A 57,671-nucleotide genomic window follows, 5' to 3' on the forward strand; every position below is an offset into this window, starting at 1 on the left:
TTTGGACAAGATGAAAATATAGCGGGGGGAATCGGTTCATATAAGGACTTTGCGAAAGCTTACGCTGAAGTTTCCGATATTTATATCCCTGAATTTGAAATGAAGTTTTGGCATGTACTGTCGCATGTTCGATGGGCAATCATTGCGATGCAGCAGTCTGACCGAAACAACGAAATGGATACTCCATCACTCGAATTAGCCCTAACTGAATTTTTAGTTCCCCGCCTTGAGAAAAATATTCTGGAAATATTGAGAGAAAAAGAATGAGCGAGCAAAAAATAATTGACCTGATCAAAGCCAGCCAAGCCGTCATTAAAAATGAGCTTTTACCGCAATCGGGCAGTCAGAAATATAACTTGTTAATGCTCATGAGAAGCTTGGAAATTTTGCAGGCTTATATTTTGCAAAAGGATATTTCTACATTGCATCGTTCAGGCATTGTGCAAGATTATTTTTCTTTTCCAATCAAAGATGTTGATGAGGCAATTCAATTGTTTATTAGCAATATCCGTGAAGGTAAACAATCGGATCAAACATTTGAGATATTAAAAGCTCTTAATTCGGAAGACTTAAAAATTACTGAACCAAAGGCAGCTCAACATGGATAAATATCGGCTACGAATTTATTTAGTTCGGCATGGGCACGTTTCATATTTTGATGCAGATAAGAACCCAATTAATCCTAAGTTTGCACAGTTATCCGAACGAGGAATAGAGCAAATACAACAACTGGCTCATCAATTACAAAATGTTAGTTTTGAAAAAATTTACTCATCTACCATGCCTCGTTCGATTCAGACAGCCGAAATTTTGAAGCGCTATCAAAACGAGCATAAAGACATTCAGTCATTCGATGATATTCGGGAAATAAGAGCAGGACGTTTAAGAGAAATTTCGTTGGATCGTGCTGAACTGGAAATCAAAAAGGCCTATCAGTTCTATAAAAATAATCTTGAACTATTTGTACAAGGCGAAAGTTGGTCGCTCTTTATTACTCGTGTACTGACATGGTTTGAAAACATGATTTTAACAGCAGACAAAGACCAGAACATCCTGATTTCTTCACACGATATTGTAAATCGGATACTCATTAATTGGGTATATGGACATGACTTCAAAGATGTTTATTCGCAGGAACAAGATTATGGCTGCTTAAATATTCTTGATCTAAGGATTGAAAATCAAAAGGTAATAAGCAAACGAATCAAGCTTCAAAATTTCACGCCGTACAATCTGATTAAAAATGAGCTATTTAATAGCGCTATGGATGATGTGTATGAAACTTATATCGCGACTCAAGGCTTTAAATTAAAGGAACTCAGCTCATGATTACACTATCTAATGAATTATTAGAACTACAACAGAAAGTGAGAGAATTTATTCAACAAGAGGTGATTCCATTAGAAAATGATCCTCGTCAAGATAGCCACGGGCCTAGTGAGGCTTTACGCCAAGAGTTAGTGAGTCGCGCGCGTCGTTGGGGGTTGCTAACTCCCCATGCAAGTCAAGAAATGGGAGGGCTTGGATGGTCGCATCTGCAAAAGGCTGTAGCTTTCGAAGAAGCAGGATATTCTGCTTTAGGTCCAATCGCTTTAAATATTCATGCGCCAGATGAAGGAAATATTCATCTTTTAGATGCTGTCGCAAACAATGCACAAAAAGAAAGATGGCTAAGAAAATTGGTAGCTGGAGAAATTAGATCGTGCTTTGCCATGACGGAACCGGCACCCGGAGCTGGCTCGGATCCATCCATGCTTCAAACAACAGCCATTGAAGATGGCGATGACTATATTATTAATGGCCATAAATGGTTAATTACAGGAGCCGATGGAGCGAGTGTTGCGATTATTATGGCAAAAATGCAAGATGGCTCCGCTTCAATGTTTCTAACAGACACCAATGTTGAAGGCTTTATATTAGAAAAAAATATGAATGCTATGGACTCATGCTTTTCAGGTGGCCACGGCATTTTACGCTTTGAGAATTTACGTATACCTAAAGAAAATGTGTTGGGTGAAATTGGTAAAGGCTTTAAATATGCTCAAGTTCGCCTTGCACCAGCACGTTTAACACATTGTATGAGATGGTTGGGGCAAGCAAGGAGAGCACATGATATTGCTACTCAATATGCGCGAGAACGCCAATCTTTTGGTAAGAGATTAGGAGACCACCAAGGCGTTGGTTTTATGCTTGCCGACAATGAAATGGATATTTTAACGACTCGATTAGCCGTTCACTATTGTGCCCAGGTTTTAGACTTGGGTGAGAAAGGAAATTATGAGTCGAGTCTAGTCAAAGTGATCAGCTCTGAAGGTATCTGGCGTGTGGTGGACCGATCAGTTCAGATTTTAGGTGGACAGGCCATGACGGATGAATCAGTGGTTTGCAAGATTTTTAAAGATGCTCGTGGTTTTAGAATTTATGATGGCGCGAATGAAGTTCACCGCATGAGCATAGCCAAAAAACTATTAGGGAAGCAGTTGTAATAGTAGGGATAAGAGAATGAATATTTTTGATGTAAAAGATAAATATATTTTAATTACGGGTGCCTCAAGCGGTTTGGGTCATCATATAGCTGAATTATTTGCAAAAGAAGGCGCCAATATCGTTATTTGTGCCAGACGGTTAGAGCGATTGAAAGAATTAGAATCGTATATAAGCAATCAATTTGGTGTACAAGTTCATACCTTTGCATTAGATGTAAATGACCGTAACGCTGTAAAAGATATGCTTACCGTTCTAGAGGCTGAAGGAATTACAATAGATGTTCTAATCAATAATGCTGGGGTGAGTGATACCAAGCGTTTCTTAGACTATAACGATGAAGATTGGGATAAGATTGTAGATACTAACCTCAAAGCGCCTTGGCAATGTGCACAAGAAGTTGTGCAGCATATGATTAAGGCTGGTCGTAAAGGGTCTATTATCAATATCACATCAATTCTGTCTCAGTCTACCAACCTGGGTGTTAGCCCGTACTGTGCATCGAAGGCTGGCTTACGTCATTTAACAGAAGTTATGGCAGTAGAACTGGCTAGATTTGGTATAAATGTAAATGCCATCGCGCCAGGCTATATGATCACTGAAATTAATGAGGAATATTTAACTGGCGAATCTGGCCAACAGCTTTTAAAGAAAATTCCAACAAGGAAGTTTGTAGAATTTGATGACTTAAATGGACCTTTACTGTTACTTGCTTCGCAAGCAGGTCAAGGCATAACAGGTATCGAAATTAAAGTCGATGGCGGTCATAGCGCTGCGCCTATATAAAACGTTTTTTAATGGAGTAAAAAATGCTTAATCGAAAACCAATTAATATTTTGGTCACCTATATTAAAAAACCTAATATTAATGGTTTTCGATCTTTGGTTGAGCAGGCGATTAGTGAAGTAGAGTCGAATGAAATCGATTTGGTGGAATGCCATATTTCCGATGTGCAAGATGTTGCTCAAAGCTTGGTAGAAAATGGCTGTCAGATTCTTCTATGTACGGGAGCGACCGCGAGTTTTCTACAGAAGAAATTAAATATTGATATTCAGGTCATTCGAACTGGTACTTTTGATGTCATAAAAGCCATATCAAACTTAAAACAATATAAGCGAATTGCTTTGGTGGGTAATACGTCCACAGTCGATCTTGAGAACTACTCTGATATTTTTGCTTTAGATATACAACAGTTTAACTATGATTCATATTTAGATGCCAAGAAAACAATTCATTTAATTAAAAATCAAGGTTTTGATGCGATTATTGGTTCACCTGTTGCAGTAGAGTTAGCTCTGAATGAAAACCTAGTTGGACATTTGGCGATTAGTGTGCCGTCTTTAAAAGACCTACTGCAAAATGCCTTACGTACCCTTGAAAAGATTCGTAGAGAACAGTACTCAACCTTACGTTTAACCGAGATCTTTAATCACTTAAATGAAGGTATTTGTTTTATCACTAAGCAAAAAAAGATTTCTTTAATAAATAACTCAATGAGTTCGTTACTTGAAAAAGACTCTTCAGACGTTTTAAACAAATCAGCACTCGAAATTTTTGAAGGATTAAACTTTGATATCGACCAAGAAAATAGTCATCAACTCGTCCAATTTAAAAATTTAAAACTTGCTGTATATATTTCCAAACTAAAAAATGACTATATAGATGGCTATATCTTAAGAGTGCAGGAACTAAACGCATTAGAGCAGTCTAATAGTCAGTTTAGAAAGGTTTCATCAAAGAATTTTAATACACGGTATACCTTTGATCAGATCTTGACACAAAGCGCTAATTTTCAACAAATTATCAAGTTATCCAAAGCATATGCAAAAACCGATAGTACGATTCTCATTACTGGTGAAAGTGGTACAGGTAAAGAAGTTTTAGCACAAAGTATTCATAACCATAGCAGTCGTTATAAAGCACCATTTGTTGCAATCAACTGTGCATCTTTTCCAGAAAGCTTGTTAGAAAGCGAATTATTTGGTTATGAAGAAGGTGCCTTTACTGGAGCGAAGAAAAATGGGCGTATTGGTCTCATTGAAGCGGCACATACCGGTACGCTTTTTTTAGATGAAATTGGAGATATGCCATTACATCTACAAACTAGATTTTTACGAGTCTTACAAGAAAGACAAATTAACCGCTTAGGCTCAGTGGTAAGTCATCATTTAGATATACGTGTGATTGCTGCAACTCATGCGAACTTAGATGAGTTAGTGCGAAATGGGAGCTTTCGGGCAGATCTTTACTATCGTTTAAATATTTTACGAGTGTATACGCCGTCTTTAAAAGAGCGAAAAGAAGATATCTTGTATTTAGCAAATTCCTTTCTAGAGAAATATAGAAAAACACTGGATGATTTGCCGAATATTTTACAGAAGGCTTTTTTACACTATTCTTGGCCGGGCAATATCCGCGAACTTGAAAATATTGTTGAAAGAATCAATGTGCTGTTACAGCTTGATCATGAAATTTTAACTCCCGAATTTTTAAAGCAACAGTTACCTGAGCTATTTCAATCCCAAAATCAGCCCACGGCGCAACCTTTATTAAAAAAGGTAAAGGTTAATCAAGAGTTGAGTTTAATTGAGCAAACACTTGCAGAAGTAGATGGTGATTTAGACCTTGCTGCACAAAAACTCGGGATTAGCCGGACCACTTTGTGGCGTAGAATGAAACTCATAAATCACTAATTTCAAAAATGAAATTTTTTCAAAAAAGAAAAACAATAAAACTAATTAAGTTGTTGAAAATAACAATAAAATAATTTGGCATCATAGTTGCATTGACTCATATAAGCATCTGAATCAGTTGCTAAATTGTGTGAGGAAATAAGAATGACGAATGGATTAATGATGCATTGTAATTTAAACATTACTTCAATAATGCAGCATGCTTTGACAGTTTACGCAGATCAAGAAATTGTGACTTTGAAAGCAGATGGGATAACTAAACATCGATATACATATAAAGATGCTTTTGAACGTGTAGCTCAGTTTGCCAATGCGCTAGATCGATTAAATATAAGTTCTGATGCTAAAGTCGGGACGATGGCATGGAACTCATATCAGCATTTTGAATTGCACTATGCCATTCCATGTACGGGAAGAATTTACCATACAATTAACCCCAAATTGGCACCTGAACAGCTCATTCAAATTATCAATTCTGCTCAAGATGAAGTACTCATTATTGAACCAGATTGTTTGGCATTGGTTGATTCTATTTATGACAATATAAAGCCAGTCATAAAACATTTTATTGTGCTTGGTGATCCGAATAAAAAACTAAAAGCACAATTTGACTTTGTCTTTTATGAAGAACTCATTGCTCCAGAGCAGTCTCAATATGATTGGCCAGATATCCCTGAAGAACGTGCAAGTGGCCTTTGCTATACATCGGGGACAACAGGTGACCCTAAAGGTGTTCTTTACTCACATCGTAGTACCGTATTGCATGCATTAATACTCGCTATGCCAAATGCGATTGGCTTAACGCATGATAGCTGCATTATGCCTTTGGTTCCTCTTTATCATATTAGCGCTTGGGGAATGCCATTTAATGCGGTTTTATCGGGGGCAAAAATCGTTTGGCCTCACTCATTTGCTGGACAAACCGAGAAAATTTTTAATCTGATCCAATCAGAACACGTCGATATTTCTATGGCTGTTCCGACCATCTGGAATGCTTTTAAAAATTATCTTGAAGACCACCATATTTCATCAGTCAGTTTAAAACGGGCGATATCTGGTGGTTCAGCTGCGCCATATTCGCTGATTGAGTCTTTGAGCCACTATGGAATTTCAGTTGAAAATGCTTGGGGAATGACTGAAACCAGTTCAATGGCAGTCTGTAATCGATTAGACCAAATCAAAAATAATGTCGAAACCCAATCAATTAAATGCGGCAAACCTATCTTCGGCGTTCAAATGAGATTGCGCGATGAGAACCATCAATTGCTTCCTCACAATGGTGTGCATGAAGGCATTTTAGAAGTACGTGGCCATACAATTGCCAAGCAATATATCAATCAACCCAAAGCAGTAGAAGAAGAGGACAAATGGTTTGATACAGGAGATATCGCATGCATAGATGAATATGGATATATGCATATTACAGACCGTGCCAAAGATATGATCAAGTCAGGAGGAGAATGGGTCAGTAGTGTTGAAGTTGAAAATGTAGCGATGGGATATGAAAAAGTTGCAGAAGCCGCTGTTATTGCCGCCAATCATCCAAAATGGGGAGAACGCCCACTTTTAATTTTGGTGCCAAAGTCTCCACAAGAAAAAATTGAACATTCTGAAATTGTCGTTTTTCTATCATCCAAATTACATAAATGGGCCATTCCATCAGCAACCATATTGGTTGAAGAAATACCGCATACACCCACTGGAAAAATCAGTAAAAAAATATTGAGAGAACGTTATCACGACTATTTCACCAATAGTGCTTTTGCTGAATGTAAATAATGATCTACATAAAAAAGGACTTTTTATATGAACTATCCTCAGGAAGCAAATATCGTTTTAGATACGAAATTTAAAAAAATGGTAAAGCAGAGAAATCGATTCGCCGTTTTTCTAAGTTTAATTGTACTCAGCATTTACTTTATTTTTATAGGAACTGCCACCTTTCGCCCTGAATTGCTGGCAATGCCACTAGAGGCAAGCAAAATCACAATGGGTTTACCGATTGCTGCCATTGTCATTGTATTGAGCTGGGTCATAACGGGCTTATATATATTTATTACAAATCAATATTTTGATAAACAAAAAGAAAAATTAAGAAAGGAGTATCATTATGAATAAATATATTGTTTTTATTCTTCTGACTTTACTCAGTCCTGCTGTTTAGGCTGCCCAAACTGAGCCAAGAAATTGGACCGCAATTATCATGTTTGCGTGTGTAGTCGGCCTTTCATTATTTATTACTTTTAAAGCTGCAAAGAAAACAGTATCGAAAGAAGATTTCTATACGGCTGGCAACGCCATTTCAGCTAAGCAAAATGGCTTAGCAATTGCCGGAGACTATATGTCGGCTTCAACCTTACTTGGTATTTCCAGTATGGTTTTCTTCAAAGGCTATGATGGTTTTATCTATGTAACGGGCTTTTTTGTTTGCTGGCCGATTTTAACTTTTTTAATGGCCGAAAGACTAAGAAACCTTGGTAAATATACTTTTGCAGATATTGTTTCGTATCGATTAGATCCGCAGCGCACCCGTATTTTGGCAACGTGTGGTTCACTTATTGTTGTATGTTGCTATTTAATTTTGCAAATGGTGGGTGCTGGTCAGCTTATTAAATTACTGTTTGGTCTAGATTATAAAATTGCCGTCATGCTAGTCGGTTGTCTAATGCTGGTGTATGTCATTTTTGGAGGAATGCTTGCAACCACATGGATACAAATAGTTAAAGCTATTCTTTTGCTATTTGGTGGAACAGTTCTAGTCTTTCTGGCATTTAAAGCATTTGGTTTTAGTTTAAATAATATGGCTGAGGCCGCCGTAAATGCACATAAATTAGGACAAAAGGTCTTAGAACCGGGTCCAATGCTATCCAATCCGATTAATACACTCTCTATGTCTATTGGATTGATCTTTGGTTTAGCAGGTTTACCCCATATTCTGATGCGCTTTTTTACCGTTCCAAATGCTGCCGAAGCGCGCCGTTCAGTCTTTTATGCGTCTGGTTATATTGGTTACTTCTTTATTGTGGTTTGTATTTTAGGGTTGGCTTCCATCGCTATAGTAGGCACTAATCCTCAATATTTTGTAGATGGGCAATTAGGCGGAGATTTAATAGGTGGCAGTAACATGGTTGCGATGCACCTAGCAAAAGCCCTAGGTGGAAATCTATTACTCGGCTTTTTATCTGCTGTAGCATTTGCAACGATTTTAGCTGTGGTGGCTGGCTTGGCACTTGCTGGAGCTTCTGCGATTTCCCATGATTTATTTCAAAAAGTAATTAAAAAAGGTAAGGCAACTGAAAAACAGGAAATGGTTGTATCTCGACTTTCTGTGGTGGTTCTAGGTGTGATTGCCATAGCATGTGGAATCTTATTTGAAAAAATGAACATCGCTTTTTTAATGGGACTTACATTTGGTATTGCTGCTTCCGCCAACTTTCCTGTACTTATTCTTTCTATGTATTGGAAAGATTTAACTACCCGAGGCGCTATATTTGGTGGGTTTGTCGGAATCATTTCGGCAATTACTTTTGTGGTTTTATCACCGACAGTTTGGGTAGGTGTACTAGGTCATGAAAAAGCAATATTCCCATTTGATAATCCAGCTTTGTTTTCAATGCCACTCGCATTTTTGGTGAGTATCGTTGTTTCTTTGACTGATAAAAGTGCAAGAGCCGAGTTAGACAGACAGGGATTTGAATTACAGGTGGTACGTTCCGAGCTTGGTGCTCAACAAGGTTCGTTTGAAAAAATGCCTTTACATTAGAATAAAGAAGCCAGTTGCTCTTTGAATTGAGGTTGAACAACATGCTAAAAAGCATCTGGCTCAACCTCAATTAGAAAAGTTTATTTTAGGATAAAATTGACTACAGAATGTTCTTTAAAGATCATCACCACGACAACTGGGTCCGCAATGAATAACATTTCATACGTTATTGGTAGAGGAGTGTAGAGAGCATCTCGAGTATTCATTTAAACGAAGCTCTCTAGCCAGCGGAATTTTAGCTCCACCAATAGCGTAGAATATGGAAAAAGATCGGTGCAGAGAAACAAATTGAATCGATACGATCTAACATGCCGCCATGACCTTGAATCAATTGTCCCCAATCTTTTACACCCCGGTCACGTTTGATGGCTGACATTACCAGCCCTCCAAAGAATCCAAAAATACATATAATCAAGCCGATCAAAGCTGCTTGCCAGTAATTAAATGGGGTGAGTGATGACATCAATACACCTAGGGCCGTTGCCAGAATGATGCCGCCAATCAGGCCTTCTACGGTTTTTGATGGAGAAAGTGTCGGCGCTACTTTATGTTTTCCAAAAAGTTTGCCACAAACATATTGCAATACGTCAGAAGCTTGAACCACCATAATCAACCAAATCGCCAACCAAATTTTTTCACCTTTAAATTCGGGTAAATCGAGGTTTAACAGGGCAGGGACATGGGAAATACAGAATACGCTTACCATTAAACCCCACTGAATCTTGGCACTCCTTTCCAAAAAGTGTGTGGTATCTTCGAGCTTTAGACTGGCGATGGGAATAAGTAAAAAGACATAAAGCGGAATGAAAATCGAAAATAGTCCGTACCAGTTGGTATAGACCAGATAGTATTGATAAGGAATAACAAAGTAGAACGCGATCAGCAAAGGCAGATAGTCACCACGCCGTGTTGGTAATAAGCTAATAAATTCGCGTAGCGCAAAAAATGAAATGACACCAAACAAGATAATAAAAGCGGTTTTACCCAGTAGTATGGCTACGGCCAAGACAATCAGCATGCTCCACCAGGCATTGATACGGGCATTCAAGTTATCAATCACTGGGGATGGCTTTGTTCCAGCTTTTTGTTTGAGAATAAAGCCAATACTTGAGGCAACGATTAAAATCACGGCAAAGATTGCAAACAGTAGATAGGTTTGTTGTAGGTTGTCCAGACTCATTGATTCTCTGCCTCTTTTAATTTTAATAATTGCTGCTGAGCATGTTTTAAAAACTGCTCTTTATCTGAGAATTGATTGAGCACTAAAGGTTTGCCGAAGATAACCGTAGAAAGTAGGGGTAAAGGAATAAATGCACCTTTGGGCATCACCCGTTTTAGATTGGAAATCCAGACAGGTACGACTTCAATATCGGGGAACTGTTGGCTGAGATGATATAGACCACTTTTAAATTCAAGTAGTTCGATATCATCATTTAAGTTCCGAGTTCCTTCTGGAAAAAAAATAATGGAATAACCTTCTGCCAAGACATCTTTCACCGGCTGTAACGGATCTTGCTGATCACTACGATTACGTTGGATGGTCACACCGGAAAATGTATCTTGGATTAAAAAACGTCTAAATCCATCTTTTAGCCAATAATCAGACGCTGCAATTGGACGAGTTTGTCGACGAATGTGAATTGGCAAGGAAGACCATAATAAAATGAAGTCAATATGACTATTATGGTTAGCATAGTAGATACGTTGTTTAAGTTCAGGCTCACAACCTACCCACAAGCTGCGTGCGCCTGTCAGTAAGCGAGCACCGCGACGGGTAAGAAATGCGATAAAACGAGCAACGGTTTGCGTGATTATATTTTTTTTCATTCAAGCTTCATCTATGCGCTAATTTATAAAAAAGGATAATAAATAGAGAATATTGTATTAAGACAATAGCAACCTGTATTTTCAAGAGTCTTAAGCAACCTTTGAAGCGTTCAGGCCAATCACGTTCTGTTTTACTTGAGGGCACCAATTTCAAATTTAACAGCGATTGATCCAGTTGCTGAGTAAGACTTTCTATCTCCTCAGACCGCTCAATCATATGTTGTACCAGACCGCGATCAAACTCAATCCGAATAAATAGATAATGGTGAAGCGCCAATAAAGCACTAACAAGTAAAAGAGGAATTACGATCTGCATTTTCGAAAATAAAGATAATGCGATGATGGATAAAATAAAAGCTAAATATCCTGATTTTAAGAGACTCTGACTTTGCTTGAGCAATTGGTTAACTACGACAAAATTCATTTTCATTGCAGTCTCTCCTGAGCGAGCAGCTCTTGGAAACGTTTAATTTCAGTAATATGTGTCTCATTTAAAACAATCCAGGGACGCGTTCGTTGAATTAGAGTAATGGCTTCATCAACTCCAGAGACATAGTTTTGCTGTAATAACCATGCAATCAATACACTACAACTACGTGAATAGCCAAGCGCACAAAAGATCAGAACTTTATGTGTTCGATTGGTTTGTATCAAAGGTTGCACAAAACGGTCAAATGCTTCTGCGGCTAACAGCAATTGCGTGCTCTGCATAGGGATTAAATCTAAGCTATTCAATTTTTCATAGGGTTGTACATGCTGATTTACCGCCAATTCAGCACAGCAGTCAAATAAAGTATCGTATTGTCTTGTGTGTTTCGCAGATGGGATACGACCAAGATAAACCTCTACGCCGTTGAGTTGCAGAACCAGAGAGTCTTGTGGGTGACGACGAGTCCACAATCGACTATTCAACCATGCAAATAGAAAATAGGGTGCCAATAACAACCATGAGGCAACCGTCATTTGACCGTTTCGTTGTTTTTGAAAAATATGAGGCCGAACTGTGAAATAGGCCAGGGCTACCAAGAACAGGGAAATGGCTGGATATAACATCCATAACCAAATACCTTTAAATAAAAATGCAGGTATAATACACAGCAAGGCACCGATTAGATAAAAAGTACCTAATTTTAAGTGTTTCGGTGTAAATTGCTGTACAGGATCTTTCTGATAAGGTGCTTTCACTGAGAGTGGAAATAGCCATAAACATAGCGACCCAGCCAATAAACCCAAAGGTATATCAATAAAATGATGCTGCCATGTGGTTAAGACGGATAGTCCGATCAACAACGACCAAATATGAACTAACCAACGATATTTCGGATTGATATGACGACGATAAAAATCCCACAGAATAACCAGTAAGACGATATGCAATGATGGCGCTTGGTTAAAGGGTTTATCAAAACCCATCAGCACCTCGAACCACAATCCAAAAAAACCCTGTAACTCCGCACGATCAAAACTGAATCTTAAGGGGTAAATTAAAAAGCAGCTGATAGAAATAACCTGAGCTGTAAATAGCCTAAGCAGATGTTGTCTTAATTCAAATTTATTCCAGCACAATAGCAAAGATAAGCCATAAAAAAGGTCAATCGACCAATAAGGCACAATCGTCCAGGCCCAAAGAGGAATATGATGCTCCCATGAAAAAACAATACTTGGAACATCGTTTAGGCTGGATGCATATTGATTTGCAAAACCATAGGTTAAAAAGAAAAATGGGGCTAAAAAGACTAAGCAGAGTAGTCCCCATTTCCATGTACCTGATTGGCGGTCTAAAATATTATTTTGCATAAAAGTCTTTATTTAAATTTTTTGAGCAACCGAAACTGTAAAAATTCCAAATTCATCAATACATTGGTCTACTTTTTTAAAGCCCGCCTGTTCAACCAGTGCATCCATTTCAGCTTGTGAGCGTAAACGCATGACCCAGGCATCACCTTGACGATGCGAGGTGAGAGCACGTGCAATAAACTCTTGTTGTGGGTGCCAGATTTGCCCCGTGTAAATCAGGAAACCACCTTGTAACATGGCCTGATGAATACCTGAGAGTGATTGTCTTAATAAGTCATTATCACTAAACAGCTCATAAAGCCCAGATACAATGACTAAATTTGGCTTGGGCTTAACTTTGGCCAATGATGCAGTATCAAACGCATCGCCTAATTCAAATTGAGCAATATTGTCCAGTTTCCTTTCTTGAATCAATGCTGTGCCTGATTCGACATTTAACTCACTATAATCTCGCAATAATACCGATTTAGGTGGCGTTGCGAGTTCACTGACTGCATCTAAAATATATCGGCCATGACCGGCAGCAATATCCAGAATTCGCACATCCTTACGTTGTTTAGTCAAAATTTTTGCATATTTTGCCAATAACTGCTCAATATGCTGTTTACGCACGCGGATACCACGCCAACCAATAGCATTCAAATACTGCTGGTCAATGATATTGCCCAGAATATTCTTGCTTTCACCCTGATTTCGATAGACAAAGTCTAAAGTGCTGCCGGAGTCATAACCCGTATCTTCGCCAATCTTCAGTCCATGTGAGAATTTACTGCCGAGTTTTAAATTACGTTTGGTTAAGTTCCAGAACAAACTCTTGATTGAAGAAGCGGGCAGTGGACTACTGAGTTGCTCGGCAGTTGCACAGCTTGAACCGATTTTATCGGCATTGAGTACATCAGGAGCCTGATAATCTTCTGAAAAACTTTGCAAAATAAAACGGCGGATTTTTTCGATTGCAATATGACGATCTTTTTCACCTAAGGTATCGTGATAAAAACCTTCCAGAATATGAAACTCTTTACGAGGGTGAGGAAGTTTTTCATAAAATTGTTGTTGTGGCTTACGGAATACGACAAAGTCTGATCCGGAACATAAAACTTGAGTGGGAACAAAGATATTTTGTGCGTCATTTACGATACGTTGCGATGCTGCATATAAGCCTAAAAGCATTCGTACAGAAATGGCTTTGGCGATCTGCGGATCTGTATCGTAGGTTTTTGCACGCTCAATATCATGCGTTAACATGTTCGCTTTTACATAACTGGTAATAAAGAAATTACCTTTAAGTTTGCTTAAGACAGATAAACCTGTTTTTGCAAATGGTACATAGAGTTTAATGTCAAATGCAGGTGAAGCGAGACATAAAGCTCTGATTTTTGGCGCATAATCATGCACCCATGTTGCGGCCAAAACAGCCCCAACGCTTTGACCAATAACAGCAATATTGGTGGATTTAATTTTATAAGTAGCTTCAATGTGTTGTACAAAATATTGAATATCTTTCACACATGCAGAGAAACTCGGTGCATCACCACGTAAACCAGGTGAGTCTCCATGTCCGCGTGCATCCCATGCAAAGAAATCAAACTCTGGCAAATTAAGCTCTTTGACTAAATGTGCCATACGTCCCGAATGTTCATGGCCGCGATGGAATAAGATAATTGCTTTTTTAGTGTCATGTTTTATAGCAGCAGGCCAATATTGATAAGCTAATTGGTTATCATCATGAGTAGTAAATACATGTTTTTGTGAGACTTGCATCTGATTTTCCTTAGATTTTAATACTATTTTTAATCCGGTTATAAATTGTCAAAATCAACAGTACTGCAATAAAAAGAAGTATTCCATTGCAGAAATAAATTATTGAATTTAAATAGTTATTTTCTTTTAAATACGAACTGAAACTGACACATAGTGCAATTAAACTAAACCAAAATGCACGGTCACTTTTACCCATAGGGCCATCATAACGGCGTTCCTGACCAATTAAAGGTGCCATAACACCCGCATATTCACTCAGAATCGCCAGAAATACAACCAGTCCCAATAGGAAGGAATTAATAAAGGCTAAGCCCAAAAAACATAGGTAAAGTGCTGAATCTGAGATGACATCGCAGATTTCATTTAAATAAGCGCCAAGTTTTGTTTGTTGATTAAACTCACGTGCGAGCATGCCATCAATGGCATTAAATCCCATACGAAGGAGCATCCATACTGGAAATAACAAAAACAGGATTACAGGCTGGTGGTTGATAGACACATAGTATAAAGCGATTGCTAGCATTACAGAGATGAACATCGCTGAAAGGGTAATTTGATTGGCTGTAATTTTTTTTAAATAAAGCCATTTCACAAATGGACGAAGTAGGTTTTGAAATGCAGGTTTAAGTTGGTAAATTGAAGGCATTTTTATTAATTTAGACATATTTATATAATGAAAACATTGTGTTTAATATTTAAGATTATGTCAACAAACATTGTAATCTAAGACCAAAAGGTAATTATAAAAGTGTTTAGATATCAGTTTGTTGAATTAATTCTACTGCACTTATATCCACCTGAAATCTAGTTCAAAATTTAATTTATGTTTAATAAACAACAAATTTAATTACTTAGAGCATTAAAATTATAACTTATAAAATATTTGGTTCAGGAACCTAGCTATGAATACATATTTTCCTACTAAAAAGATCTTAAGAATAGACAAAATTTTTCTAGGAGAGTGGTGGCAGTCCACCACTCATTAAAATGCTAAAGTTAGGGTTTTGATAGCTACGATTTCTGCTTGGCTTTTTGGCGTAAGACATACAAATATAAGCTTTCTACTTTTTCACGCGCCCATGGTGTGGTACGCAAGAATCGTAATGATGACTTAACACTTGGATCTATACAAAAACATCTAATTTCAATTTTACGACTTAAGCCTTCAAAGCCACCGTAATAATCCAATAACTCATCCAAAATATCAGCAAGTTTTTTGCCGTGTAGAGGGTCATTGGAGGCATTCATAATAGATCAACTAAATTTGGGGAGATCATCATTATAACCTGAGCTAGTTGAAAAATGAGAGGGTTAGCATTTAAGCGTAATTAACATAGAAAATTACAGCTTATCTTCCTATTGATGTGTGCTGAAATAGCAGGAGACATTTATTTGGGCGATTCTAGACAGCCGACTTGTAAAAATCTTCTGCCATTTGATTTAGTGTCTTATCTAGACCTTTCTTTTTATGGAATGAGAACTCGAGCTCAGCAACGTGAATTATGATCGTAGAGATTCATGTTGCTGAGCTGTAGCTACGAACAGGTTGTGGTAGCTACAGTCTTAGATATTCTATTTAACATAATATACATTATGCGAAATAATATTGATTTATTAAGACCACGACTTGTTCCTCACCGAACACTAGTTTTGCAGCTTTTAATGTTCTTATACGAATCTAAATAAAACGGCGTAAACTCTAAATCATTTAAGTTTACACCGTGATGTATCTTTCTAGCTTTTCTATCTCAAGTTAAAAATTAATATTCCATGACAGCTGTGCTGTACGTGGCGCACCTAGGAATAAATAATCATCCCCAAGAAAATTGCCTACATCGCGCCAGTATTTTTTATTGAATATATTGTCTACATTCAATCTCAGTGTGTTGTCATAACCATAGGCATGAAAATTATACGCTGCACCGGCATCAAATACGCTATAACCTGACACCTTCACTGTACCGGTTTTATTGGCATACTTACTGCTGCTGTACTGCATACCTGCCAATAAACGTAATCCATCAATTTGCGACACTTGATACGATAAATGGCTGGCAAAACGTACATTTGGTACATTTTGAGTCTGATGTCCTTTATATTCAGCCACTTGAACATCTGTGAGTCGTGAACGTGTCAATGCCAGACTTGAGGTAATATCCAGATTATCACTTAAACGGCCTTGCAAGCCGAGTTCCAATCCCAGGTTGTGCTGTTCACCTTCAGCCACATAGTTATTGGCAGCATTGATATATTGATTGTCCTGTTTTAAATCAAATATTGCTGCGGTAAAAAGTAAATCCTGCCATTGTTGTTTAATACCCAGTTCATATTGAGCTGAATGGATTGGCGCTAGCGTTACAGATGTATTGGCGGCAGATGCTGGCGCTTGGCCGCCATCACTTAAACCTTTGGCATAAGACGCATAAACATGTGTATCTTCCCAAGGCTGATACATCACTGCAACTTGCGGCAAGAAACGGTTAAAATCGGTCTCCCGAATGCGCGAACCATCTGCTTTGTAGGCATTTTCATCTAAATGTAGCAGTTTTCCACCAGCTAAAACTGACCAGGCTGTATTAAAATCAATCTGATCGATCAGCGTTAATGCAGTTTGCTGGCTTTTTAATGACTTATAATGGTTGGCTAAAGTTTTTTCAGATGGAATATAGTCTTTAGTATCTTCATAAATATTTCCAGATGCTTCTGGGGCTTGGAAAATAGCATCATATTGCGAATGACGTTTAGCTGTGTGTGACAATTCTGCACTGAGGTTGTGTAGCCATGCACCGGTCTTAAATTTACCGTTTATGCCTGCCTTAAATTGATTAGTGAGATAGCTGTCATCCGGGTTGCGAAAGTCATAAATATCGTAATTACCATTCGGGTCAAAACTATTACCTTGCGTCTGACAAGTTTCACTATAACAACCCCAGGCAAAGGATGAATAATCATCGACCACCACACGGCTTTGTGAAGCACTTAAATACGATGTCCAGCTGTCATTGATTTGATAAGTATATTTTAATCCGGTATTTAAGCTGTCACTGCTTATAGGTTTACTCCAGCTTTGATAACCCAGTAAACGATCCCATTTCACACCATTGGGTACGGCGTTGCCACCCAATAATTGATAACCTGGTACAGAACGCTGACGCTGATGCTGTGATTCAAGATCAAATTCGAGCTTGGAACGATCAGAGATGTTCCAGTCTAAAGCGACGGAGCCCAATAAACGACGCCCATTGGCATGTTCAATATAAGGATGAATTTCTTCACTGGCCAGATTAATCCGGTAGCCCCATTGTTGCTGTTCACCCAACAGCCCACCCAGATCTGTTGCGATACGATAGCCCCCTTCACTATCTGCGCCCACGGTCACTGACTGTATATCTTTAGGGCGTTTAGTGACGTAATTGACCACACCACCGGGTGTTGACATGCCACTTTGAATCGCACTGATTCCTTTGAGGATTTCGACCTGTTGTTTATTTTCAAGCGCTACATTCTGCTCACCGCGAATCACATTGCCATTGAGCAAATAACTTGAACCCAGATTCAGGGCAAAACCACGCATCACAAAGTTTGGATAATAGCCAATCGGTGCATAGCCGTCCCCTACTGCTGCATCATTCTTTACCACATCGGTGAGTGTTTTTGCATGTTGATCTGCAATACGTTCAGCCGTAATGGTACTGATTGATGCAGGTATTTCAGCCAGATGATGTTGATTAAAACCGGTTAAGTTGACTTTTGGCTGATAATACGCATTTTCTACGGCCTGAGCATTGACTGTAATGGTGGCAAGCCGAGTGGCTTCACTTTCAGTTTCGGCCTGTGCCACTGTGGAAATCAGTCCTAGACACGAAAATGAGCCAACTGCCAGTAACGCTGTTTGTAAACGAGAAAATGGAAAGGTTTTCACAGTATTTGCCGAGTCCTAAAAATTAATTTTACAGTCCGAATTTGCGGCACGAGTATTCACAATTTCTTTCGATTGGACAAGCATATTTTCCATCTATCTACGACTTTTTCATATTTAGCCGACAAATTGAATTTAACTAGCGATCCAAAGGTCTTATTTATACAAAATCAGTTCTGCCGTTGAAAATTCATCTCCAAGTTTGTCCATGATTTGCTCAAGCAAAGTGTTGATTTCAGGATTACTGTAGGGATGCATATTTCCATTAATGGTTTCTCGCACATTACAATTGATTCTATGTTTAAGTAGCTTATAGATACTTTTATTGCGACCGAACAGGATTCGTTGAATCAGGTGATGCTTTTCCAGATCAGACAGGACTCTGTAAATGGTGCCTATTTTGAGACCACTCTGTTTATTGGCAATCATATAGATATCATCTGCGGTAAGACCGTTATGTTGCGCAAGGACTTCGAGTACAGAAACTCGGGCAACGGTTGGTGTTAAGCCTTTATTGATTAATAATTTTGCGTACATAAGAAACCTGTCAATTAAAATAATAACAACAATATTTTTTATAAAAATAAACAACTTGGGATTAAGTAAATGTTTAAAAATCGAAGTGAATAATGCCTTGAAAATGATTTCTCAAGGCATCTTGTAACGGTTAATATTCAAAATTAGAAGGTATAGGTCACACCAACATAATAGTTACGTCCCAGTTCTTTTTCATTGAATTTAATTCCCGCATCTTTACCCTTTTCTTCCAGATCGACATCGGTCAGGTTACGGATACCTGCTCGTACAGTCACTGCGGGATCTACTTTGGCTGAGAGACCAAGATTGACCAAGGTATAATCAGGTAATTTTTTCTGGTTAATGACCTGATCACCGATATAACTTGCACCCGCAGTTAGAGTTAACCATTCAAGCGGTTTTAAATTAAGATTGGTGTTGGCTTGCAGACGTGGACGTTCATCCAGGCGTTTATCTGTTTCACTGTTTTTAGCATCAAGATAAGTAGCATTGGCATCAACAGAAAGTATAGGCAATAAATCTGCTTGGGCTGCCAGCTCTATCCCTTTGATTTTGACCCGGCCTAAATTCACCCAGGCAGCGCCCGTGGGGCTGGATTCACCATTCGGATCAACGCTATAGCGAATATCCCGACTAATCATATCCTTAATTTTATTCTGGAATACAGTGACACTACCGTTCCAGCTTGCTTTACGGATGGATGCACTCATTTCATAGTTGTCGCTGGTTTCTGGCTCGAGGTTAGGATTGCCCCATAAGGTACACCCGCCGCCACAACTGACAATGCCATAATCTTTGGTCATTTGTGCCAGAGACGGCGCCTTAAAGGCTTGCCCATAGCCTCCCTTAAGCACAATATCATGTGATAATTGATAAACCAGATAGGCTTTTGGGCTGAAATGCTGACCAAACACCTCATGATCATCATAACGGCCAGACAAGGATAAGGTCAGCGGATCGGTGATATGAATGTCATCCTGTACAAACACCGAAGATGTGCCAACTGAAGCCTTACCCGAGTTTTGATAGCTTACGCCGTCTTTGACTTCCTGATGATTGTATTCAACACCCGCAACAATGCCGTGAAGACTGACATCAAAATTACTATAGGCACGCAAGTTGGTATTATTTTCTTTTAAAGTACGATGTTTGGGTTCATCAAAGTCTGAATCATAGTCTTTAATTTCACTATTTTCCTGTTGCGCTGAAACGGTGGTTTTCCCCCAGCTCCAGTCACCACGATGTGTTAGGCCAACGGAATGGCGTTCAATCTCCTGACTGGCAAAGCCCTCATTTAAATGACCAGTAGCGGGATAGTACTGATAATCCGTCTGACCATACGGACGTTTATCCTTGTTATATCCTAAGTCAAGATCAAGATCTTGCTGATCATTGAGCTCATAGCTCAGGGTTGAGCGTAAGTTCTGGGTTTTCTTGCCTTCAATATAATAGGCTGGCGTGACTTGTTTGCCTTGTGAGAACCAGGCATCACGGTCATATTGCTCTGCTGAAACCGATAAACCCAATTTGTCGGTCAATGCACCAGATGCAGAGGCGCCCAAGCGATATTGCTGCTTTCCTGTACCGCGATCGACCAGATGATATTCAGCATTGATTGCCCCTTGCCACTCATCCGTTGGTTTTTTGGTAATGATGTTAATTACACCGCCAATCGCATCCGAACCATAGAGCGCAGACATTGGACCTCGAATCACTTCTACCCGCTCAATACTGGACAATGGAATCGAGCTAATATCCAGATCGGCATCGCGCCATAAGGCACCTGTAGAAGAAATACGTTTGCCATTGACCAGAGTCAAGGTATATACCCCGTTTGATTCACGTACCCCACGGATGGTCAGTTTCTCGCGGCCCCCGCCATTATAATTTTGTACCCCGACGGTTTTACCCAAGACTTCCGCCAGACTATTTGCCGCGGATTGTTCGATCTGTTGTTTACTGACCACTGTGATTGAAGCGGGCGCCGTATCAGGGCTCTCCTCTGCCAGACTGGCAGTGACTACGATCGTGGGTAAGCTTGTGTCTGCTTGCTCGGTCTGATGCTGTTCTGCCCATACTGCAAACGGCGTCAAGGCTGCAATTGCAAGCACTAATTTGTTCTTTACCAAGACCATGTTGTCGCATTCTCCTTATTAATAACAATTTTCATTTGTTAGTTGTTATCATTTATAAAGTTTGCGCATCATAGCCATTTATTAATCATCATTCAATAGTTGAAATTAATAATCATTCTTATTTATAGCTTTGTTTATCATTGATCATTTAAATCGTGGAATCTTCCCTATCGTTTACCTTGTGTTTTAGTCGGCAAAAATAATGCTCTTGCGTTTTTTTATTTATCCGCTTGTTTTTTATGGGCATGGTGGTTTTTATACTGTGTTCTTAGCTTGGCTCCAGTGTATCGCACTGCTAAATATGCAGTTGAGTGATATGAATATCGCGTGCTAGAGGCAAACTAAACTACGATCATGATGATGATTTATAACTTTCATTATTTTTATCGCTTAAAGCTCTTTTTCTTGTTTTAATCTGAATTTGACTGAAATCATGAACCAAAAATAAAATTGCTTTAGCCAACGACTATGACCCATTATCCAAATTTTATGAGAAACTGAATGGATTCGAATCAAATTCAAGACCTTGTTACCCATTATCCGATTGTAAAAGACCTGATTGAACTGAAAGAAACAGTCTGGTTTAACCCATCATTTACTACGCTTGAGCAAGGCTTATCCTATGTCGGGTTAACGCAAGCGGATATTGATGATGCGCGTGACCGCTTACAACGTTTTGCACCCTACCTCATGGCCGTATTTCCAGAAACCCGTGTCAGCCATGGCATTATCGAATCGGAGCTAAGCGCCATTCCAGAGATGCAGCAATCGCTTGAAACGCACTTCGAGCAAAAAATTGCAGGCAAACTCTGGTTGAAAAAAGATAGCCATTTGCCTATTTCAGGATCAATTAAGGCGCGTGGAGGCATTTATGAAGTGCTTTTCCGCGCGGAGCAGCTCGCGTTACAAGCCAATCTACTTAGTCTTGACGATGATTATGCCAAACTGAACAGTGCAGAATTTAGAAATTTTTTTAGTCAATACAGCATCGCGGTAGGCTCAACAGGTAATCTTGGGCTCTCCATTGGCATCATCAGTGCAAAGCTCGGATTTGATGTGACGGTGCATATGTCAGCCGATGCACGACAATGGAAAAAAGACAAGTTACGCGCTCATGGCGTAACCGTGATTGAGTACGAACAAGACTACGGTATTGCGGTGCAAGAAGGCCGGAAAGCAGCGTTAAAAAATCCGAACTGTTTCTTTATTGATGACGAAAATTCTAAGACCCTGTTCCTGGGCTATGCTGTTGCGGGTGAACGCTTAAAGAAACAGCTGGATCAACAGCAGATTCGCGTGGATCAGCAACATCCCCTATTTGTTTATTTGCCTTGCGGTGTCGGTGGCGGGCCTGGTGGTGTAGCATTTGGCCTGAAAATGGCGTTTGGCGATCACGTCCATTGTATTTTTGCCGAACCTACCCATTCCCCATGTATGTTATTGGGCGTTGCCACCGGGTTACATGATGAAATTTCGGTACAGGATATTGGGATTGACAATATTACGGCGGCAGATGGTCTCGCCGTGGGCCGTGCGTCAGGCTTTGTCGGCCGTGCCATGCAACGATTGTTAGATGGTTTTTATACACTGGATGATCAAACCATGTATCGCTTGCTCGGCATGCTTAACCAGTCCGAAAACCTGAAACTTGAACCTTCTGCACTGGCCGGTATGCTCGGGCCAGTTTTAGTCAGTAAGTATCAAGATTATAAGGATCTACATCAATTGACTGAGCAGCAGTTACAGCAAGCCAATCATATTGTGTGGGGAACAGGTGGCGGGATGGTTCCCGCAGAAGAAATGCAAAATTATCTGGCAAAGGCTTAAAGCCCTTTTTAAAATATTCCAACAGCGTGACGAAAGCCGCGTTGTTGGATCCTGATATGATCTATTTAAATGAATTAAAAACTATATTTAAAAGCAAGCGATATAAAGTCTCTATCATCAATGGTACTAAACTCATTTGAACCAAAAAAGTTTTGATAGATCACTTCTGCTGAATATTTTTGTCGAAAGTTGGCTGAGACTGCCGCCGCCAGACTCATTTGCCCTTGCTGAAAGTTTTGGCTATAGCCAGATAGATCATGGCGGAAAGTTAAACTGGGGCTAATTACCGTTGCAGGTAAAAGGTCTTGATAACTTAAGGCCGCGCGTAGGCGATAACCATAGGACCATTCACTAAAAAAACCGTCTTTATTACAATAACGTTCATTCAAACGGTCAACTGCAGCATTAGGCAGGTTTGCTGTGCCATAAGGCGTACACTTAAAGTTTCCTGTTTCCGAATCATAAGCGCCTGTTGATAGTTCACTGCGACCAAAAACCCCAACCCGCCCAAAACGATGATTGCCAATATTGGCGATATGATTGACAGCAAATTCAGCACTCCAAGACAAGCGATTTGCTTTTAAAATATCTGTCATAGAATCACTGGCGCCGATGGAGAATTGTGTGACAGGCAGACGTACATAACCTTGCAAATACTCTCCCAACTCAGCAGCAACACCCGCAGGTTTGAGCGGAGTTTCTTTGGAGAGCACCTGAGCATAGACAATATCAGTTCCATTCAGCTGTAAGGGTTGATTGGGCTTGTAGCTCAATTCACCAAACAGCTGCGTTGTGCCTACCTTTCCACTCAGGCTTAGACCGTACATTTTGATATTTTCAGGATAAATAGAGAAAAACCGTGCCGTTTTAAAGTTTTCAACACCAGCAGCAGTCACGGCGGTCCCATCGAAGTTTGCATTACGATGATGATAATTGGCGAAATAAACACCCAATTCAGCTTGATTCAGGCTCGATAAATTTCGTTTCAGTGCAACACCATATTGCCCACTATCTTTTGCATAATGACTGGCTGAGCGAGGAATATAGGTTTGTGTCTTGGCAGCAGTTTCCGTTAATTTATCCCCTGGTGTCACGGTTAGCATAATCGGGCCACAATTTTCCGGAACAAAATCCGAAATTGCAAAAAAGGTCCCGCAACCATCCACCACAGAGGGTCTAAACTTAAATTGATAGAAACCTTCTAATTTTAAGTCAGGCTGAATCGCGGCTTCAAAAGACAACATCTCGACCGGAATGATGCGTTCTTTGGCTTCACTGGCAGGGCGATTGATGGCAGCAAAATCAAAGGCGCTGACCGAGTTCAAGCCATTTTGGAAAAATTGGGATTTGCCCCAATTCAAGCGATGTTTACCCAATTTCAGGTTGAGATGCTGCTTGGAATCAAATTCGATATTTTTCCAGAGATAGGCATCCCATAGTTCAATCCCTTTAAACTTAACCAAGTTAGGCCACTTAGCATCATCGAAAGGCTTTAAATCGCCTTGCCCTGTTTCATAGGCATGGTCATACCAGTATTTGGCGCTCAATACCGCCCCTTGCTGCGCTCCGTTTAAACGAAATTCAGTTAAACCTTTAACGATTTGTGAAATGACATCTCCGCGATTGAAGTTGGCACGTCCATCATCACCGTTAATATCTACACTCAAGCCCTTTTTACCCATATGATTGGCATCGGGTTTATATAACAATGCGGCTGATGGCGCTTGGGTACTCCAGCTGGCCCCCAGAGCAATCGTGGTATTGCTTTCTAAACTCCAGTCTTCATTGATTTTATAAGGGGATGCTGAAGCATCTGGCAATGAACATAGCAGTCCCAACAGCATTGTTGCCTGAGCTAAAACAGCAGTGCTGAGTTGTGCATTTGAATCTTTAACATGACAAACCATACCATCTCCATATCGATATGATGTATGAATAATTGACGCCTGATCCATTCAGTCAAATGGAATAAGTTCAGGCCGTTTTTTTTGTTTTAAGCAAAGGGGGTAAAGCCTTATTTTGCGATGGGGGGATGCGTTAAGGCATGCTGTACTTTGATCTGAAATCAAAAAAATTCGCCAATTCCGGTTTGGAGAGTTGATTTATACATCATCGATTAGGCAATCAGGCTGGGTTGATCAGCCTGCCCATCCAATTGCTGAATTAACTGTTCTGCCTGAGGCCAAGGACCAAATCCGGATGCAGGATTGAGATGTCCGACGGCACCTAGATTGATGAATACACTGCCCCAGGTTTTCGCCATTGCCGCCACAGCATTAAAATGGGCTAGTGGATCATTAACACTAGCAGCCACAATACTTGGAAATGGCAGCACTTGATCGGGCAATGGCGACCATCCTGCTTTTCTGAGTGTTTTAGGTGCTGGATAATGTTCTGGCCAAACATCATTCAAGTCCGGTGGTGTCACCAGTAATGCCCCTTGAATAGCGTGTTGATATCGCGCAGCCCAATGTATCGCCATCAGTACTCCTGCACTGTGTGCCACCAGAATCACTGGACCCTGTATTTTTTCCAGTTCAGCCTGTATTGCAGCCACACGTTTTGCACAGTTGAGCTTATCTTCTTGCAAAGGTGGTACTGAACGGACCTTGGCTAAGCGTGTTTCCAGAATGGTTTGCCAATGCGAAGCCACATGGTCACGCAAACCGGGGATAATCAAAACCGTCGCTTTTGTTTGTAGTTTTTCCATCTCTACACCTATCAACCCTTCTTTTAATAAAAATAACGAGGATGTATCACGTCATATTCAACATAGAGGGACAGTAGAGCGTCTGATATACATGGCGCGACAGCCACTTTTCATTTGATGACAAAGCGATTGAAACGATCTCATATATATCAATATGCTTTGCAGAAAAAGTCGCTTCAAAAACAATAATCATCATGCCAACATGGATTTATGTAAGCCTTGGTACTTTTCGAAACACCGTATTTTAGTTATAAATAAAGCATAACTAGGAAGGTTATTTTTAAAAATTGGGAGATCAGCATGGTGCCTCTTGCCCACACTGCTGTGCTTAAAAATTACTTAGATGTCAGCCAGCAATTAGAACTGAATCCATACCAGCTTTTGTCTGATGCAGGCATCTATCCTGCACAGCTACAAGACAGTACACAGCGTATACCAGTCGATAAAGCCGTGACTTTGCTGGAACAGTCAGCACAATTGAGTGGTTGCGAATCCTTCGGTTTGCATATGGCAGAACAACGCCAACTCGCAGATTTTGGAGAGCTGAGTTTATTGTTGAGTTATCAGCACACCTTGCGTGATGGGCTATATACCATTGTTCAGTATCGAAACCTGATCAATAATGCACTGGAAATGTATATCGAAGAAGTCGGTCATACCGTCATTATTCGAGTCGAGGTAATTACTGCAGCAACAGAATACAGCCGCCAAGCCATCGAGCTTGCTTTAGGCATTACCCATCGTTTCTGTGCTGCTTTTTTGCAAAAATGGCAGCCGTTGAGCATTCATTTTACCCATGATGCTCCGCATGATACAGCCATGCACCAACGGATGTTTGGTTGCTCGCTTGAGTTTGGCAGCGAATTTAACGGTATTGTTTGCAATGCAACGGAGCTGGATAAAACCAACCCTCATGCCAATACCACAATGCTGGCACATGCCAAACGTTTTCTTGAAACGGATCTATTGCACCGGGAAAGTGAATCTTCGATGATTTTTGATATTCGTAAAAGTATTCATCTGCTTCTGCCTATGGGGCGTGCCACCATTGATCAGGTCGCCCATACCCATGGCGTCAATGTCCGTACCTTGCAGCGCCGTCTGGAAGCAGCACATACCAACTTCAGTGTGTTGATCAATGATGTGCGTCGCAATCTGGTTTTCCGCTATCTCAAAAACCTGAATTATTCGCTCGGACAAATTTCTGATATTTTAGGCTATTCGATGCCAAGTTCGTTTACCCGCTGGTTTAGCAGTGAATTTGGTATGTCACCCACCACTTGGCGTAATAACAATAAGACGGTTATAAAATCCTAATCATAAGACTTTGAGATCGAAGCTGATTTAATCATCTTTGATCTCAAAAGTCGTATGTTGCTGAGATAGTAGTCTCTAGAACATCCAATGCATCAACAGTAAAACCAGCACGACCAGGAAAATGGTTTCACCCAGCATCAGCAAAATTGGCTTGATTCCAACAGAAGCCAGCTCCTTCAATTGTGTTTTCATGCCTAAGGCACTAATTGCAATCACCAAACACCATCTCGATAATTCATTCACCCCTTGCTGCAGCATACTTGGAACCCAACCAGTGCTGTTGATACAGGCAAGCATTAAAAAACCGACCGCGAACCAAGGCAATAAATGTGGATGTTTTCCTGTCGCATCTCCGCCTTGCATACGTGTGATCATGGCTGCGCAGATAATGACAGGCAATAACATGGCAACCCGCATCAATTTGACCACGGTTGCAGTATCCCCTGTTTCTGACGACATGCTATATCCTGCCCCCACAACTTGAGCAACATCATGGATGGTTGCCCCTAAAAATACCCCCGCCTGCTGTGGTGATAGTTCAAGCCATCGTGCAATCATCGGATAGACAATCATAGCCAGTGTCGACAGTGCAGAAACCCCAATCACCGTGAATAGTGTGGCTTTCTCTTTTTGGGGATGTTGCGGAAATGCAGCAGACAAGGCCAAGGCTGCTGATGCACCACAGATTGCGGTTGCACCGCCGGTCAACATCCCGAAAAGTTTTTTAAAACCCAGAATTTTAGCCGTTATCACTGAAACCGAAATCGTCACGATCACCAATGTGATCACCAGTACAATCGGTTGCCACCCCAAAGCGGTAATTTGTCCTAGCGTAATCCGCATCCCCAGCAAGGCAATCCCGATACGTAACACTGTTCGTGCCGTAAATTCGATGCCTGCTTTACATTGACTTTCACTGGAAAGAAAGTTCAAGCCCATTCCCAACAGCAAAGCAAATAACATCACGGGTGCAGCATAATGCTCTGATAAAAAACAGGCTGCTGCTGCGACAACGCTACTGACAATGAAGCCAGGCATCAACTCACGGGTGCACAGACGAAAATCCATGAATTTAGTCATTGTTTTCTCCTGAACCGATCAGGATAAATAGCTGTTCTGCATTGAGTTCAACTGGATATGCCGCTACTTTTAAATGCTTCGAATTCAACATATATCCTGTCGCCAGATCGAAAATCAAACCATGGGCACAACAACGAATCGCTTGTCCTTCTAATTTGCCAGAAAATAAAGAAGCACCTTGATGCGGACAGCGATCCTCAATCGCATAAAACCGTGTACCGATATGAAACAGTGCAATATTCTTCCCCTCAATTTGCAGAAAGGCTCTTGCACCTGATGCCGGAATTTTTTCTTGTGGAACCTGAAAACGAACAGTCATTGTATTTATCCCTGTACCACCAAGGCCTCTAACATGGCCTGATAAAGCACATCGACCGAATGTGCACCTGCCAGAGTCAGATAACCATCAAAAATAAAATAAGGTACGCCGTTTGCCCCTGTATAGGTCGATTGAATCGCTGGATTGCACTCCGTCCATCCACGACCTTGTTCATTCACCGAATATCCAGATTGCTTGAGAATCCTTTTCAGCACAGCGCTATCCCCAAGGTTTTCACCTGCCTCGAAATAGGCAGCAAAAAGTTGTTCCAGTAAATGCTCGGCTTGCTGCCCTGTTCCCAGCTTAAAAACGTTTTGAAACATATGATGCGCTTGGGCAGTATTTGGCATCCATTGGATCTTTTCAAAATGCAGTTCGACGCCAACCGTCTTGGCGGCCTGACGCACTTGGGTTTGACGTTGTTTTACCGCCTCCAGACTGCCTAATCGTTTTTGATAAAACTGTTTGAAATCGACACCCTCGACCGGAATCTCAGGAAGCAACTGCATACTGTGCCAGTGCACATTCACCTCAACCTCTGGATCACTCTGTTGCAATTGCGCAATTGCAGCCTGTAACTGACGTTTGCCGATCAGACACCAAGGACAAATAAAATCAAAAAAGACATCAATATTTAATTCACGCATCATCATTTTTCTTCCGTATGACATGAACGGATGCTTTCAAGACCGGGTAAAATGGCTTGATCAGTCAGCCGTGCAATATCTTGCTGATAGTGTTTTTTGGTATAAAGAAACACAGCTGCCGCAAAAATGCTGATCAACGGCATCAATTGAAAAGCGGGATGTAGGCCAATCACATCGGAGAGCTTACCGATAACCAGAGGACCAAGTGCCAGTCCCAATAGATTATTGGCCAGGGTTAAGGTGGCAAAAGCGGTACTGTGGACGCTGTTATGCGTCAGATTAGCCACCATCGCACTGGATGGGCCATTGGTTCCCAGTGCAAGAAACATTCCCATGCAAATCATCAGCAATTGAGATTTTCCAGCAGGCAATGCAAACGCAGTCGAAAGCAGTAAACAGCTCCCGATACAGTAAGCAATCGCTAAACTGACCTTACGATCGGGGCTGTTTTGACCAAAGCGATCACTGAGCATACCGCATAGAATGCTCCCGACCGCACTACACAGTACAATCACGGCGGCCAGCACACCTGCAGAATCGGTATTCATGCCGTAATAACGGTTTAAATAACTCGGCATCCAGACAATGACCGTGCCGCCAACAAACAGTTGAAAGCCACTGCCGATATAAGTTGCGATTACGGATCGACTGGAATAAATGCTTCTTAAGCATTGTCTGCTTTGTTGCTGTTTCTGGGCGTTAAGAGCTAGTTTTCTGGTGATCCCCACTCTTTTTTCTTTCACTACCATGGGATAAAGCAAGGCCAAGATCAATCCAAACAAGGCCATGCCACCAAAAGCCCAGCGCCAGCCAAAGTGCTCAGCCATCACACCGCCCAGTGCCATGCCGAGAAATGAGCCGAATACCCCACCTGCCATAAAAGCACTGGCTAGCGTGGCTCTCATTTCGCGGGGAAAAATCGCCACCACCACGGCAATGCCAACACTGCCATAAGCGGCCTCGCCCACACCGACCATAAAACGGGCTACAAACATTTGCTGATAATTTTCTGCAATCGCACAACCCAAAGTCGCCAGACTCCACAGCACAGCCATAATGACCAGGCTTTTCACGCGTCCGAAACGGTCCGCCAGCAAGGATAAGGGTAAGGTTAAAATACCCACCATCAGGGCCACAATGCCGCTTAATAAGCCAAGTTGGCTATCGGTCAGGGCCCATTCTGTTTTAATCAGTGGAAATACGGCATTCAGCACTTGCCGAGACATATAGTCTGAAATCAACAAGCCAAATGTCAGCGCAAATACCAGCCACGCATAACGGCGTGGTACGCCGATTGAGGTATCGACATGATCCGTATGTACGGTATATGGATGAGCACCCATAGGGACCTCCTTGTTGTATTGTTATCATTTCTATTTTTAATTGCAGTACGTGGCTTGCCGCGTACTGCATTTATTGTGTGGTTCAATCCATTGTTGTTCAGGCTTAAGGGCGCTGAGGCACACCTTTTTGTTTTGGTTGACGGTTGGGCGACATGCCATTGGCCTGCAAGGTTTCTTCAATACTTTGATATTGCACACCAATCCGATAAATTTCTCGTGCCTCTGGGCCTGTTGCCACTTCACGACCTAATTCATGTGCAATACGTACAGTTTGCTGAATTTGCTGTACAGATGAGAAACGCTGACCACGATGATCGATAATGGTATCTTCATTACCGACCCGTGCATGAAAGCCCATCGCCATCGACATGGTATTGAATGGCAATACATTTTTAAGCAATGATTCCGAAGTCAGTGTGCAACCATCAGGGACACGGTGAATAAAATTAAAGAAGTTAAATGGATTGGGTCCATCGAATCCGCCACCGATGCCGATCCAGGTCAAGTTCAATGGCCCCATATAGAGTCCTTTACGTACCATCCGTTCCAGGGTCTCTAAACCATGCATTCCGGTCAGCTGGAAATGCGGTTGAATATTATTTTGGCAAAGTCGTTTCAAATGTTCTGCCCCCCATGCTGGCCCTGCCGGCACAGTCATTTCCGCATAAGCCGCTTGAATCGCAGGATGGGCCAATGATGTGCCTTCCAGATATTCCGGATAGAGCAACTCCATGATGTTCATTTGGGTGGTGTTAATTGCAACCGTGACCTGATCTGGTTTTGGTGTTAATTCAGCCAGCATATGACGGGTATCATCACTCAACCATAAAGCCGCCTCACCTTCACTTTCAGGTGCAAACGAAATCGAGCCACCCACTTGAATAATCATCTCGGGAACAGCTTCGCGTACCCCGGCAATGAGTTCATTAAACTTGGACAAGCGTTTAGAGCCTTTACCATCCAGTTCGCGTACATGCAAATGCAGTACTGTAGCGCCTGCCTCATAGCATTCCACCGCTTTCTGGATCTGCTCATCCATGGTCACCGGAATATCTTCCGGAAAGTCCTCTGGCATCCACTCGGGGCCGTATGGCGCAACGGTAATGACCACTTTTTCCATATTTTCCGGGTGCAAAGAATCGTCAAAGAATTGCATGTGCATCTCCTGTTGGTATTTTATAAAACTGTATTGAATTAAAAAGTTTGGATCTGAAATTTAATAGGTTGCATCACCGACGATACCTGCCCGTTCCATTTTGCGATGGCACGGCGGGTAATCCATCACGGCATAATGTTGGGTACTACGATTATCCCAAATGGCGATGCTATTCGGCTCCCAACTCCAGCGCACCTGATATTCAGGAATTGCCGCTTGGGTAATTAAGTAACGGAGTAAATCTCCAGCGCCTGGATTGGCATCCTGCCCAAAACGCACGCGATCTTTAGTGTGGTAGTTACTAAAATGGGTGGTGAATGCATTGACGTAGAGAATTTTCTCGCCTGTCTCAGGATGCGTTCGTACCACAGGATGCTCGGCGTCGGGAAACTGTGCCTTTAATGCCAGACGTTTTTCGATGGGCATGGCAGCCCCAAAACTGGCTTCGATACTGTGATAGGCACGTAAATGTGCGATTTTTTCCTTGATATCGTCAGGCAGATTTTCATAGGCCATGACCATATTGGTCCACATGGTATCGCCGCCAACGGGTGGGCATTCCACACACCTTAATACACAGCCCATCGGTGGAATTTTGCGCCAGCTGGCATCGCTATGCCACGCATTCTCATACCGGTCAATCGGACTGTCAGGATGCTTGTAAATTTGTACCAAACCCGGGTGGTCAGGGTGGCTGCCAACCGCAGGATGATCCTCCAATGCCCCAAAGCGCTCGGCAAAAGCCACATGTTCAGCCCGTGTCATCTGCTGGTTACGCAAGAACACCACGCGATGTTTCAGCAATTGTGTCCGGATCTCAGTGAATAGCCCATCATCATGAATCGCATCGGCTAAGTGGACACCACGTAGTTCTGCGCCGATATTGCAAGTTAACTGTTCAATTTGCATTAGAAATCCCTTCAAATTACAAAAATGGAGGAGCCTATGGTTTTGCGTGCTTCCAGATCACGATGCGCTTGTACAGCATCCTCAAGCGCATAACGATGGTTAATCTCGATCTTGATGCGACCGCTGCTGACATGATCAAATAGCTCCTTGGCCAAGGCTCTTTTTTCTTCTGGATCGGCAATATAATCGGCCAAAGCTGGACGAGTGATAAACAATGAACCTTTCATTGCCAGTAACACAGGATTAAAGTCAGGAATTGGCCCTGATGCCGTACCCACGCAAACCAACAAGCCCCGGCGTTTGAGAGAGTCTAATGAGGCCATAAAGGTATTTTTGCCCACACTATCGAAGACCACATTGACCCCGACGCCATCGGTCAACTCACGCACCCGCTCAGCCACATTTTCATGGCTATAATTAATCACATGATCACAACCATAGGCACGTGCCGCGGCTGCTTTTTCATCCGTAGAGGTGGTTCCGATCACGGTTAAGCCCAGCAGTTTGGCCCACTGCGAAACGATTAGCCCCACACCACCTGCGGCTGCATGTAATAAAATGCAATCACCTGCTTTAAAGTCATAGATCCGACGCATCAGGTAGGCCGCCGTTAAACCGCGCATGGTCATTGCAGCCGCAGTTTCACAGGAAATATCGTCAGGGAGTTTGATTAAGGCATCAGCAGCAATAAGCCGTTTAGTGCTGTAAGCGCCAAGCGTATTCAGAAACCCGGTATAGGTGACGCGATCGCCCACCACAAAATCGGTTACGCCGTCACCCACTGCTTCGATAATGCCGGATGCTTCGACACCAATGCCATTCGGCAAGGGAATCGGATAAGTGCCATCGCGGAAATAGGTATCAGCATAATTGAGGCCCACCGCTACGTGGCGTAGACGTACTTGACCCACCGTAGGCGCACCGACTTCGATGTCCTCATAGCGCATGACTTCGGGTGTCCCTGTTCCGTAGAACCGTATCGCTTTATTCAACGTCATTTTCCTGTCCATCTTGTATTTTTATTCAGTGCCGAAGCAACATGACTCAAAAATACAATACTCAGGAGAGCGTCGACTTTACTTAACACGACACACCTATCACCTTTGACGACACATTGATTTTTTTAATTGCGGTTTAATGGGGTTTAAAGATAGAAGTCGATACAAATATTATTTTATTTCTTCTTAATGCAGCGCTTGAGCACAAATCGTTTTTATACAGATTCATCTGATGAAAAGACGTAGATAGAGCAGAACTTAGTCACTTATTGCAAAGCACATACCTGTTCTGCTCTATCTACACTTCACTGTGAGTAGCAGGATAAACTGCATAAGTCTTTCAACTTAAATCATGTGTTTTGGTCAATTAAGTTGAATGCTTTGGCCGTGTTGCTACCCAGCACAGCACGGAACCGATACAGACCATGGCTGCACCTTGCCAGAACGATAAGGAAAGAGAAGTTTGTAAAACAAAGTCTGCCAGTGCGGCTGAAAATACAGGAATAAAGTAAGATGCACCCGCAAGCAATGTGACATTGCCATGTAGAATCCCGACGTTCCATGCAGCATAGCCAAAGCCCATCGCGGCAGCAGCAAGCACAAGATAAATCAGGGTATGCAGATCAAACTGCATCGGTTCGGCCCCCATGAGCACATATTTGACCCATAATGCCGCTGCCGTCAGCATAAAGAAAAGCGTGACACCATTTTTGCCATTGGCAATTCTGGCGGTGACTGTACAATACGCCGCCCAGATCAACGCACCCATAAAAGCTAAAGCATAGCTCAACGGATTATCTTGAATATTGGCTGTGATACTGGCGAAATCAAGTCCCCGCTCACCTCCAAGTACCCAGCAAATTCCCATCAGGGCAATGATAAAACCAGGAATAATCAAAAAATTTGTTTTCTGATGATTAAAGACAATTGCGCAGACCATAGTCAGTGCAGGCCATAAGTAGTTCACCATACTGACTTCAATCGCTTGCTGACTGCTATTGGCATAACCAATAGATAAGGCCAGACAAAGTTCATAGGACACAAACAGTAAGCTGCCCCAGAACAGGTAGGTGCGCGGAAATTCGCGTAGATTGGGAAATCCGATACTCAATAATAAAAATACCGAAGCCACGCTATATATCATGGCCGCTCCACCCGTTGCGCCCAGACTTTCACTGACACCACGAATTAGCCCGACAATCGAACTCCATAACAGCACCGCCATGAGTCCTATTAGGGTTGCATTTCTTTTGCTTATCATCCACTTAATCACTTATCAATTTTCATACACTAATCAGGAAGAGCTCAATATTGATTCTTCACTTGAATATTAGAGTTTATAAGGATTCACTTTTTAGCATGACTCGTCTGTTTTGCACAGCAATCATACTGAATTACTTAGAAATTCTATCAATCATTTGCTATGAATTTACGGTCGTACCCGCAGTCACATTGACAATTGTGGCGGTCATTGCACTGGCATGATCAGAAGCCAGAAATGTCACCAGTTCAGCAATTTGAGTGAGTGTCGGCAAGCGTTTTAACATGGTACTTTGCGCAGCGCCATTAAGCCATTCATCCAAGGTGATGCCCATTGCTTGTGCTTTTAAGCTAAATAACTCGCGCGTATAAGAGCCTGCCTGAGCCGCATCCGCAATGGCATGGGAACGTACCCCAAGCACCCGAATATTCTTTGGACCAACTTCACTGGCGAGTGCTTTGATAAATGCTTCGCTGCCTGCACAACCGACAATATGCCCCAAATGACCCGGGATCGCCATTGCACCAGAGGGTGCAATGACGCTAATCATTGCCCCGATAGACTTTGTACCCATATAGGGGACGACGGCTTTTGCAATATTAAATTGAGCAGTTAAAAAAGGTGTGATGCCCTGCATAAATTCATGCTGGGTGAGTTCTGAAAGTTCCTTACCTTGGTTATGCATAAAACTTGTGGCATTGATCACAACATCGATACCCCCCGTTAGCTCAGCCAACTGTTTTATCGCTATTTGGGTCGCCTGTTCATCCAGTACATCCACAATAAAGGTTTGTATCTGGCCCTCCGCATGATGAATACGTGCTGCAACCTGATCCAGTGTGTGCTGGTGTCGGGCGCCTACATAAACATGCGCACCTTCTCGGGCCAAGGTATCAGCGATCGCGTGACCTACTGCGCCACTGCCTCCAAAAATCACAGCAATTTTATTTTTAACTAACATGGAAAATGCTGCCTGTATTTTTTACTGATTGTTTATTGTACGCCTTTTAATTATCTACAAGTGATTTCGAATTCTTTCTTATTTAAAAGTTAGTTGGAGTATAAAAAACCTCTAATATGACTTAGAGGTTTTCTACGTTTAATCAGTTTTTAAGGCGTAAGAATGACCTTACGGCATTCTTGTTCCCTGTTATCGAAAATACGATAACCTTCAGCTGCATCTTCTAGCTTCATCCGGTGGGTAATAATCGCTTCAGGCGCAAGTTTACCGTCCTCAATCAATTCTAAGAGTTGAGGTAAAAAATGATGGACATGGGTTTGTCCCATCTTAAATGTCAGACCTTTATCAAAAGCATCGCCAAACAGAAAACCGTGAATAGGCCCTGCATATACTCCCGGTACACTGACTACGCCTCCACGGCGCACAGCGGCAATACATTGGCGTAGTACCACACCACTGGAACCTTCAAGTTTTAGATTGGTCAACAACGTTTCAATCACACTTCCCTTTGCCTCAAATCCAATCGCATCAATCACGGCATCAACACCACGATAATTGTCGGTATGCTGGATAATGTATTCAGCAGCATCAACCGCTTCAAAATCGACAGGAATTGCACCATAGGCTTCTGCGGCATATTTCAGTCGATATTGATTATGATCAACCATGAAAATTTTTTCTGCGCCGAGCATTTTGGCGCAGGCTGCACTGAGCAGTCCTACCGGTCCGGCCCCATAGATGGCCAGCGTGGAACCTTTGCTGACTTTTGCATTGGTTACTGCCTGCCATGCGGTGGGTAGAATATCGGTAAGAAAAAGCACTTTTTCATCGGACAATGAACCCGGGACTTTAAATGGTCCTGCATTGGCCTTGGGGACACGTACATATTCTGCCTGACCACCGGGAATACCGCCATAGAGATGGCTATAGCCAAATAATGCAGCACCTGAAGGAATCTGCTTTTTATTGACAATCGCACCTCGTCCGGTATTGGTGGTTTCACAGGCGGCGGTCAGATTTAACTGGCAAAAGAAACATTCTCCACAGGCAATCACGAAAGGAACGATAACCCGATCCCCCTTTTTGACCTGAGTGACGGCCGAACCCACCTCTTCAACAATGCCCATGAATTCATGACCAAAAATATCACCCTGCTCGGTTTGAGGGATTTTTCCCCGATACAGATGCAAGTCTGAACCACAAATTGCAGTAGCGGTCACCCTTAAAATAATATCGTCAGCTTCCTGAATGATGGGATCTGCTACCGTTTCAACACGGACATCTTCAGCACCGTGGTAAGTAAGCGCACGCATGGTTATTCCTTTAATTTATAAGATGTCATTTGATTATGGGCAGTGTTTTTTTACCGTTTGCAATAATTGTTAGCACTCACGTAAGCCATATTGTGAATATGCAAAAGGATTTAAGGGTTTGTAACCAAACATGAAAAACAAAGGCTCACATTATAGAGATGGTATTCATCTTTCTTGCTTTAAAGACAACAAAAAATGCCAGTTGATCAACTGGCATTTTCAATATGAATAATGAAGTTTCGACAGAAATGCTCTTTAAACCTGCAAATGAAGTTACAGCGCCGTGCTAGAAAAAATTAATCAGGGTCTGGATGACCAGCGCATTAATAATATCCACAAAAAATGCCCCCGTCAGCGGAATAATCAGGAAGGCTTTATGCGAAGGTCCATAGCTATTAGTGACGGCCTGAATATTGGCAATCGCCGTAGGTGTGGCTCCGAGGTTGACGCCACATTGTCCCGCACAAAGTACTGCTGCATCGTAATTTTTACCCATAACTTTAAAGGTGACAAAAAACAGGTAAAGTGCCAGAAACAAAGTTTGAGCAATCAGAATAATCAGCAAGGGACCTGCCAGTCCTGCCAATAGCCAAAGTTGTAACGACATTAATGCCATCGACAGGAACAAGGCTAAAGAGGCATTTCCAAATACGTCAATACAGCGGTCAAACAGTTTGATATCAAAGACATATTCCAAGGTATTACGGATGAATACACCACAACCTAAAGCCCAGACAAAAGTCGGTAATTCAAACCAGTAGCCTTTGGCAAAATCGGTCATAAAGTTGGCAAAGAAGATACACAGCGCAAACATGCCCAGGGTTTTTACCGCATCGTCTGCAGTAATCAGTCGGGTTTTTTCCGGATATTCAAACGGCGCTGTTTCATTTGCAGGAGGCGCTTCAGTGCGTTGCTGTGTTGGTGCAATTTCTTCAGCCAGTTGATAGCGGCGAATCAGAAGTTTGGCTACAGGACCTCCCATCATGCCACCAATGACCAAACCAAAGGTTGCACTTGCCATACCCAACACTACTGCACCCTGAATGCCATATTCATTTTCGAATATGCTACCCCATGCGCTTGCAGTACCATGACCACCGGTTAAGGTCACCGAACCGGTAATCAGGCCAATCAATGGATCAAGACCTAAAGCAGTTGCCAGACTTATGCCCAAAACATTCTGTAGTATTACAAATGTAATCACACAGAACATAAACATAATCAGTGTTTTTCCGCCTTCTTTAAGTTTTGACAGGCTGGCACTTAAACCGACTGAAGTAAAAAATACCAGCATGAAACTACGCTGAATGTCAGTATTAAAGTTCACCGTAATATTGAGCTGTGTGAACAGAAAATACGTCACGATTGCCGCTACAAGTCCCCCGATTACAGGTTCAGGCATATTGTAGCGTTTTAAAATACTCACTTTATTTACGAGGAAATAACCGATAAACAGTACAAAGACTGCAGTGACAATCGTACCAAAGATGTCAATATCAAAATTCATTGTTCACCAAATCAAAAACCTTGAGCAATGGGGCTGACGAAGGAAAACCTTGCCGTAAAGATAAAGCGAGCGATGGTAAAGCAATTATCCTGCTTTGTTTGTTACGCTTAGTAATTATCTGGCATTTTTGAATTAAAAAAATTGATATAAATACAATGATTTAATAACTTTAAAAATTATGAATGGGGAAACTTTTAAATCCATTCATAAAATATCCCCCTTTCTGGCAGTTTCTGTAAATGCATTCTCATCATGAGATAATTTTGGAAAGCGACCCTTTATGTAGAGAGTCTTAAACTTATTTGCTTCACCTGATATCCGCCGTTTCAATTTTTTCAAGTCTCATACGCTTAGCATTAACCACCAAAACTTAACGCAGAGATGCAATCAAAATACAAAAAGTGCCTCATAAATAACCTGAGTTTGATAAACACTGAATGGATATTTATTGATCATCTTTGGGTGGAGATATGTGTGCGAATTATCGACCTATTCATAAAAGCCGGGCTCACTTATTGGATTTATTTGAACCGACATTTGATTATAAAATGGATATTTATCCCGGGGACAGTAGTCCAATCCTGATCTCATCGAATGAAAAAGTACAATGGCGCTCTGCCCGTTTTGGACTCATTCCTTTTTGGGCCGAAGACTTGAAGCTGTCTCAACATACCTATAATGCACGCGCTGAAACCGTAGCTGAAAAAAACAGTTTTAGACATGCCTGGAAGAAAAATCAATTTGCTTTGGTCCCTGTTGATGCGATTTTCGAGCCTAAATATATTGATGGCAAGGCACATTGGTATGCTATTTATCGGCAGGACAAAAAGCCTTTTACCGTTGCTGCCCTTTATGAACATGCGAGTGTGGACGGTCAGGAAATTCTTTCCATGACCATGCTGACCATCAATGCAGATACTCATCCTTTAATGAAACAGTTTCATTCGCCAGAACATGAAAAAAGATCTGTTGTGATCATTCCGGAAGGTCATCGTCTTGACTGGCTAAATACACAACATGCGCAGGCTGTAGAACTGATTCGTGAGTTTTCAGCTGATGAATTTACTGCTGCACCGAAACACCAGATTGATAACTTTTTCTTCCCTGACTGAGGATAAACTTAATTAGAATTTTGATGGTTATTTGGTTTTCATTCATGAGGGAAAATAAAAATATAATAACGTCTTTGGGGTGAAGATAACCCCATGATCGAGTTTAATTAATTTTTTTGATAATCCTCTCTTTATTAAACAATACTGTATGTTGCGTTTTGTTAAAAATGTAAATTTAAGAAAATACTGAAAATAAATAAGTGATTGATTTTAAACAATTATAATAAATGTGAAAATGTAAATTTTGAGCAAAAAATATGCATTTGTAGGTAATATCTTACAAGCGTGTAAGCCAAAAGCTTATACACCAACTATTTGATTTTTTTAATAATTAGCTCGGTACATTTAAGCGCTCTTTACTATTCAATAGAAAGCTGAATATTAATGAAGAGATCCCGTAAAATAAAAAAGGCATCTTTATTAATATAAGAAATCTGAATAATAGAAAAGAATCTCAAATAACGTCTCAATATGTACTAATCTTTCCTCTGGTTACAGAGGAAAGATTTTTAAATTAACTTCAGGATAGGAAATAGAATATGTTTATTGCAAAAAATATCTTTGTCTTTTTACTATCAATGCTAGCCTTATGCCTGGTGATCATTTTCTTTAATTATCTCGGCTTCAATGAAACAGTTAATCTGATACTGTCCTCGTCCTTATTTGGCATGTTCATTACCTGGTATTTTAAAGGTACGGAATTATGCCTGGCCTTATTTAGTTTTTTCTATTGCGCCATGCTCATTATTAGCCAGAGTATGGAAGTGATCCTGATGTTTGGTACTTCCATCTCTGTGTATTTGTTCATGAGTAAACTGTTACCTAAGCTTAAAAATCTGAATTTTAAACTTGGCAGTAAACAGCTAGATAGTGATTCGCTTAGAACGGATTAACACCACGATTGACCATCCCCACTTTCTTAGCGACCGGCAGCGTGGTCTGTTCTGCGAGCAGCAACTCCTCGAGAAAAGCATTCAGGCTATTTGGCTCTAGACAGCCTGGATTAAAACTATTTTCTCCCAAGTTCAGAAAGAAAGTCTCAATATTGGTATTTCGCTGTACATATTTCATTGACCAGCGCTTAAACGTATATTGGTCAATGGGATCTGTGCCGAAATGTTTGACTTCAAGATGTCTTGCATCGGTTTTTATTTTTTCAAATAAACTTTCAACGATGGCTTGCTCTCCTTCCAGGCATTGAAAAAAAGCATTATCGGCATAGTACAACACCCCATAGATACAATGTTGAGTATTGAAATCCCGGGCTTCGGTAAGAATGTCGCGTAAATCTTGCAGCAAATCGTCGCTATTTTCATTGCGTTTGCTGGCATAACACAGTCGTATATTCATTAAGATTTCCGCAAACTATGAAAGTTTTTGTGAAGAAGAATTTTAAAAACTATCATATATTTACAGAATCACGAATATTTAATTTTTTTATTTTCTCATTTTATTTTTTACCGTTTGATCAATTTTATCTTAAATGCACATTAGAGTTGTTTTAAAAAGTGCGATAAGCCTTGTGGTGCACGGCCATGCAAGCGGCTGCTGGTGGTGACCCGGACCAGATTGCTCCAGGTGATCTTGCAACATTGGGTCATGAATTTTTCAATTAAGGATACATCTTCATGGCAAGGAATCGGCTCAAATCCGCCAGCCTGAAGGTAGGCATCTACACTAAAGCTTAAATTTGCCCCATGAATATGTTGATGATCCATGCTGTCCTGATAATGAGCCAGATATTTTTGCTGTTGTGATACGGATAAGGGATCGAGATCATCCAGCACCACGATTCCACAAATTGCATCTGTAGGCTGATGTTGCATCTGGCACAATAACCAGTCTGGATCAACAATCGTATCGGCATCTGTACAGGCAATCCAGTTCGCACCCTGCTGAATCAGATGACGGATTCCCAGATCTCTCGCCTTGCCTACACAGGCATAATCACATTCAATCCAGTTCACCTGATGTGCCTGTACAATCGCGCGGGACTGATCCGTACAACTGTCTAAAACCACCAAAATGTCGACCTGATCTTGCGGTATATGCTGAGTTGCCTGTTGAATAGATTGCAAACAGGCCGATAAAAACATTTCTTCATTATGCGCTGGAATTACAATACCGATTTTCATATTAATCCCTGTTGTTTGGCTAGAGAAGAAGGATTCACTGTCCAGATATCAATCATGAAATCCGGATCATTCAGACTTAAATAATGAGAGAACGGTAAAGACTGTTTTAAATGATGGTGAACTCGCAAGGCATCCAGTTCAAAATCCCGAATCTCATGCCGCCAGTGGCAACACAGGATTTCCCCTTGTGGCGTCAGGCTATGTTTGAGCTGACCGATCAACTGTTGTAACTCTACAGATGATAGATAATAGGCCACTTCACTGATTACAATCAGGTCAAACTTCTGTTCAGGAAAATTTTCGGGTATTTTGTGCTGTTGAACACTGACATGGTTCAGGTTCTGTAAACGTTGGGCAGCCAGTTGAACCGCATGCGCAGAAACATCTACACATAACAGCTGATTGCAACGTTTCGCCAGATGGATACTTAAATGGCCGTTGGAGCAGCCGATTTCCAGTACACTGGGATAATGTTGCTGGGTCAGGACAGCCAGACAAATCTGCCTTTTACGTGCTTCATACCAGTGTTGATCGTAGCCCCAAGGATCATTACTCTGGTGATATAACACTTCAAAATATTGACTGAAATCATTCACAAAGATAAACCTCCCACGGCATCAACAACCGGTCGATGATCGCTGGAGATAGAACGGCCGCCTGGCCGGTACTTTCATCCGCCTCAATCTGGCTTTTAAATTGCATAATGGCCTGATCTTTTTTGATTAATTGTGGCTCGGTTAAATGGTAAGCACGAGCCTTTTGCCAATCGATACGGGGGTCCAGAGGCCGAGCCCAGTGCCAGGCCCAGATCAGCACATGTAAACAGCACTGATCATGAGCTGAAGCAAAGGCTTGTACGGTTTTACCGACGGCTTCGTGATCGGGATGCCCATCCTGTGCATAGCTACAAATCAGGATATCTTCCGCTTGAACCAGCTTGTCTAGTTGTTGCCACAGTTGCTGCTGGTGCAAATGAACCTGTCCATCGGGTAAATTGAGTGCAATGCGTTGAGCATGTTCAGCAACACCTAAACAGTCTAAAGCCGCTAAACTTTCTTGCGGACGAATCTGATCCAGTTGTTCTGGAGTGTATTTGGTAGAGTCTGGATGACTTTGTGTGCCATTGCTCACTGCGAGGATCAGCAGACGGCAATTCAGTCTGATCAGCTGTTGCATTAAGCCCCCACAACCCAGAATTTCGTCATCAGGATGCGGTGCAACAATCACGATTCTTTTGGATTGAAATTTTTCAAGATTGAGCGGCGGCAACGGTTGTGTTTCAAAGCTGTGTAGCCATTGTGCTTTTGAAGTTCCTAACCCCTCAATGATGCGATCTTCAACCAGAGGATGATTTAGAGTTCCCACGACACTTGCTCCTCTAAACAACGTTCAGCAATCTGCTCATTATCAAATGCCGCATGACTTTGCCGAATAAATACCGGTAAATCTGCCATTAACCGGGCAAAGCTTGCCTGTTCACAAAACGGCCGTGCTCCCAATGCCTTGCCAACGCCTTCTATAATGGCCAGACAACACTGTTCGGTTTGCGCACGCAGAATACGTACTTCGCGTTCATGACTAAGCTTTGGCTGATTGTCGATGAGTTGTGCCACGTGTTGAAAATATTGTCTGGTCACGCCCAGTTGAGCTGCCAGTTGACCTAAATACATTTTTTTAAAGGGATTGGGCGTAGTCAGGCAACTGTGTTGCAGTTCGGCCATTAAGCGGACTGCTGCCCCATACCAGCAAGCTGCGACACCGGCAGCCCCGTGCCAGAAACCTGGCCGGTCAAGATAGGCATTGGGGCTGGCGATCATGTTGACTGGGGTACCCTGAAAGGTGACTCTGGCTGTCTGTGTGCCTTGCATGCCTACGGCGTGCCATTGGTCTAGCTCAGCCTTGAGAGAGGCATGATCCAAGTCAGCAACGCAAAGTTGGGATTGTCCCTGTTGATCTTTAAAGCTGATTAATGCTTTTTGAATAAACTCGGCACCAGAGCACCACGGTTTAATGCCATGACAGTGCTCATTTTCGACCTGTAACGGTGCCGGTCCACCCTCTGCAGCCCAAATAGCCCACATTTCTTTATCATTTTCTTGCGTATAACCCAGTTCATGCAGAATGCTTAAGGCATCACAATGTGATTCAAACAGCTTGGCTAAACTTAAATCACATCCCGCAATCTGGGCAAAGATTTGCCAGCGGTGATAAGTCTGTCCTGAAGCGGGTTCTGGCAAGCGCCCTAGTGTTTGAATCAATTGCTTGAGTACTCGTGGACGTTGCTGTTGTTGCTCTTCAGCTGAGTACTGCGCAAAGCAATTTAATATGTCAAAGGTTGATCTTTTTATCGATATTTTACTATTCATTGTTAAAATATTAATTCATGACAGTTTATTTAAAAGTAAATGAAAAGTTACGTTTATTTAAATAGATGAATTGTAATAAAAAGATAATTCTTCATTAGTATTGCACTATTTATTTCGTTTTGTTTCATTGTTAACTAAAAGGTAGGTTTAGGTGAAACTATAAAACCATCCTGTAAGGTTTATTTAAAACCCAACAATTACCCGAAAATATGCAGTAGCTTAGTGACTACCGTGTTGTGATACTTATAGAAGAGGTTTAGAAATGAGTACTTTAAATATTCAAGATATTAAAAAACATTCTGATGTAATTGCGTCTTGTGGCACCAAAGTGGGAACAGTTGACCATCTCGAGGGTGACAGCCAACTTAAATTGACGCGTGATGAAAACGATCAGCATCACCTGATCCCGACAGCCTGGATTGGTGAAGTCAAAGATGACAAAGTCATTCTGATTAAAAACTCTGAAGAAGTTAAGCAGCAGTGGCAAGCAATATAAGCCACTCGATGATCTAAAGTATTTGAGTGTGCTTATAAAAAACCGACCGCCATAATAGGGTGGTCGGTTTTTTATTGTTGATATCAATAATAAATTAGAGAAGACCCGATTATGAATATAGCGCAGCCTCGCCTAATGCTCTGGTTTTAAATCTTCGGTGAAACCACATATACTGGGTCGGATACATGCTGATCTGGTTTTCAATAATCAGATTCACTTTGGTGGCATCGGCAACTTCATCCCGACTCGGAAAATTTTCTAAGCGAGGTTCAAGTAAAATGTGATATTGAGGATTACGAATATCACCTTTTCGATAGAAAAATAAAGGAATCGCGGGGACTTTGGAAATATTCATCAGACGGCGATGCGCCGTTACGGTCGCGGCCTGAACATTAAAGAATGGTGCCATTACGCCTTGTTTTAGACCGAAATCCTGATCTGGGCTATACCAGATTGCCCGTCCCTGTTTCAGATTGCCAATCAAACCTTTCATATCATTTTTGGAGATTTGATTTTTATAAATGGTGGCACGTGAGCGGCTGATCAGCATATCTAACAAAGGATTGTTTTGTGGACGATACACCACATCAAGTTCGAAGAAACAACTGCTGACATAACCTCCTGCATCCAGCAAGGTGGTGTGCGAACCCAATAACAGAATACCGGTCTCTCGTGCTTGTGAAATGTGCTCCAAGCCATGAATATGAATGCGGTTTCGATACCACTTCGGGCTGTACCAGGCATTCAGGGCCTCAAACAAGCCGATCATCATATTGAAAAACACCTGCTTCGCTTCAGCTTCTCTTTGTTGCTGACTTTTTTCAGGAAAGCAGAGCTCGAAATTTCTTAAGGTGGTTTTTCGTCTGGATTTTAAAACTTTCCAGGCCAGTTTTGATAAAGCCTCAGCGAGTCGCCATTGTACCGCCCAAGGTAATATTGCAAATAACATTAAAATAGTCAGGCAAATCCATATCGCCCAGTATCGCGGTAATAAAAATGACCAATAAAACCGGCCTGTTTCATACTTCTGCTTTAAATCCATTTGAACGCATTTCTTAAGAAAAACTAAACAGCCTAACATATAAAAAACTTTTATGTCGGACTGCTGCTACAAATACAACAATTCAGTTGCTTTAATTTATATATGTACTGAGAAATGATATGTAAATATCAATAAAATATTGATTGTATGAAATAAAATAAATTAAGCAAGATGGTATGCATAATTAAATTATTGTGTGAAGCAAGTCTTATTTAAGCTTTTTATATTTTAAATTATGATAATCGAGTTCATTTTTCCTAGCGGTATTTTTTATAAAATTTAAAAAAATTCTATAACTCTATCCTCACCTATTCAAACTGAGATTACATAGTAAAAAAGCGATTATATTCAATTAATAATCGCTTTTTATATAACTTATCTTGAAACAATATCCGATATTAGCGGGCAGGTTTCACCAAAATCTGATAGGCCAGAATCCCGCCGACCAAGCCCCAAAAAGCTGAACCAATCCCTAGTAAGGTGATACCTGATGCTGTGAGAAGAAAACAGATCATCGCTGCATCGCGGCCCTGTTCGTCTACTAATGATTGATGCAGGCTGTTCATCAAGGTCGTCAATAATGCCAGTCCAGCCAGAATATGGATTAATACGCTTGGTAAGCCATTAAACAATATAAAAATGGCGCCGCCAAAAATTCCGGCGATTAAGTAGAAAATACCTGCCCAAGTCGATGCAATATAACGTTTTGCCGGATTAGGATGAACATCGGGTGCCATACAAAGTGCTGCGGTAATGGCTGCAATACAGATACTAAAACCACCCCACGGCGCCAAAATAATCGCGGTTAGAGAGGTACAGACCAGCAACATAGAGGTTTTAGGTGTATAACCACTGGCCTGCAAGATCGCAATACCTGGTGCATTTTGCGATGCCAGCGAAACAATAAAAAAAGGAATCCCGACACCAATCAGCGTGGTCATGGTGAACTGAGGCTGGACGAAGGTGGGTAGCGTGAACACATTACCGGTCTGGGTAAAATGCAGGTCTCCGCTGATCCCTGCCACAACAATGCCTGTAATCAGCGTTGCAATAATGGCATAGAGTGGAAACCAGCGTCGGGTCAATACAAACGCCGCCAGCATGGCAAGACACAGGGTGAAATTGACCTGTAAGGCTTCGAATGTACTTAAACCAAAACGTAACAGGATGCCTGCCAGCATGGCGGAAGCAATCGAGCGTGGAATATAGTTCATCAGCTTGGCAAAAATACCTGTCGCGCCACATAACAGCATCAGACCTGAAGCAAAGATAAACACACCCACCACTTCATTAATACTGACTCCAGTCAGGCTGGTGGCAAGCAAGGCAATCCCGGGTGTCGACCACGCTGTTAAAATCGGAGTACGATAATAAAGTGACAATCCGATACTGGTGATGCCCATGCCGATGCCCAGCATCATCAGCCAGCTTCCTGTTTGCGAAGCATCCAGTCCCGCCCTTTCCAGCGCCTGCAAAATAATGGCCAAAGAGCTGGCATAGCCGACCAGCACTGCCACAAGCCCGGTCATAATCATGGCTGGTGAGGAAGACCTAAAAAATGCTAAGTTACGCATAGGAAATACTTTACTGACGAATGAAGGTAGAGTGACTAAAGTATCATCGTCTGTTATAACGGACAATCATTTTTATTCAAGAAGACGTCTATTTATGCAAGATATTCCACCCAATGTTGCTGAGGCTTTAAAAAGCTTGAGAACCGAGCGCGGTTTGAGTTTAAGCCAAACTGCTGAATTGACCGGTGTCAGTAAAGCAATGCTCGGTCAAATCGAGCTGGGCAAGTCGAGTCCGACGGTAGCAACGCTCTGGAAAATCGCGACCGGCTTCAATGTTGCATTTTCGACTTTTCTTGAAGGTGGACAATCTCAAACAGCACCGGAAATCCATCATTTCAGAGACTTGCCTGTTTTTGAACAGGATCATTCAGGCATGCGGGTCAGTCCCCTGATTGCTTTTGATGAGCAACTTCGTATGGATGTGCTAAAGATTGAATTACTGCCCGGCGCAAGCAGTGAATCCAGCCCGCATGAAGCAGGCGTGATTGAACATATTATTGTGTTTGCTGGGGTATTGCAGCTACAGCTTGAAGGGATTAATCACACGGTGGCAGCTGGAGAATCGATCCGCTTTCACGCCGATATTCCACATACCTATGCCAATACGGGTGAGCAGAGTGTGATCATGCACAATATTATTCACTATCCACACCCTGCTCCTTGAACCTTGAACAACAATGGCAAGTTTTTGTTTTATAGAATCTGAGTCAGGTCGGACAGATGTTGAATGGTATACGTGATATTCAGATCCTGTTCATTCTTGATTTGTTTGGGATTGTACCAGCAGGTTGGAATTTCACATGAAGAGGCACCCTTGATATCTGCTTCAAGACTGTCGCCAATAAAAAGAATTTCTTCTTTGGCGATTTTACTTCTGGCTAAACAGGTCTGGAAAAAACGCTGATCAGGTTTTTCATAACCGACATCATCAGATACATACAGATCAGAGAAATGTGGCAATAAACCGGCCAAGTGTAAACGTGCCTTTTGTTGATGCAAAATGCTATTTGAGGCGGCGAAGAGTTTATATTTTTGGCTCAAATATTGAATTGCTTCTGCTGCACCCTCTTCAAGGGTATGTTCTTTGGCCAGATTGCCTTGAAAGGTATCGCGAAAATGATCGTGATTAATATCCACTTTCAAAGCAGTAAATAGTTGTTTAAAGCGGTTATTAATTACGTCCTGTACCGTAATTTCACCTAACTTCTGTCTTTCCCATAAAAGATGGTTAATGTGTTTATAGGTGCTATAGGTCAGATCATCATGATGTAAATTAAATTCTCCGAAAGATTTTACAAATGCCGAGCGATTGGCCACGCTAAAATTCAGCAAGGTATCATCAATATCAAAGAAAATCGCCTTATACATCCTACTCTTCCTATCGGTTCATCCTAAAATCGGCATTATTTTATTATACCGATACGCCAAAACACAATGTAATGCCACATTATCGAGGGACTGCACTTAAGCGGGCTAAAAAATAAAAAAGGAAATAGCATGGCTATTCCCTGATATTGCGGTGATAACAAAGTCTAAAAATCAAATCACGGGGTCACGACCTTGAGTGCGTCTTTGTCTTCGGTTGCATGTGTCGGTTTACCAAGTAAGATCAGTGCCGAGATGGCAGCCAATAAAATCATCGGAATACTTGAGGCAATCACCACAATTTCACTTTGTCCGGTTCCCAATAAATAGCCCGCCACTAATGGGCCGGAAAAGGCACCGATCCGGCCAATCGCAACAGCAGCACCGACGCCGGTTCCCCGCATTTCTGTTGGATAATACTTGGCTGCCAAAGTATATAAAATCGACTGGCAACCAATCACAAACATACCGCATCCACTGGCGAATAAGGTAAAGCTAAACGCACTATTGGAATAAGCCAGTCCGATCAGTGAAATCAGAATGCCGGTATAGACACCTGCAACAATCAGGAATTTATTTAACCGGTCCAGCATAAAGCCCAAAATCAGGATGCCAATCGAACCGCCCAGATTAAAGCCAATCTGGATATAACTGGCTTGTTCTTTATTCAGACCTAATCCAGAAATGAGAGTTGGTAACCAGTTCTGGAATAGCGCTAATACCAGAAGCGTACCGAAGAAACTCAACCATAAACTGGACGTAATCAGTATACGGGGTTTTGCAAATAAGACCGTCATCAAACTTGGGCGTGTTGCCGGGCTATTTGCTGTTTTATTCAGATAGGCTTTCGATTCAGGTAAAAAGAAAATCAGAACAGGGACAAGTAATAAAGGTGCGATGCCACCGAAATAAAAGATATGCCGCCATTCATGATCTGCAGTCAGCGATAAAGCGACTACGGAAGTGAGCACTCCACCAATCGGCATACCACAATACATGGCACTCACTGCTGTGGCCTTATATTTTTCACTCACCGCCTCGGACACCATGGTAATCACAATCGGCAATGCTCCACCCATACCTAATCCGGTCAGAAATCTCACCAGAAGCAAACTGTTCAGTTGTTGGGTAAAAGGTGTCAGTAATGACATCAGGCCAAAAATCAGAATACAGCTAATGAATACTTTCTTACGCCCAATTGAATCGGCCAGTCTTCCTGCAAGCATGGCGCCAGGTAGAGTACCAAGCACCGCTGCACTAAACACCCAGCCCATCTCGGTACTGCTCAGTAACATTTCTGCTTTCATTCTGGGTGCGGCAACGCCCATCGACTGCAAATCAAAGCCTTCGATAATGGCAAACAGAAAACAAAGTATTAAAGTGATCACTGCTGCTTTTTTTGAGGAATGCAACGTAGCGTGCGTATCCTTGAACATGTCCATATTCCTTATGATTATTCGATTTTTTAATCTCTTGTATATTATCCTGAGTTGACATATTTTGAGAGAAAGCGAAAAAAGACTAGCAGAGCAAATGGCGTTACGCAATATGTATTAAAATTATGCAATACGTAACCTTGAGGGGATCGAGGGTGTTTGATTGAAATATAAGACAAAGACCATACTCTATGCGCTTTTATTGGCGCCGATTCCTCTATTAGTGTTTATGGCCTTGCTGTTTATCTTGCTGAATAGTGAATTTAAACCTTATTCGCTATTTATGATTTTGGTTGGACATTTTCTGGTTTATCTCGCCTATTGCATTTTAACCGTTCCTTTTTCCTTGTTATTGTCACTCGGCTTAAACCACTATCGGTGCCTGAATTTTTTTACGATTTGTCTGAGTGCATTATTGATTGCAGCCCCTTTGTTTATTGTTCTGGAATGGAGCCATACCGGCCAACTGCCAAAACAATGGGGCGTGCTCTATGATGATATCTTTGCGTTCTTTATCGCCTTGATCCCCGCAGTGTGCTACTGGTTGATATTAATTAATCTGAAACCGAATCACTCGGTAAACGAGTTGGAGCGATAAAATTGTGTCGAAGCAGTTAAATGCGGAGTCCCCTGAGCCAGATGTTATTTCCTCAGGCCAGATAGAACATTTGGATAATACCGGATTAGCGACCATGATCCCTGCCCCACATCCAGATCAACACCGCAGCCATACAGGCAATTAAAGGATAGACCAGCCACGGATGTGGAATGGTCCAGAGCATGATGACTGCAGCAATGCTCATACTCACGGTTGACATGTATTTTGCTTTTTTGGGAATGCGGCGGTTGTGTTGCCATTCTTTGAGCATAGGCCCGATAAAGCGGTGATTAAGAAACCATTGATGCAGTTTTTCTGAGCCTCTGGCGGCAAAGAAAACGGCCAATAATATAAAATCAACCGTCGGCAGACCTGGAATAAAAATTCCAAGTATGCCGAGTGCAATACATAACCAGGCCAGACAGATAAAGAGTAATCGCCACCAGACCGAGCGTGCTAATTTGCTTGCCGGCTGTGAGGGTTGTGGCACAACCTTGCTATTCACATCATGATTCATGCGATCAATATTCTCCATACCTGCTCATCCTTAAGTCACATGCTTATTTCAATTCGTCCAGCTGGTTTAAGGCCTTTCCAAAATAGCCAAATGCATCCAAAGCACCTTGCACCACGCGATCCTGTAATGCCGGGTCAAAATCTACATCATCGAGTGCCTGAACAAAACGTTTCCAAACCTTGGCACGTCCTTCTGGATAAGCAGCCAGATTACGGGCAGCAAAGGTTTCAGAGAAGCCTAAGCGTTTTTGCGCTTCTTTAAATAAGAAAGCGGCGCCCAAGGTTGACCCTTCCGAGACATAAATCCAGCCTAAGGCTTCAGGTAATTTGACGGCTGCACTTTGTAGCGCTTGTCCTGCCGGTTGAATACCCAAGTCCTGCAAATCTTCGAAAGCCTGTAAAGAACGACCACGAATACCGAGATCTGGAATAAGTCCAGCCACACCTTCCTGTTCAAAAAGATGTTCAATTTCCTGCTGGAAATAGTATTGTGACAAGGTGAATTGCGCATATTTTTCCTTATTGGCAAATACATCGGCCTGCGCCATCAGGCGATGCATCCGTTCATGCTCTGCTGCCGTTTCTTGCTTTAAACGCTGCGAAAGACTATTGGCGACCATTGGTTCTGTGACTGCGTTCATGATCATTCTCCTGAAGAAAGAATATTGCTCATCGGTTAACGATCCCGACTGAGTTTAAGTTGCACTGGAAAATCGACGACAATAGCCACTGCTCGGCCATTGACTGTGTAGGGTTTGAATCTGGACTGACGGGCTGCGTTTAGAACGCGCTGATCTAAACTGGCAATACCTGAACTTTGTTTTAACTGAATATCGATTGGCTGCCCGTTTTCATTGATGTGTAAGCGTAACTCCAGCATGCGGGTTTGTAGTCTCAGTTCCCGATCGTCGTAGGCAAATTTGCCAAAACTGAGAACCTCGACATGATTGACTTGCATAGGTGCATCACGTTCAACCTGGCTGTCAGGTGCCCGGCTAAGCTGCTGTTGTGCTGCAGGCGCTTTTACGCCAGCAGAGAGCTCGTGCTTTTCTCCCGCATCTGCTTGAGGTATTTGCTGATGTGAATTAACGGCAGTAGAGGATGGTTCAGTCTGTAAATGTGATTTCGCCGTTTTATTTTCTACAGTTTGAACAGCAAGCGGTTGTGTTGGTGGGGATGCGTCAGCATGTTGTTGTTTATTCAGTTGTTTGTTGGACACGCTATGCGAAGCATTATGACTGACCAGAATCTTCTGCTCGTTGCTGTCCTGTTTATGTAGGCCAGGACTGCTAGATTGTGGTTTTACATGTTGCGCTGCTGGTGGTTGAGCATGCGCAATTTGAGCCGATGTATGAGGCGACTCTTGTTCTGCCGGTGACAAGGAGACAAAGTGCACCTTGAGCGCATTCACTTTGGGTGAAGTTGCCAAGCTATAAGGTTCAATAAAATGGCTGAGAAACCATATGGCTAGAAGATGCAGCGCAATGACTAGCAAGCTAATGACTGATTTAGGGTATGAATGAATCAAAACAGCTCTGGAGGCGAATGTTGAATTCCATGCATAAGAGAGTGACTGGGATTTTTGTTTCATCACGCTCTCCTAAAAACGATGTTCCAGCTTTAAGCTGATATTGTGTTTATCGTAGGAATAGAGCCAGTCGACATTACTGTCATTATGGTTGTAGCGATAGGTCAAATTCGGCGTCATACCATAAAACTTAAACCGTGGCATTTGTACAACCAGGGTATAGTTCTGTTCAAAATCATGGCGACGTGCAGCAAAGGTCTCGACGTAGCGGTCAAACTGCCGCCAGCGGTATGAGGTTAATAGCGTGGTATTCAAACCTGCTTTCCAGGATTTGCTCAGTCCTAGACGGATGCCTTGTTGCTGATAAGCCGCCATATATTTTTCCTGGGTGTCATGATCCAGTACATCCAGTCCGCTAAAAAGTGTCCATTGCTGCGGTAGAATTTTCCAGAATGTAAACATTGCCGAGCTTTCTTTACCATCTAGGTTTTTATACTTTTGATAGTCCAGATCCTTGATTTCAGCTTCAAGCTTGAAGGCTTTGTCTGGTGCTAGAAATCGCATCCATTCAGTACGTGCCCCCCATGCATTGTATAAACCATCATTGGCATAACGTTTGTGCTCAAATAGCGGTGCAATGGTGATTTGATTTTTTAAATCAAAAAAACTATAGCCTGCATTGATATTCAGGGTGGATTCGTTATAGAGCGCATGATCAGCATAGGATTGCCCAAATGCTAAACCGCGTAAGGAAATGCCATGATTGCCCGAAAGCGAAAAGCGCTTGATTAGACTGGCCTCATAGTCAATCCCTGTTGCTGATGCTGCTTTGGGGCTGCCGCGGGTAATTTCCTGAATTGGAGTCGCCTTGCCCTTGTCATCAATGCCATACAACGTCCATGTTTTGCTTTGTTCCGAAGAACTATTCAGATTTGTGGCATAGGATGGGCCAATTGCGACACTGCCTTGCCACGAATCTCGCTGATCAAGTGCTTTGACGAACAGATCAATCGTTTGTTGCACTTCTGGTGGGATCATTGCACCATTGCTCTGCCCTAGCTTGTCCTGAATCGATGTAAAAAGGCGTGCTGCTTGTTTATTCTTCTGCTGTTCAAACAGCACGCGCGCTAACTCGAGTTCACAAATCAGATTATTGGGTTGTTGATTAAGACTGCTTTGAAATTTTTGTTCGGCTAATTTGAGCTTTCCCTGAGCGCGCGCCAAGGCCGCTTCGGCAAAATCGGTTAAAGCCTGATCATAGCCTTGATACTGCTGATAGTGTTTTAAGTAAATCGCAGCATTGCCCCATTGCTTTTGCATGACCGCCAGATATAGCGCTTTGGCCAGATCATCCGGATTTTGTTCTACCGCGTAAATTTGGCCATTAATACGGATACTGGGCAGTTTCTCGGTGTCACGAATGGTGCCTTGTTGTTGTAATTGATGCTGTTGCTGGAACAGATTCTGATCCAGACTTTGATTAAGGCGGAGTTGTGTCTCATCATCGGCATAGAGTGATGAAGCAGCCAGTAAAATCACACAGCACAGCAATGTTTTTTTCATAACAACCGTAAAAAAGAAAAGCATGAGTCCTTAAACAAGAAAAAGGAATCTACAGCTGTAGATTCCTCTTGCCACCATTAGTTTTTCGCACCGCCAAATGCCGTGTTATAAGACACATTGTCAAATTTCGCGATACCCGCTAAAGCAGCCGCATTTGCGCCAAAGAAATGTCCCTGAACAGCTCCGGAATCATTTAAGCCGGCGGTACCATTTGCAATTGCAAAACCGCTAAATGCAGCCGAACCCGGATTAAAGGTCACGCCATCCAGTGTTAAGTTTGAAACGCTAGTACCGGTTCCGGTTAATGATCCTTCGAGCGTGCCTGCACCGAAGTTTGCAGTGAAATTACCAGTTAACAGATTGGCTACCGAGCCATTAATCCCTGCAACGGTATAGGTTGCCGTCCCTGCGGTAGGTACTGTGGTATTGGTATTGTCACCTGCGTAATAAACCGTATGGCTTGCGCTGGCAGGCGTATCACCTGCTTTCCACCATTCACCGAAATAAACTTCCTGTGTGCCGACCTGGCCAAAGTTAAAATTACCTAAAGCGCTATGTGAAGGCGGCATTGCAGAGACAGGAATGTGAGAGATATTAAAGCTCTTGCTACCCACAGTTACATTGCTATTGCTGGTTCCTTGTGCAGCAAATGCCTGCGCTAGACCTTTGAGTGAACTAAAACCGGTGAATGCATTATAAGGTGCACCTGCCGCCTCTACTGAAACGGCAGCTGTTCCACCGCTATGACTGGCATTTGCTGCCGCACCGACTTTGATATTTGCTTCATTGCTTGAAGCGCCTTCAATTGCTGCATGGCTGAATACCGCAGAACATGCAACCAGAGCGATGAACAGTTGAGAGATTTTCATTTATTGTTACTCCATTTTTCTAAAGCTAAGTTATTGTTTCAATAAAGATAACGATTTCGTTATCCATGTAGTTGTATGCGCAGTTGGATTGATCACTACGCCTTGATTTTGTAAATAATAATCATTCAACTCTATTATTTACGCTTATCTAATTCCCGCTGATTTAAAAGAGGAAATTAAATTCGGTGTTAAAACTTGGTGGTCCAGCTGACTTTCAAAGTACGGCCGGGTGCGGCCATGGCACTTCGCGTTAATGGATCGATATAGAACTGGTTGGAAAGATTGTTGCCCACAAATTCAACCGTGTTATAGGTATCGATTTGATAGCGTGCATAAGCATCAAAAAGCCAGGTATCATCCCAGGCCAACGGGACATTGAGGTAATAGCCTTTGTTGATCCCTGCATCATTATTTTTACGCAGCGGACTTTCATAGCCTTTGTAGAAGGTTGCACGCGCACCCAACTCTAATCTCTCATCGAGAAAACGTGCGCCCAACAACGCATGGGCACTCAGCTCGGGAGTCGACATGGTAACCAGATAGCCATTCGGAAAACCATCATCGACACAACGTTTATAGGCATCACGGAACTGCATCCCCTGATCCGTTTGCACCGTGCCGCTATTAATCATTTTATCGATGGCACTATTGCTGTCACAGACTTGATTCTTCAGGTTATAAGCCAAGCTCAGATCGGTGAAGAAAGCGCCATTATCAAAACGGCTTTGCAGTTCTAGCCCGGAAAGTTTTTGCTCATCCATATTGGTGAAAATCAGGTTCTGATTGCGCTCGATCACGTTTTTGGTTTTATTGTAGTAATACGCCAGTTTGAGATCGGCATTTCGTGCTGAACTCAACCAGTCACGCATGTCGTAGACATATCCCACTTCATAATTAAACGCATGTTCGGGTTTGATCGCTTGATAAGGCATCAGAGCGGAAAAGCCAACCGTGCTTTCAAACAGGCTAGGTAAACGGTACTCTTCTGCATAACGGACATAGAGCCGGTTATTGTCAGTTAAATGCAGGGAGGCGCCAAGCTGAGGTGCCCAGCCACTGTCTTTTACTTTTTGCGCCATTTCAATCGGAACCTGTTCAATCACTGCCGGGCTTAAGTTGCCACTGCCAGTAATCACATATTTTTGACCTAAGGCATTCAGCCGTTCTAATACATTATCGGCCAAATTTAGCTGACCGTTGTCATCTGCTTTCCAGGTAAGCGTATTTTTCTGTGACCAGATCAGGTTATATAATGTACTTTCTGAAGCAGGAACCGTTTCCAGTTTGCCATCCCAGTCTGGATTTCTGCTGGCATAACGTTGAGTGAACCGGTCCAGCATGCGTTGCTGCTGAGCGCTATAACTTTCAGGCATGGTCTGATATTCAAAACTGTATTCCTTGAGCTTGCTTTTCTTGGTAAATAATGGATTTAAGGCCGGATCAACCCCCTCTCGCAGGGATTTATTCAAGAAGTCATCAAAAGCCCAGTAGGAGCGATAACGCATCCCTGCATCAAAACTTAACCATGAAGCGGGACGATAGTTAAAATTAAAATCAAAGGTCTTTTCTTCACGGCGGCCTGCACGCGGTAAGGCTTGATATAAGGAATAGCTTGGGCCATATTCACCGTAAATATCATCAGAACTGAGTTTTTCTTTTAAGAAACTTCCACCCAGTGTTAAATCAAGTTGTTGGGACAATCTGGCTTTGTTACTGATCGTGATGCCCTGACGTCGGTTATCAGAATGACTAATCGCGGTATTGATAATGCGGTTGTCTCGAAAATCAATCGTGGTTGGCCAGCCACCGCGTGTATAGGTCTGGCTTTCGGTATCGGTCTGCCAGATATTGGCATAGAAATCGACCCACTGAATATTTTCAGGTTTAAACTTATATTCCAGACTATAGGCTTTAGAACGAATATTGCTGAGTGGCCATTGCGGTACACCTATATCAGGCGTTAGCCCCCATTCAATCCGTGACGGCATGATTTCACCAAATCTATTTTTGGTGTCTCGATAGGTCAGTTTCAGTGCCTGATCATCAGTTGGGCGATAGTTGGCTTTGAATAACCACGATTCCATTTGGCTTGAGGTATTCGGTACTTCATCGCCCGGTTTGTATGAATGTGCAAAATAAGGAATAAAATCAAGGCTATTACTCGGTTCTGCCCGTTTATAATAGGCTGCCCCATGTGTACCTGAAAAATAGTTGCCACGTTCGCGTACTGCATAAACTGCCAATAAATCAAATTTGTCCTGCTTCATTGCCAGTGCCAGTCGGCCCGCGAGATCATCGCCAGAGAAGTTAGAATTATCATTTCTGCTGCGGTTCTTTTTATAGATATCCGGATCGTACTTTTTCCCGTTTACATCGTTCCACGGCGTCGTATCATCATAATTTTTGCCGACTTTGCTCATGTCCGGAAGCGATGGGTCGATTGAGTTGCTTGAGCCTTCAACTTTGAGCTCGGCACCAAATGTTTTACCGGGGCGAACGATATCATCCGCTTCCAGGGTTTTGACCACCACACCGCCACCGACTGAGGTCGTGGTATTACGTTCTAAGGACGGGCCTTTAATTACTTCAATGCCTGCGATCAGGTTGGGATCGATATAATTTCGGTTATTTACGCCATTATAGCCACGCCATACCGCAATTGACTGTTCCGTTCCATCAATGGTCAAAGGTACCCGACCCACGCCTTGCACACCACGCACACTCGGGTCCAGTGCGCCGCTATTTCGGGCATCGCCACTATAAACACCGACCATCCCTTGTAATACATCAGCAGGATTGGTGCCTTT

Annotated in this window: 53 protein-coding genes and 1 pseudogene (2 of these 54 cut by a window edge); 16 read left to right on the forward strand and 38 right to left on the reverse strand. The window is 42.1% G+C overall.

Annotated elements, in window-relative coordinates; genetic code table 11:
• The 9 genes and pseudogenes from J699_RS16635 to actP all read left to right on the forward strand — a co-directional run.
• Window positions 1-267 carry the final stretch of a phosphotransferase family protein gene (locus J699_RS16635; RefSeq protein WP_032869177.1) on the forward strand. The gene continues 723 nt to the left of window position 1, outside the view, so 267 of the gene's 990 nt are visible here — the last part of the coding sequence; its start codon lies off the left edge, out of view; the stop codon is at window positions 265-267.
• Window positions 264-608: a hypothetical protein gene (locus J699_RS16630; protein ID WP_032882679.1), complete on the forward strand. Its 345-nt coding sequence runs from the start codon at window positions 264-266 to the stop codon at window positions 606-608. The genes J699_RS16635 and J699_RS16630 overlap by 4 nt, the downstream gene beginning before the upstream one ends.
• A complete protein-coding gene (locus J699_RS16625; protein WP_032869179.1) occupies window positions 601-1,329 on the forward strand; it encodes a histidine phosphatase family protein in 729 nt (242 codons plus the stop codon). The genes J699_RS16630 and J699_RS16625 overlap by 8 nt, the downstream gene beginning before the upstream one ends.
• Window positions 1,326-2,486 (forward strand): acyl-CoA dehydrogenase family protein, encoded by a 1,161-nt coding sequence (locus J699_RS16620; RefSeq protein ID WP_032869180.1) that lies wholly within the window; start codon window positions 1,326-1,328, stop codon window positions 2,484-2,486. The genes J699_RS16625 and J699_RS16620 overlap by 4 nt, the downstream gene beginning before the upstream one ends.
• 16 nt (window positions 2,487-2,502) lie before the next feature.
• The gene (locus J699_RS16615; RefSeq protein WP_032869181.1) at window positions 2,503-3,270 is read left to right on the forward strand and encodes an SDR family NAD(P)-dependent oxidoreductase; all 768 of its coding nucleotides are present in this window, start codon (window positions 2,503-2,505) and stop codon (window positions 3,268-3,270) included.
• A 23-nt stretch (window positions 3,271-3,293) separates the two neighbouring features.
• Window positions 3,294-5,177, forward strand: a complete 1,884-nt coding sequence (locus J699_RS16610; protein ID WP_032882681.1) for a sigma 54-interacting transcriptional regulator — start codon at window positions 3,294-3,296, stop codon at window positions 5,175-5,177.
• 144 nt (window positions 5,178-5,321) lie between these two features.
• Window positions 5,322-6,956: a long-chain-fatty-acid--CoA ligase gene (locus tag J699_RS16605; RefSeq protein ID WP_032869183.1), complete on the forward strand. Its 1,635-nt coding sequence runs from the start codon at window positions 5,322-5,324 to the stop codon at window positions 6,954-6,956.
• A 27-nt stretch (window positions 6,957-6,983) separates the two neighbouring features.
• Complete coding sequence (locus J699_RS16600) at window positions 6,984-7,295, forward strand: DUF485 domain-containing protein (RefSeq protein ID WP_032869184.1); 312 nt, start codon at window positions 6,984-6,986, stop codon at window positions 7,293-7,295.
• A pseudogene (actP, locus tag J699_RS16595) lies at window positions 7,288-8,940 on the forward strand (cation/acetate symporter ActP). Before J699_RS16600 ends, actP begins: the two are co-directional and overlap by 8 nt.
• A 235-nt stretch (window positions 8,941-9,175) precedes the next feature.
• Here the strand turns inward: actP and J699_RS16590 are convergent.
• The 10 genes from J699_RS16590 to J699_RS16545 form a co-directional block, all read right to left on the reverse strand.
• A complete protein-coding gene (locus J699_RS16590) occupies window positions 9,176-10,120 on the reverse strand; it encodes a phosphatidate cytidylyltransferase (protein ID WP_032869186.1) in 945 nt (314 codons plus the stop codon).
• Complete coding sequence (locus J699_RS16585) at window positions 10,117-10,767, reverse strand: lysophospholipid acyltransferase family protein (protein WP_032869187.1); 651 nt, start codon at window positions 10,765-10,767, stop codon at window positions 10,117-10,119. The genes J699_RS16590 and J699_RS16585 overlap by 4 nt, the downstream gene beginning before the upstream one ends.
• Before the next feature lie 7 nt (window positions 10,768-10,774).
• The gene (locus J699_RS16580) at window positions 10,775-11,197 is read right to left on the reverse strand and encodes a hypothetical protein (protein WP_032869188.1); all 423 of its coding nucleotides are present in this window, start codon (window positions 11,195-11,197) and stop codon (window positions 10,775-10,777) included.
• The gene (locus tag J699_RS16575; RefSeq protein ID WP_032869189.1) at window positions 11,194-12,564 is read right to left on the reverse strand and encodes a phosphatase PAP2/dual specificity phosphatase family protein; all 1,371 of its coding nucleotides are present in this window, start codon (window positions 12,562-12,564) and stop codon (window positions 11,194-11,196) included. Before J699_RS16575 ends, J699_RS16580 begins: the two co-directional genes overlap by 4 nt.
• 12 nt (window positions 12,565-12,576) lie before the next feature.
• On the reverse strand, window positions 12,577-14,325 hold the full coding sequence (locus tag J699_RS16570; protein WP_032869190.1) for a bifunctional alpha/beta hydrolase/class I SAM-dependent methyltransferase: 1,749 nt from the start codon (window positions 14,323-14,325) through the stop codon (window positions 12,577-12,579).
• Between the two features lie 10 nt (window positions 14,326-14,335).
• Entirely contained in the window at window positions 14,336-14,971 is a 636-nt protein-coding gene (locus J699_RS16565; protein ID WP_032869192.1) for a CDP-alcohol phosphatidyltransferase family protein, read from the reverse strand.
• Window positions 14,972-15,336: 365 nt separating this feature from the next.
• Window positions 15,337-15,573, reverse strand: coding sequence for a VF530 family DNA-binding protein (locus J699_RS16560; protein WP_003651786.1), 237 nt, complete (start codon window positions 15,571-15,573; stop codon window positions 15,337-15,339).
• A 505-nt stretch (window positions 15,574-16,078) separates the two neighbouring features.
• Complete coding sequence (locus tag J699_RS16555) at window positions 16,079-18,247, reverse strand: TonB-dependent siderophore receptor (RefSeq protein WP_032869742.1); 2,169 nt, start codon at window positions 18,245-18,247, stop codon at window positions 16,079-16,081.
• 153 nt (window positions 18,248-18,400) lie between these two features.
• A complete protein-coding gene (locus J699_RS16550; RefSeq protein WP_009512558.1) occupies window positions 18,401-18,781 on the reverse strand; it encodes a Fur family transcriptional regulator in 381 nt (126 codons plus the stop codon).
• 143 nt (window positions 18,782-18,924) lie between these two features.
• A complete protein-coding gene (locus J699_RS16545; RefSeq protein WP_032869740.1) occupies window positions 18,925-20,916 on the reverse strand; it encodes a TonB-dependent receptor plug domain-containing protein in 1,992 nt (663 codons plus the stop codon).
• Between the two features lie 501 nt (window positions 20,917-21,417).
• On the opposite strand from J699_RS16545, the gene dsdA reads away from it, so the two are divergent.
• Complete coding sequence (dsdA, locus tag J699_RS16540) at window positions 21,418-22,743, forward strand: D-serine ammonia-lyase (RefSeq protein ID WP_032869738.1); 1,326 nt, start codon at window positions 21,418-21,420, stop codon at window positions 22,741-22,743.
• Between the two features lie 74 nt (window positions 22,744-22,817).
• Here dsdA and J699_RS16535 read toward each other — a convergent pair whose 3' ends face one another.
• Both J699_RS16535 and J699_RS16530 read right to left on the reverse strand, forming a co-directional pair.
• Window positions 22,818-24,650, reverse strand: coding sequence for a DUF1302 domain-containing protein (locus J699_RS16535; protein ID WP_032869736.1), 1,833 nt, complete (start codon window positions 24,648-24,650; stop codon window positions 22,818-22,820).
• A 209-nt stretch (window positions 24,651-24,859) separates the two neighbouring features.
• Window positions 24,860-25,453, reverse strand: a complete 594-nt coding sequence (locus tag J699_RS16530) for an RBBP9/YdeN family alpha/beta hydrolase (protein WP_032869734.1) — start codon at window positions 25,451-25,453, stop codon at window positions 24,860-24,862.
• Between the two features lie 300 nt (window positions 25,454-25,753).
• Here J699_RS16530 and J699_RS16525 point away from each other — a divergent pair, with 300 nt between their 5' ends.
• A complete protein-coding gene (locus J699_RS16525; protein ID WP_032869732.1) occupies window positions 25,754-26,770 on the forward strand; it encodes an AraC family transcriptional regulator in 1,017 nt (338 codons plus the stop codon).
• 75 nt (window positions 26,771-26,845) lie between these two features.
• Here the strand turns inward: J699_RS16525 and J699_RS16520 are convergent, their stop codons facing one another.
• The 11 genes from J699_RS16520 to gltS all read right to left on the reverse strand — a co-directional run bounded on the left by J699_RS16520 (window position 26,846) and on the right by gltS (window position 38,264).
• Window positions 26,846-27,850 (reverse strand): YeiH family protein, encoded by a 1,005-nt coding sequence (locus tag J699_RS16520; protein WP_032869730.1) that lies wholly within the window; start codon window positions 27,848-27,850, stop codon window positions 26,846-26,848.
• The gene (locus J699_RS16515; RefSeq protein WP_032869728.1) at window positions 27,843-28,169 is read right to left on the reverse strand and encodes a Rieske (2Fe-2S) protein; all 327 of its coding nucleotides are present in this window, start codon (window positions 28,167-28,169) and stop codon (window positions 27,843-27,845) included. Before J699_RS16515 ends, J699_RS16520 begins: the two co-directional genes overlap by 8 nt.
• A gap of 5 nt (window positions 28,170-28,174) precedes the next feature.
• Window positions 28,175-28,822, reverse strand: coding sequence for a DsbA family oxidoreductase (locus J699_RS16510; protein WP_032869726.1), 648 nt, complete (start codon window positions 28,820-28,822; stop codon window positions 28,175-28,177).
• On the reverse strand, window positions 28,819-30,159 hold the full coding sequence (locus tag J699_RS16505) for an MFS transporter (protein WP_032882682.1): 1,341 nt from the start codon (window positions 30,157-30,159) through the stop codon (window positions 28,819-28,821). The genes J699_RS16510 and J699_RS16505 overlap by 4 nt, the downstream gene beginning before the upstream one ends.
• 103 nt (window positions 30,160-30,262) lie before the next feature.
• Window positions 30,263-31,315: a 3-keto-5-aminohexanoate cleavage protein gene (locus J699_RS16500; RefSeq protein WP_032882684.1), complete on the reverse strand. Its 1,053-nt coding sequence runs from the start codon at window positions 31,313-31,315 to the stop codon at window positions 30,263-30,265.
• A gap of 60 nt (window positions 31,316-31,375) precedes the next feature.
• Complete coding sequence (locus J699_RS16495; RefSeq protein ID WP_032869719.1) at window positions 31,376-32,224, reverse strand: TauD/TfdA dioxygenase family protein; 849 nt, start codon at window positions 32,222-32,224, stop codon at window positions 31,376-31,378.
• A gap of 11 nt (window positions 32,225-32,235) precedes the next feature.
• Complete coding sequence (locus J699_RS16490) at window positions 32,236-33,222, reverse strand: quinone oxidoreductase family protein (protein ID WP_032869716.1); 987 nt, start codon at window positions 33,220-33,222, stop codon at window positions 32,236-32,238.
• A gap of 367 nt (window positions 33,223-33,589) precedes the next feature.
• Window positions 33,590-34,483 (reverse strand): aromatic amino acid DMT transporter YddG, encoded by an 894-nt coding sequence (gene yddG / locus J699_RS16485; RefSeq protein WP_032869713.1) that lies wholly within the window; start codon window positions 34,481-34,483, stop codon window positions 33,590-33,592.
• 160 nt (window positions 34,484-34,643) lie between these two features.
• Window positions 34,644-35,444, reverse strand: coding sequence for an SDR family NAD(P)-dependent oxidoreductase (locus J699_RS16480; protein ID WP_032869710.1), 801 nt, complete (start codon window positions 35,442-35,444; stop codon window positions 34,644-34,646).
• Window positions 35,445-35,593: 149 nt separating this feature from the next.
• Window positions 35,594-36,757 carry a zinc-dependent alcohol dehydrogenase gene (locus J699_RS16475; protein ID WP_032869708.1) on the reverse strand — a complete coding sequence of 388 codons (1,164 nt, stop codon included), beginning with the start codon at window positions 36,755-36,757 and terminating at the stop codon, window positions 35,594-35,596.
• A 286-nt stretch (window positions 36,758-37,043) separates the two neighbouring features.
• On the reverse strand, window positions 37,044-38,264 hold the full coding sequence (gene gltS / locus J699_RS16470; protein WP_032869705.1) for a sodium/glutamate symporter: 1,221 nt from the start codon (window positions 38,262-38,264) through the stop codon (window positions 37,044-37,046).
• Between the two features lie 470 nt (window positions 38,265-38,734).
• On the opposite strand from gltS, the gene J699_RS16465 reads away from it, so the two are divergent.
• Together J699_RS16465 and J699_RS16460 are read left to right on the forward strand one after the other, a co-directional pair.
• Complete coding sequence (locus J699_RS16465; protein ID WP_032869703.1) at window positions 38,735-39,376, forward strand: SOS response-associated peptidase; 642 nt, start codon at window positions 38,735-38,737, stop codon at window positions 39,374-39,376.
• A gap of 539 nt (window positions 39,377-39,915) precedes the next feature.
• A complete protein-coding gene (locus tag J699_RS16460; RefSeq protein ID WP_005285847.1) occupies window positions 39,916-40,269 on the forward strand; it encodes a hypothetical protein in 354 nt (117 codons plus the stop codon).
• On the opposite strand, the gene J699_RS16455 is transcribed toward J699_RS16460, so the two are convergent.
• The 5 genes from J699_RS16455 to J699_RS16435 all read right to left on the reverse strand — a co-directional run bounded on the left by J699_RS16455 (window position 40,256) and on the right by J699_RS16435 (window position 43,877).
• Window positions 40,256-40,726 (reverse strand): BLUF domain-containing protein, encoded by a 471-nt coding sequence (locus tag J699_RS16455; RefSeq protein ID WP_005230460.1) that lies wholly within the window; start codon window positions 40,724-40,726, stop codon window positions 40,256-40,258. The genes J699_RS16460 and J699_RS16455 overlap by 14 nt on opposite strands.
• Window positions 40,727-40,866: 140 nt before the next feature.
• Complete coding sequence (locus J699_RS16450) at window positions 40,867-41,511, reverse strand: glycosyltransferase (protein ID WP_032869700.1); 645 nt, start codon at window positions 41,509-41,511, stop codon at window positions 40,867-40,869.
• Complete coding sequence (locus tag J699_RS16445; protein WP_032869698.1) at window positions 41,508-42,107, reverse strand: class I SAM-dependent methyltransferase; 600 nt, start codon at window positions 42,105-42,107, stop codon at window positions 41,508-41,510. Before J699_RS16445 ends, J699_RS16450 begins: the two co-directional genes overlap by 4 nt.
• The gene (locus tag J699_RS16440; RefSeq protein ID WP_032869695.1) at window positions 42,100-42,876 is read right to left on the reverse strand and encodes a PIG-L deacetylase family protein; all 777 of its coding nucleotides are present in this window, start codon (window positions 42,874-42,876) and stop codon (window positions 42,100-42,102) included. Before J699_RS16440 ends, J699_RS16445 begins: the two co-directional genes overlap by 8 nt.
• On the reverse strand, window positions 42,864-43,877 hold the full coding sequence (locus J699_RS16435) for an acyl-CoA dehydrogenase (protein WP_032869693.1): 1,014 nt from the start codon (window positions 43,875-43,877) through the stop codon (window positions 42,864-42,866). Before J699_RS16435 ends, J699_RS16440 begins: the two co-directional genes overlap by 13 nt.
• A gap of 262 nt (window positions 43,878-44,139) precedes the next feature.
• Here J699_RS16435 and J699_RS16430 point away from each other — a divergent pair, with 262 nt between their 5' ends.
• Window positions 44,140-44,373 (forward strand): DUF2171 domain-containing protein, encoded by a 234-nt coding sequence (locus J699_RS16430; RefSeq protein WP_005230470.1) that lies wholly within the window; start codon window positions 44,140-44,142, stop codon window positions 44,371-44,373.
• A gap of 109 nt (window positions 44,374-44,482) precedes the next feature.
• Here J699_RS16430 and J699_RS16425 read toward each other — a convergent pair whose 3' ends face one another.
• Both J699_RS16425 and J699_RS16420 read right to left on the reverse strand, forming a co-directional pair.
• Window positions 44,483-45,415, reverse strand: a complete 933-nt coding sequence (locus J699_RS16425) for a lauroyl acyltransferase (RefSeq protein ID WP_032869690.1) — start codon at window positions 45,413-45,415, stop codon at window positions 44,483-44,485.
• Window positions 45,416-45,813: 398 nt separating this feature from the next.
• On the reverse strand, window positions 45,814-46,989 hold the full coding sequence (locus tag J699_RS16420; protein WP_032869687.1) for a benzoate/H(+) symporter BenE family transporter: 1,176 nt from the start codon (window positions 46,987-46,989) through the stop codon (window positions 45,814-45,816).
• Between the two features lie 94 nt (window positions 46,990-47,083).
• On the opposite strand from J699_RS16420, the gene J699_RS16415 reads away from it, so the two are divergent.
• Window positions 47,084-47,653 carry a helix-turn-helix domain-containing protein gene (locus tag J699_RS16415; RefSeq protein WP_032869685.1) on the forward strand — a complete coding sequence of 190 codons (570 nt, stop codon included), beginning with the start codon at window positions 47,084-47,086 and terminating at the stop codon, window positions 47,651-47,653.
• 29 nt (window positions 47,654-47,682) lie between these two features.
• On the opposite strand, the gene J699_RS16410 is transcribed toward J699_RS16415, so the two are convergent.
• Complete coding sequence (locus tag J699_RS16410) at window positions 47,683-48,357, reverse strand: YjjG family noncanonical pyrimidine nucleotidase (protein WP_032869682.1); 675 nt, start codon at window positions 48,355-48,357, stop codon at window positions 47,683-47,685.
• A 176-nt stretch (window positions 48,358-48,533) separates the two neighbouring features.
• Window positions 48,534-49,790, reverse strand: coding sequence for a 3-(3-hydroxy-phenyl)propionate transporter MhpT (mhpT, locus tag J699_RS16405; protein ID WP_032869681.1), 1,257 nt, complete (start codon window positions 49,788-49,790; stop codon window positions 48,534-48,536).
• A gap of 163 nt (window positions 49,791-49,953) precedes the next feature.
• On the opposite strand from mhpT, the gene J699_RS16400 reads away from it, so the two are divergent.
• Window positions 49,954-50,388 (forward strand): hypothetical protein, encoded by a 435-nt coding sequence (locus J699_RS16400; protein WP_032869679.1) that lies wholly within the window; start codon window positions 49,954-49,956, stop codon window positions 50,386-50,388.
• 85 nt (window positions 50,389-50,473) lie between these two features.
• Here the strand turns inward: J699_RS16400 and J699_RS16395 are convergent, their stop codons facing one another.
• The 6 genes from J699_RS16395 to J699_RS16370 form a co-directional block, all read right to left on the reverse strand.
• Window positions 50,474-50,923: a YbaN family protein gene (locus J699_RS16395; RefSeq protein ID WP_032869674.1), complete on the reverse strand. Its 450-nt coding sequence runs from the start codon at window positions 50,921-50,923 to the stop codon at window positions 50,474-50,476.
• 25 nt (window positions 50,924-50,948) lie between these two features.
• Window positions 50,949-51,548 (reverse strand): biliverdin-producing heme oxygenase, encoded by a 600-nt coding sequence (locus J699_RS16390; protein WP_104021875.1) that lies wholly within the window; start codon window positions 51,546-51,548, stop codon window positions 50,949-50,951.
• Between the two features lie 32 nt (window positions 51,549-51,580).
• A complete protein-coding gene (locus J699_RS16385; RefSeq protein WP_032869670.1) occupies window positions 51,581-52,495 on the reverse strand; it encodes an energy transducer TonB in 915 nt (304 codons plus the stop codon).
• A gap of 9 nt (window positions 52,496-52,504) precedes the next feature.
• A complete protein-coding gene (locus J699_RS16380) occupies window positions 52,505-53,995 on the reverse strand; it encodes a surface lipoprotein assembly modifier (protein WP_032869668.1) in 1,491 nt (496 codons plus the stop codon).
• A gap of 77 nt (window positions 53,996-54,072) precedes the next feature.
• Complete coding sequence (locus J699_RS16375) at window positions 54,073-54,864, reverse strand: Slam-dependent surface lipoprotein (RefSeq protein ID WP_032882686.1); 792 nt, start codon at window positions 54,862-54,864, stop codon at window positions 54,073-54,075.
• Window positions 54,865-55,052: 188 nt separating this feature from the next.
• A protein-coding gene (locus tag J699_RS16370) for a TonB-dependent receptor (RefSeq protein ID WP_318533238.1) crosses the window boundary here: on the reverse strand, window positions 55,053-57,671 show its 3' portion. 543 nt of this gene lie beyond the right edge of the window; 2,619 of the gene's 3,162 nt are visible here — the last part of the coding sequence; the start codon falls outside the window, past its right edge — the gene reads right to left on this strand; its stop codon occupies window positions 55,053-55,055.

Origin of the sequence: Acinetobacter sp. 1000160 (genome assembly GCF_000588715.1) — a bacterium.
GTDB classification, from domain to species: Bacteria; Pseudomonadota; Gammaproteobacteria; order Pseudomonadales; family Moraxellaceae; genus Acinetobacter; species Acinetobacter courvalinii.

What these genes read in the sequence shown, in the direction of transcription:
- J699_RS16535 (WP_032869736.1), bottom strand. Translation starts at nt 24,650, where the DNA reads ATGGTTTGTCATGTTAAAGATTCAAATGCACAACTCAGCACTGCTGTT.
- J699_RS16435 (WP_032869693.1), bottom strand. Translation starts at nt 43,877, where the DNA reads ATGAATAGTAAAATATCGATAAAAAGATCAACCTTTGACATATTAAAT.
- J699_RS16560 (WP_003651786.1), bottom strand. Translation starts at nt 15,573, where the DNA reads ATGAATGCCTCCAATGACCCTCTACACGGCAAAAAACTTGCTGATATT.
- J699_RS16575 (WP_032869189.1), bottom strand. Translation starts at nt 12,564, where the DNA reads ATGCAAAATAATATTTTAGACCGCCAATCAGGTACATGGAAATGGGGA.
- J699_RS16630 (WP_032882679.1), top strand. Translation starts at nt 264, where the DNA reads ATGAGCGAGCAAAAAATAATTGACCTGATCAAAGCCAGCCAAGCCGTC.
- J699_RS16600 (WP_032869184.1), top strand. Translation starts at nt 6,984, where the DNA reads ATGAACTATCCTCAGGAAGCAAATATCGTTTTAGATACGAAATTTAAA.
- gltS (WP_032869705.1), bottom strand. Translation starts at nt 38,264, where the DNA reads ATGAATTTTGATATTGACATCTTTGGTACGATTGTCACTGCAGTCTTT.
- J699_RS16510 (WP_032869726.1), bottom strand. Translation starts at nt 28,822, where the DNA reads ATGATGATGCGTGAATTAAATATTGATGTCTTTTTTGATTTTATTTGT.
- J699_RS16395 (WP_032869674.1), bottom strand. Translation starts at nt 50,923, where the DNA reads ATGGAGAATATTGATCGCATGAATCATGATGTGAATAGCAAGGTTGTG.
- J699_RS16415 (WP_032869685.1), top strand. Translation starts at nt 47,084, where the DNA reads ATGCAAGATATTCCACCCAATGTTGCTGAGGCTTTAAAAAGCTTGAGA.
- J699_RS16455 (WP_005230460.1), bottom strand. Translation starts at nt 40,726, where the DNA reads ATGAATATACGACTGTGTTATGCCAGCAAACGCAATGAAAATAGCGAC.
- J699_RS16410 (WP_032869682.1), bottom strand. Translation starts at nt 48,357, where the DNA reads ATGTATAAGGCGATTTTCTTTGATATTGATGATACCTTGCTGAATTTT.
- J699_RS16585 (WP_032869187.1), bottom strand. Translation starts at nt 10,767, where the DNA reads ATGAAAAAAAATATAATCACGCAAACCGTTGCTCGTTTTATCGCATTT.
- J699_RS16620 (WP_032869180.1), top strand. Translation starts at nt 1,326, where the DNA reads ATGATTACACTATCTAATGAATTATTAGAACTACAACAGAAAGTGAGA.
- J699_RS16430 (WP_005230470.1), top strand. Translation starts at nt 44,140, where the DNA reads ATGAGTACTTTAAATATTCAAGATATTAAAAAACATTCTGATGTAATT.
- J699_RS16375 (WP_032882686.1), bottom strand. Translation starts at nt 54,864, where the DNA reads ATGAAAATCTCTCAACTGTTCATCGCTCTGGTTGCATGTTCTGCGGTA.
- yddG (WP_032869713.1), bottom strand. Translation starts at nt 34,483, where the DNA reads ATGATAAGCAAAAGAAATGCAACCCTAATAGGACTCATGGCGGTGCTG.
- J699_RS16550 (WP_009512558.1), bottom strand. Translation starts at nt 18,781, where the DNA reads ATGTACGCAAAATTATTAATCAATAAAGGCTTAACACCAACCGTTGCC.
- J699_RS16615 (WP_032869181.1), top strand. Translation starts at nt 2,503, where the DNA reads ATGAATATTTTTGATGTAAAAGATAAATATATTTTAATTACGGGTGCC.
- J699_RS16475 (WP_032869708.1), bottom strand. Translation starts at nt 36,757, where the DNA reads ATGCGTGCGCTTACTTACCACGGTGCTGAAGATGTCCGTGTTGAAACG.
- J699_RS16545 (WP_032869740.1), bottom strand. Translation starts at nt 20,916, where the DNA reads ATGGTCTTGGTAAAGAACAAATTAGTGCTTGCAATTGCAGCCTTGACG.
- J699_RS16570 (WP_032869190.1), bottom strand. Translation starts at nt 14,325, where the DNA reads ATGCAAGTCTCACAAAAACATGTATTTACTACTCATGATGATAACCAA.
- mhpT (WP_032869681.1), bottom strand. Translation starts at nt 49,790, where the DNA reads ATGTTCAAGGATACGCACGCTACGTTGCATTCCTCAAAAAAAGCAGCA.
- J699_RS16530 (WP_032869734.1), bottom strand. Translation starts at nt 25,453, where the DNA reads ATGGAAAAACTACAAACAAAAGCGACGGTTTTGATTATCCCCGGTTTG.
- dsdA (WP_032869738.1), top strand. Translation starts at nt 21,418, where the DNA reads ATGGATTCGAATCAAATTCAAGACCTTGTTACCCATTATCCGATTGTA.
- J699_RS16505 (WP_032882682.1), bottom strand. Translation starts at nt 30,159, where the DNA reads ATGGGTGCTCATCCATATACCGTACATACGGATCATGTCGATACCTCA.
- J699_RS16610 (WP_032882681.1), top strand. Translation starts at nt 3,294, where the DNA reads ATGCTTAATCGAAAACCAATTAATATTTTGGTCACCTATATTAAAAAA.
- J699_RS16420 (WP_032869687.1), bottom strand. Translation starts at nt 46,989, where the DNA reads ATGCGTAACTTAGCATTTTTTAGGTCTTCCTCACCAGCCATGATTATG.
- J699_RS16565 (WP_032869192.1), bottom strand. Translation starts at nt 14,971, where the DNA reads ATGCCTTCAATTTACCAACTTAAACCTGCATTTCAAAACCTACTTCGT.
- J699_RS16465 (WP_032869703.1), top strand. Translation starts at nt 38,735, where the DNA reads ATGTGTGCGAATTATCGACCTATTCATAAAAGCCGGGCTCACTTATTG.
- J699_RS16590 (WP_032869186.1), bottom strand. Translation starts at nt 10,120, where the DNA reads ATGAGTCTGGACAACCTACAACAAACCTATCTACTGTTTGCAATCTTT.
- J699_RS16425 (WP_032869690.1), bottom strand. Translation starts at nt 45,415, where the DNA reads ATGGATTTAAAGCAGAAGTATGAAACAGGCCGGTTTTATTGGTCATTT.
- J699_RS16385 (WP_032869670.1), bottom strand. Translation starts at nt 52,495, where the DNA reads ATGAAACAAAAATCCCAGTCACTCTCTTATGCATGGAATTCAACATTC.
- J699_RS16450 (WP_032869700.1), bottom strand. Translation starts at nt 41,511, where the DNA reads ATGAAAATCGGTATTGTAATTCCAGCGCATAATGAAGAAATGTTTTTA.
- J699_RS16520 (WP_032869730.1), bottom strand. Translation starts at nt 27,850, where the DNA reads ATGACTAAATTCATGGATTTTCGTCTGTGCACCCGTGAGTTGATGCCT.
- J699_RS16460 (WP_005285847.1), top strand. Translation starts at nt 39,916, where the DNA reads ATGTTTATTGCAAAAAATATCTTTGTCTTTTTACTATCAATGCTAGCC.
- J699_RS16515 (WP_032869728.1), bottom strand. Translation starts at nt 28,169, where the DNA reads ATGACTGTTCGTTTTCAGGTTCCACAAGAAAAAATTCCGGCATCAGGT.
- J699_RS16380 (WP_032869668.1), bottom strand. Translation starts at nt 53,995, where the DNA reads ATGAAAAAAACATTGCTGTGCTGTGTGATTTTACTGGCTGCTTCATCA.
- J699_RS16480 (WP_032869710.1), bottom strand. Translation starts at nt 35,444, where the DNA reads ATGTTAGTTAAAAATAAAATTGCTGTGATTTTTGGAGGCAGTGGCGCA.
- J699_RS16490 (WP_032869716.1), bottom strand. Translation starts at nt 33,222, where the DNA reads ATGACGTTGAATAAAGCGATACGGTTCTACGGAACAGGGACACCCGAA.
- J699_RS16580 (WP_032869188.1), bottom strand. Translation starts at nt 11,197, where the DNA reads ATGAAAATGAATTTTGTCGTAGTTAACCAATTGCTCAAGCAAAGTCAG.
- J699_RS16605 (WP_032869183.1), top strand. Translation starts at nt 5,322, where the DNA reads ATGACGAATGGATTAATGATGCATTGTAATTTAAACATTACTTCAATA.
- J699_RS16495 (WP_032869719.1), bottom strand. Translation starts at nt 32,224, where the DNA reads ATGCAAATTGAACAGTTAACTTGCAATATCGGCGCAGAACTACGTGGT.
- J699_RS16525 (WP_032869732.1), top strand. Translation starts at nt 25,754, where the DNA reads ATGGTGCCTCTTGCCCACACTGCTGTGCTTAAAAATTACTTAGATGTC.
- J699_RS16500 (WP_032882684.1), bottom strand. Translation starts at nt 31,315, where the DNA reads ATGCAATTCTTTGACGATTCTTTGCACCCGGAAAATATGGAAAAAGTG.
- J699_RS16625 (WP_032869179.1), top strand. Translation starts at nt 601, where the DNA reads ATGGATAAATATCGGCTACGAATTTATTTAGTTCGGCATGGGCACGTT.